The sequence below is a fragment of the Pseudomonas sp. Marseille-QA0332 genome (genome assembly GCF_054950175.1).
In genome coordinates this window covers 3,486,802-3,543,636 of record NZ_CM143106.1, presented here as the reverse complement: position 1 = coordinate 3,543,636, position 56,835 = coordinate 3,486,802, and the positions used below count along the sequence as shown (strand labels likewise).

The window sequence follows — 56,835 nt, the reverse complement described above, 5'->3', positions numbered from 1 at the left end:
CTTGAAGTCCCTGCCGATGCCTATTACGGCATCCAGACCTTGCGCGCCGTCAACAACTTCCACCTGTCCGGCGTGCCGCTGTCGCACTATCCGAAGCTGGTGGTCGGCCTGGCGATGGTCAAGCAGGCCGCCGCCGATGCGAACCGCGAACTGGGCCACCTGAGCGACGCCAAGCACGCTGCCATCAGCGAAGCCTGTGCCCGCCTGATCCGGGGCGACTTCCATGAGCAGTTCGTGGTGGACATGATCCAGGGTGGCGCCGGCACCTCGACCAACATGAATGCCAACGAGGTCATCGCCAATATCGCGCTGGAGGCCATGGGCCGGCAGAAAGGCGAATATCAGTACCTGCACCCGAACAATGACGTGAACATGGCGCAGTCGACCAACGACGCCTATCCGACCGCCATTCGCCTGGGCCTGCTGCTGGGTCATGACGCCTTGCTGGCCAGCCTCGACAGCCTGATCCAGGCCTTCGCTGCCAAGGGCCAGGAGTTCGACCATGTCCTGAAGATGGGCCGCACCCAGCTGCAGGACGCCGTGCCGATGACGCTCGGCCAGGAATTCCGCGCCTTCGCCACCACCTTGACCGAAGACCTCAACCGCCTGCGCAGCCTGGCGCCGGAACTGCTGACCGAAGTCAACCTGGGGGGCACCGCCATCGGTACCGGAATCAACGCCGATCCGGGCTACCAGGCCCTGGCCGTACAGCGCCTGGCATTGATCAGCGGCCAGCCGCTGGTACCGGCTGCCGACCTCATCGAAGCCACCTCCGACATGGGTGCCTTCGTGTTGTTCTCTGGCATGCTCAAGCGCACCGCGGTCAAGCTGTCGAAGATCTGCAACGACCTGCGCCTGCTGTCCAGCGGCCCGCGCACCGGCATCAACGAAATCAACCTGCCAGCGCGCCAGCCGGGCAGCTCGATCATGCCAGGCAAGGTCAACCCGGTAATCCCGGAAGCGGTCAACCAGGTGGCCTTCGCCATCATGGGTAACGACCTGGCCCTGACCATGGCTGCCGAAGGTGGCCAACTGCAGCTCAACGTCATGGAGCCGCTGATCGCCTACAAGATCTTCGACTCGATCCGCCTGCTGCAGCGCGCCATGGACATGCTGCGCGAGCACTGCATCGTCGGCATCACCGCCAACGAACAGCGTTGCCGTGAACTGGTCGAGCACTCCATCGGCCTGGTTACCGCCCTGAACCCCTATATCGGCTACGAGAATTCCACCCGTATCGCCCGTGTTGCCCTGGAAAGCGGTCGTGGCGTGCTGGAACTGGTTCGCGAGGAAGGCCTGCTGGACGACGCGATGCTCGATGACATCCTGCGTCCAGAAAACATGATCGCACCCCGCCTGGTTCCGCTGAAGGCGTGACCAGGTCGTTGTAGACAGTCTCACCAGGTCGAGGGACTAGACACCTCTCAACCTTTCCAAGGCCCGAGCCCATGCTCCGGGCCTTTTTTTTGCCTGGATGTCCACGGCTGCAGGGCGGCGCGTTCGGCAAAGAGTGGCCCGGGGTAACAGGGGGGTTCGGCACGCTACTTGCTGCATGATGTGTCCCAGTCCAACGGGATCCTCCAGCATGCTGCACAGCCACCTGACCACCCTCAACGCGGTTTCGCTGATCCTCGACGTCTTCCAGGCGGATGGCTGCGAGGCTTCGGCGCTGCTGGCCGGCAGCGGCATCGGCCCGGCAGACCTCGGGCACGCGGATGCGCGCATCACCACGCAGCAAGAGCTGCGAGTGTGCGCCAACGCCGTGGCCCGGCGTGAGGACATCGGCGTGGAACTGGGCCGGCGCATGCATGTGTCGTGCTACGGCATGCTCGGTTACGCCTTGCTCTCCAGTGCCACTTTGGGTGACGCCTTGCGCCTGGCGCTGCAGTATCCGGCGCTGCTGGGGACAGTCTTCAAGCTGCGTTTGCTCGACGACGGGCCGCGCATCTGGTTCAGCGCCAGCGATTGCCATGACAGCCCGGCGCTGGCCACCTTCAATGCCGAATTCTGCCTGGTGTCGCTGAAGGTCATCTGCGACGACCTGCTCGGCCGCCAACTGCCTCTGCTGGGTGTCCGTTTCGAGCATCCTCGGCCCCGTTATCATGCGCGTTATATCGATGCATTCCAGTGTCCGGTGGATTTCGATGCCCAAGGCAATGCCTTTGCCTTCGAACGGCACTGGCTGGACATGCCGCTGCCGCTGGCCGACCCGATTACTCACAAGAGCATGAGCGAACGCTGCCGGCGCCTGAACCTGGAGTTCACCGGCCGCCAGGCCTGGCTTGAGCGGATCCGCCAGCTGCTGGCGCAGCAACTGGATGCAGCGCCTGGGCTGGAAGGCCTGGCGCGGCAGATGAACTGCTCATCGCGTACCCTGCGCCGACATTTGCAAGCATTGGGCAGCAGCTATCAACAGCTGCTGGATGAGCTGAGGTTCGAGCGAGCCAAGCAGTTGCTGGCTGAAGAGCAGATGCCGATCTACCGGATTGCCGAGACCTTGGGATTCAGCGAGACCGCCAGCTTCCGGCACGCCTTCCAGCGATGGAGCGGTGTGGCGCCTAGCCATTTCCGCGGCTGAACCGCACCCGAGAAGGGCCGTGCAGGCCAAAGAGCCTGGCCACATCGATCCCCTTTTGGCCGTTTACGTCGTTCTCCCGTGCTCATCCGCCCATGACAATGGGTCGACGCCAGTACCACCGGAGAACAACAATGCTGACGATCTATTCCGATGATCATCGCCTGCACCACGGTCGCTGCGAGCTGATCGATGGCAAGCTGATGCCCTGCTTCGAGATGCCCTCACGCGCCGACCATGTCCTCGATCAGGTGAAAAGGCGCAACCTCGGCGACATTCAAGGCCCTAACGATTTCGGCCGCGAGCCGTTGCTGCGCATCCACAGTGCCGCCTACCTCGACTTCTTCGAAGGCGCCTGGGCACGCTGGGCCGCATTGGGCCAGGAAGGCGACCTGCTGCCGTTCACCTGGCCAGCACGCACGCTGCGCCAGGTAAAACCCACCGGTCTGCACGGCGAACTGGGCTACTACAGCTTCGATGCTGGCGCGCCAATCACTGCGGGCACCTGGCAAGCCGCCTACAGCGCTGCTCAGGTCGCCCTCACCGCCCAGGCAGCGATCGGGCAAGGCGCGTACTCGGCCTTTGCCTTGTGCCGTCCGCCAGGGCACCACGCCGCCGGTGAGGTCATGGGCGGTTACTGTTACCTGAACAACGCCGCCATCGCCGCGCAGGCCTTCCTCGACCAAGGCAAGCGCAAGGTCGCCATCCTTGACGTCGACTACCATCACGGCAACGGTACCCAGGACATCTTCTACAGCCGCAACGACGTGTTCTTCGCCTCGATCCACGGCGATCCGCAGGATGAATTCCCGTTCTTCCTCGGCTATGCCGACGAAACCGGCGAGGGTGCCGGCGAAGGCTGCAACATCAATTATCCATTGCCGGCCGGCAGCGGCTGGGCGGCCTGGAGCGCCGCCCTGGAAGACGCTTGCCAGCGCATCGCCGCCTACGATGCCGATGTACTGGTGATCTCGCTGGGCGTGGACACCTTCAAGGACGACCCGATCTCGCGGTTCAAGCTGGACAGCCCGGACTACCTGGCAATGGGCAAGCGCATCGCCCAGCTCGGCAAACCAACCCTGTTCGTGATGGAAGGCGGCTACGCCGTGGAGGAAATCGGCATCAATGCGGTCAATGTGCTGGAAGGCTTCCAGCACGCCCAGCCAGGAGCCCGGTAATGGCCCGATTCAAGCGCCTGCTCGCCCCGTTCATCGCTGCCAGTCTGCTCACCGGGACCCTCCACGCTCAAGCCGAGCAGCGTACCTTGCGTGTGTATAACTGGTTCGACTACATCACCCCGCAGACCTTGAGCGATTTCCAGAAGGACAGCGGCGTCAAGCTGGTATATGACATCTTCGACACCAACGAGGCGCTGGAAGCCAAGCTGCTGACCGGCAATTCCGGCTATGACGTGGTGGTGCCCTCCAATGTATTCCTGGCCAAGCAGATCGAAGCCGGAGTGTTCCAGCCGCTCGATCGCGACAAGCTATCGAACTGGCGACACCTGGACCCGGCGCTGATGAAGCTGATCGAGGCCAACGACCCTGGCAACCGATTTGCCGTGCCGTACATGTACGGCACCGTGCTGATCGGCTTCAACCCGGACAAGGTCAAGGCTGCGCTCGGCGACACTGCCCCAGTGGACAGCTGGGAGCTGATCTTCAAGGAAGAGAACATTGCCAAGCTCAAGCAGTGCGGCGTGGCCCTGCTCGATTCGCCGTCGGAGATCCTGCCGCTGGCCCTGCAGTACCTGGGCTTGTCGCCGAACAGCGATAAACCGGCCGATTACAAGAAAGCCGAGACGTTGATGCTGAAGATTCGCCCGCACATCACCTATTTCCACTCCTCGAAGTACATGGCCGACATGGCCAATGGCGATATCTGCGTGGCAGTGGGCTACAGCGGTAGCTTCTCCCAAGCCGCCAACCGCGCGCGCGAGGCGAAGAACGGAGTAGTGGTGGACATGCGCCTGCCCAAGGAAGGCGCGCCGATCTGGTTCGACATGCTGGCGATCCCGAAGAACGCGGCCAACCCGCAAGACGCCCATGCGTTCATCGATTACCTGCTGCGGCCCGAGGTAATTGCACCGATCAGCGACTTTGTCGGATATCCCAACCCAAACAAGGATGCGACGGACAAAGTGAACCCGGCGATTCGCAACAACCCCAACCTGTACCCGACAACGCAGACGATGGCCAAGCTCTATACGCTCAAGCCATTGGCGCGCGATGCCGAGCGGGCACGGACCCGAGCCTGGACGCGGATCAAGTCCGGTACCTGAGCCACCTGCTTGTGGGCACGGCCGAGCAGGAGCAGCCGTGCCTCCAGTGCCATCGAAGGTGTCTACGAGGTCCGGCTTAGGGCAGCCTCGGGAAACCAGCCGCGAGCAACGGTTTCAGCGAACCCTCGAACTGTCGCGAAGAGGTCGCCACGCCTTGCGCAATTGCATCAGCGCCTCGGCGATCTCCCCTTCTGGCACTGCCGCAAACCCCAGCACTAACCCTGCGCGCTTATCCACAGGCTCCTCGCTGTCTGCCAACCAGAAACCGCTCAGCGCAGTCACCTCCACGCCCACCGCTTCTGCCTTGGCTACCAACTCCTGTTCCCGCGCAAAGTTATCCACATCGACCTTGACATGCAGCCCGGCTGCCACCTCTGGCATGGCATCCAACCCGGGAATATCCACAGGCCAGCCGGCCTTGAGCACATTGCGCCGGCTCAACGCCGCCTTGCGCATGCGGCGGATATGTCGCTGGAAGTGCCCACGGGCCATGAACTCGGCCATCACGCACTGACTGCTGATCTCCGAGTGCCGTACCGCCAGCGCCCGGCCCTGACTGAACGCCGACGCCAGCTGCGGCGGTAGCACCAGGTAACCCAGGCGCAACGCCGGGAACGCAATCTTGCCGAAGGTGCCTACGTACAACACTCGCCCATTCTGGTCGAGCGCCGCAAGCGGGGCCAAGGGCGCGCCGCTGTAACGGTATTCACCGTCATAGTCATCCTCGATGATCCAGCCAGCATTGCGCTCTGCCCAGGCCAGCAACCGTAGGCGCCGCGCCAGGCTCATGGTTACCCCGGACGGGTACTGATGGGCCGGTGTGACATAGGCCAACCGGCAGTCGAGCTGTTCGAGCCGGTGACAATCCATGCCTTCTTCATCCACTGGCACGCCATGTACCCTGCCGCCAGCCAATGCAAAGGCATGCGCTGCGGCGCGATAGCCAGGGTTTTCCACCGCCACCCCATCACCCAGCTGCAACAGCAGCTGTGCACAAAGACTGATGGCCTGCTGCGCACCACTGGTGATCACGATTTGATCAGCCATGCAGCTCAGCCCACGCGAACGACGCAGGTAGGCCGCGACCAGTTCGCGTAGCAGCGGCTCGCCTGCCGGATCGCCGTAACCCAGCTGTGCTGGGGAAGGATTACGCCAGAACTTCGCTTGCAGCTTAGCCCAGACGTCGAACGGGAACAGGTCGAAAGCCGGGATGCCAACGCGAAATGCGCGCGGCGCGCCACATCTGGGCAGCGGCAAGTGATTGCTTTGCAAGCGTTGCAGAGGCGCTCGAACGAACTGGAGGCTGGCTGAATCCTCAGTCTTTGCTGAAGGGTTTGTGGATAAATCTGTTGATAAACCCCGGGATAACCCTGTGGATACTTCTGTGGACAGTTTTGGCAGACGCGTCACATAAGTACCATCGCCTACCCGACTTTCGATATAGCCCTCGGCGTACAACTGGTCATAAGCCCTTACCACGCTATTGCGCGACAACGACAGGATCGTGGCCAGGTCGCGAGTGGCCGGTAGCCGCGTGCCACTGCTCAGGCGCCCGTCCAGTACCCGTGCCCGCAGCGCCTGGTACAGCTGCTGGCTTAGCCCGCGGTGGCGATCCAGGGCAATTCCCGCAGGGTCGAAAGGCAAGATGAGAGGGCGTTCGCTCATGTTATTGGACCTATGAAAACAGCTATCAATGGCTCTTACCCAGAACCAATAGCCTGCCTAGGATGGAGCCATTCCACAAGGACTCCACCCATGTACAACAGTAAGCCCCATCAGGAACACGACACCGCTCGCCTGCACCAGCACATGCTCGCTACCCGCCTGGCCGTTCTGGTCAGCCAGGGCGCAGACGGCCTGCTGGCTACGCACCTGCCGGTACTGGTCGATACCGCAGAAGGCGAATTCGGCACCGTCTATGCCCATCTTGCGCGGGCCAACCGCCAGTGGCAGGCATTGGCGCAAGGCGGCGAAGCGTTGCTGGTATTCCCTGGTGCCGACGCCTATGTCAGCCCCAGCTACTACCCGAGCAAAGCGGATGATCCCAAGGTGGTGCCCACCTGGAACTACCTGGCCGTACATGCCCATGGCCCGGTCGAAGTGATCCATGACGCAGCCAAGCTGCTAGTGATCGTCAGCCGCCTGACCGACCGCCACGAACACCGCCGCAGCGAACCTTGGAAAGTCACCGACGCCCCCGCCGACTACCTCGACGGCATGTTGCGTGCCATCGTCGGCATCCGCCTGCCCATCACCCGCCTGCAAGGTGCCCGCAAGCTCAGCCAGAACCGCTCCGAGCAAGACATTGCCGGCGTGCGCGCAAGCCTCAGTGCCAGTCCCGATCAATTGGATAACCAACTTGCGGCGCACATGCGCCAACTCTGAAGGAAAATCCCCATGCTCAGCGTTGCCCTGCGCCCCGTCACTGCCCAAGACCATGCTGCCTGGCTGGTTCTATGGCAAGCCTACCTGCACTTCTACGAAACCGAGCTGCCCGCGCAAGTCAGCCTGAGCACCTGGCAGCGTCTGCTCGACCCAAGTGAGCCAACCCATTCGGCGCTGGCCTGGGTCGATGGCAAGGCGGTGGGCATGGTCAACTTCATCTACCATCGCTCCAACTGGAGCGTCGAGGACTCCTGCTACCTTCAAGACCTGTACGTGGACAGCACGCAGCGCGGCCTGGGCATCGGTCGCCAGCTGATCGAACACGTCCGCGCAACTGCCAGGTCGGCCGGTTGCGTCAAGGTTCACTGGTTGACTCACGAGACCAATGCCACGGCGATAGCCCTTTATGAAAAGGTCGCCGAGCGACCCGGTTTCATCCAGTTCCGCCAAACCCTCTGAGCCAGGAGTCAGACATGAACGAAGCGCTACATTGGCAGGCTGCCAGCTTGCCGGGAAACGACACCCTGGCCGGCCGCTTCATCCAGCTCGAACGGCTCGACTTCGCTCGCCACGCTGACCATCTCTGGCAAGCCTTGCAAGGCGCGGATTCGGACCCGGCGCTTTGGGATTACTTGCCTTACGGCCCGTTCCCCCAGCGCGATAGCTTCGACCATTGGCTCCAGGGCAATACGGCGAGCCGGGATCCGCTGTTCTTTAGCGTGATCGACAAGGCTAGCGGCCAGGCACAGGGCCTCCTCAGCCTGATGTCGATCGTGCCAGAGCACGGACGCATCGAGATCGGCCACGTCGCCTTCGGCGCGGTCATGCAACGTACGCCCAAGGGAACGGAAGCGGTCTATCTGCTGGCCAGGCGCAGTTTCGAACTGGGCAACCGGCGCTTGGAGTGGAAATGCAACAACGCCAACGCTCGTTCCAGGCGCGCGGCCGAACGCTTGGGTTTCAGCTTCGAAGGGGTTTTCCGCCAGCACATGGTGGTCAAGGACCACAACCGGGACACCGCCTGGTATTCGATCACCGATGGGGAATGGCCGGTGATCGGCGCCGCTTTCGAGCGCTGGCTCGGTGAAGAAAACCAGCGGCCCGATGGCCAGGTCCTGACTCTCGAGGCCTGTCGCGCCTGAAGCTGCAAGCTAAGCGCGGATCGCGTCGATTGCACGATTTGCCTTGGCTTGCAGCACGCGGCTTGCAGCTCCCTCAGCCCTCGATCTCGATGAGAATCTCACCGGGGGTCACACGGTCGCCCTTGGCCACATGGATGGCCACGACCTTGCCGGCGATGGCTGCCTGTACTTCGGTTTCCATCTTCATGGCTTCGGTGATCAGCACGGCCTGGCCAGCCTTGACCTGGTCGCCTTCCTTGACCAGCACATCGACGATGTTGCCCGGCATGGTCGTGCTTACATGGCCTGGGCCACTGGCCTGCTTGCGCTTGCTGCCGCCGCCGCCGACGAACTCGTTGAGCGGCTCGAACACGACTTCTTCGGGCATGCCGTCGATGGACAGATAGAAGTGCCGCTTGCCCTCGGCCTTGACACCGACGCCGGTGATGTCGACGCGGTAGGTCTCGCCGTGGACGTCGATGACGAACTCGGTCGGCACGCCTTCACCACCCTGCGAGGCCACCGCGCCAGCCTCTGGAATCGGCAGCAGTATCTCCGGCGTCAACGTACCGGCTTCGCGCTCTTCAAGGAACTTGCGGCCAATGTCCGGGAACATGGCGAAAGTCAGTACGTCTTCCTCGCAGCGAGCCAGGGCGCCGATGTCAGCCCGCAGCTTGGCCATTTCCGGCTTGAGCAGATCGGCCGGACGCACATCGATGACGTCCTCGCTACCGATCGCCTGGCGGCGGAGTTCTTCGTTGACCACCCCGGGTGCCTTGCCATAGCCACCCTGCAGGTACAGCTTGACCTCGTTGGTGATGGTCTTGTATCGCTCGCCCGCGAGGACGTTGAAGAACGCCTGGGTACCGACGATCTGCGAAGTCGGGGTGACCAGCGGCGGGAAGCCCAGGTCTTCGCGTACCCGCGGGATCTCCGCCAGTACTTCGTTCATGCGGTTCAGCGCGCCTTGCTCCTTCAACTGGTTGGCCAGGTTGGAGATCATGCCGCCGGGCACCTGGTTGACCTGTACGCGCGTGTCGACAGCGGTGAATTCGCTTTCGAACTGGTGGTACTTCTTGCGCACGGCATAGAAGTACAGGCCGATTTCCTGAAGCAGCTCCAGGTCCAGGCCCGTGTCGAATTCGCTGCCCTTGAGCGCCGCGACCATCGATTCGGTGCCTGGATGGCTGGTTCCCCAGGCAAAGCTGGAAATGGCCGTGTCGATATGGTCGGCACCGTTCTCGACAGCCTTGAGCTGGCACATCGCAGCCAGGCCGGCAGTGTCATGGGAATGGATGAACACCGGCAGGGACTGTTCGGCCTTGAGTGCCTTGACCAGCTCTCCGGTGGCATAAGGCGTCAGCAGCCCGGCCATGTCCTTGATGGCGATCGAATCGCAACCCATCGACTCCATCTGCCGGGCCTGGGTGACGAAGGCGTCGATGGTGTGGACCGGGCTGGTGGTGTAGGCGATGGTGCCTTGGGCATGCTTGCCCGAAGCCTTGACCGCCTCGATCGCCACCCGCAGGTTGCGCACGTCGTTCATGGCATCGAAGATGCGGAATACATCGATGCCGTTGACGGCAGCCTTGGCCACGAAGGCCTTGACCACATCGTCGCTGTAGTGACGGTAGCCGAGCAGGTTCTGGCCACGCAGGAGCATCTGCAGGCGGGTGTTGGGCAAGGCTGCGCGCAGCTTGCGCAGGCGCTCCCAGGGGTCTTCCTTGAGGAAACGAACACAGGCGTCGAAGGTTGCGCCACCCCAGACTTCCAGCGACCAGTAGCCGACCTTGTCGAGCTTGTCGCAGATCGGCAGCATGTCTTCGGTACGCATGCGGGTCGCCAGCAGGGACTGATGGGCGTCACGCAGGATCGTGTCGGTTACGTGGATTTTCTTGGACATTCTTATCTCCTCAAGAGCGACAAGCTTTGCGCTGTACGGTGCAAGGTAAAGTCGGATCCGCTTTCACTTGCAGCTTGCGCCCAGCTTGCAGCTGCATTCATAGGCCTGCGTGGGCAGCGATGGCGGCGGCGATGGCCAGGGCCAGTTCTTCGGGTTTGCGCTTGATCGAGTAGTTCGTCAGTTCCGGATGGGTTTCCACGAAGCTGGTATTGAATTGGCCGCTGCGGAATTCCGGATTGCGCAGGATTTCCTGGTAGTACGCGGCGGTGGTCTTGACCCCCTGTACACGCATGTCGTCCAGGGCGCGCAAACCGCGGTCCATGGCTTCTTCCCAGGTCAATGCCCAGACCACCAGCTTCAGGCACATCGAGTCATAGAACGGAGGAATGGTATAGCCGGTATAGATGGCCGTATCGGTACGTACGCCTGGGCCTCCGGGCGCATAGTAGCGAGTGATCTTGCCGAAGCTGGGCAGGAAGTTGTTCTTCGGATCCTCGGCATTGATACGGAACTGCAACGCATAGCCGCGATGCTGGATGTCTTCCTGCTTGACCGACAGCGCCAGGCCCGAAGCGACGCGGATCTGCTCACGGACGATATCGATACCGGTGATTTCCTCGGTGATGGTGTGCTCGACCTGGACCCGCGTGTTCATTTCCATGAAATACACTTCGCCATCGGCGAGCAGGAACTCCACGGTACCGGCATTCTCGTAGTTCACCGCCTTGGCCGCGCGCACGGCCAGGTCGCCGATGTAGGCCCGCTGCTCGGGGGTGAGCTGCGGGCTGGGAGCGATCTCGATGAGTTTCTGGTTACGTCGCTGGATCGAACAGTCACGCTCGAACAGATGGACGACATTGCCGAAGCTGTCACCAAGGACCTGCGCTTCGATGTGCTTGGGATTGACGATGCATTTTTCCAGGAACACTTCAGCCGAGCCGAATGCCTTGGTGGCCTCGGAGATGACGCGGGGAAAGGCCTGTTCCAGTTCTTCGCGGCTGTTGCAGCGGCGAATGCCACGCCCGCCGCCGCCAGAGGTCGCCTTGAGCATCACCGGATAGCCGATACGCTCGCCTTCGCTCAAGGCTTCGTGAATGTCGGCCACGTTGCCTTCGGTTCCGGGGGTTACCGGAACGCCAGCCTGGATCATGGCGCGACGTGCTTCGGTCTTGTCCCCCATGCGACGGATGACTTCGGCAGCCGGGCCGATGAACTTGATGCCGCGCTCGGCGCAGATTTCCGCCAGCTCGGCGTTTTCCGAAAGGAAGCCGTAGCCTGGATGGAGGGCATCGCAACCGGTCTCGACCGCCAGGTTGACCAGCTTGCGCGGGTTCAGGTAACCGGCCAACGGCTCGGCACCGATGCTGTAGGCCTCGTCGGCACGCTTGACGTGCAAGGCATGACGGTCGGCGTCGGAATAGATCGCGACCGAGCGAATGCCCATCTCGGCGCAGGCGCGCACGATTCGAACTGCAATTTCACCCCGGTTGGCGATCAGGATTTTTTTTATCACTGGATTCTTCCCAAAGCCGATGGAACATAGCGATCCGGTCTGGCCGGTCGTCACGTGACCAGAAGCTTCTGCCCGGTCGCCATCTACCCTAGCCCCCTACAGTGATAAACAAAAATCAATATTTGTTAGATACTGCATAAGCAAAAGCTTATATTCGCACAACAGCGTATGGCCGGGAGAAGGTGAAAATGCGTAAGTCATTGATGCGCATGACATTGCGACAGCTGCAAATCTTCAATGAGGTGTGCGACCTGAAGTCCTACAGCAGGGCTGCGGAGGAAATGTCGCTTACCCAACCTGCGGTCAGCCTGCAGATCCGCCAGTTGGAGGAGCTGGTCGGCCAGCCCTTGTTCGAATACGTCGGCAAGAAGCTCTATCTCACCGAGGCAGCCGAAGCCCTGCAGCGCGCCAGTCGCGACGTGTTCGGTCGCCTGGAAAATCTCGACATGCAGCTCTCGGACATGCAGGGGTCATTGCAGGGTCAGCTGAAACTGGCCGTCGAATCCAGCGCCAAGTACTTCGTGCCACACCTGTTCGCCGCTTTCAGACAACGTCATCCGGAGGTGAACCTGACACTCACGGTGGTCAACCGGGCCCAGGCGATCCGGCGCCTTTCGGACAACCGCGACGACCTGATCGTCATGTCCATGGTGCCGCAGGACATGGACCTGGATTTCCTGCCCTTCCTGAACAACCCCATCGTCGCGGTGGCAGCGCCCGATCACCCGCTGTGCCAGCATGAACGCCTGCGCCTGCAGGACCTGGAGCCTCATGCCCTGCTGGTCCGCGAACAGGGTTCCGGCACGCGCAAGGCTTGCGAGGAATACTTCAAGGAACGTCGCGTGCATTTTTCCCAGACACTGGAAGTGGCCTCCACCGATGCCCAGCGTGAATGCGTGATCGCCGGGCTGGGCATTGCCTTGCTGACGCGCCATGCCCTCAACCTGGAACTGGCCACCGGCGTGTTGCGCGAGCTGCCAGTCGAAGAGCTGCCACTGTACCGAAGCTGGTGCCTGGTACAGTCCAAGGCCAAGCGGCAATCGCCGGTGGCCTTGGCCTTCCAGGCGTTCATACGCAACGAACGGGCACGAATCAGCGAGATCGCGCAGCGTTTTTCGGGGAAGATGCTGCCGATACCTGCCATACCGTAATGTCCCGCAGCTCCGGGTAGTCGGCGATCTCGCGCAGCAGTTGGCGCTGTTCGCAATAGCTTTCTATCGCACGGCGATACTCCATGCGCCGCTGATCCTTTTCCTGCTGCTTGCGCGCCTTGGCGGTGGGCTGGAACGAGCCATCGAAATCACGAGCCATTGCCTGTCTCCCTGATCGAGTGCGGGACCTTCAGACTGGGCTGGGCTCTTTACGGTTTGGTGGAAGAACCGTGACGGCTCGATGAATTCAGCCGGTCAGTCCTCCATGGCCTTGATCGACTTGGGTGACAGGCGCAGGCTGCGCAGGCTGCGCTTGACGCTCTTGAGATGATTGACCAGGCCTGGCCCACGGGCCATGGCAACGCCCATCGCCAGCACGTCGATCACCACCAGGTGGGCGATGCGCGACGTCAGTGGCGTATAGATTTCGGTGTCTTCATGCACATCGATGGCCAGGTTGACCGTCGACAGTTCCGCCAGCGGCGTCTGGCTAGGACACAAGGTGATCAGACTGGCACCGCTTTCGCGCACCAGGTTGGCGGTGATCAGCAGATCCTTCGAACGTCCGGACTGGGAAATGCACACCGCCACGTCCCCGGGCTTGAGCGTGACCGCCGACATGGCCTGCATGTGCGGATCGGAATAGGCCGCGGCACTGAGCAGCAGGCGGAAGAACTTGTGCTGGGCATCGGCGGCCACCGCCCCGGACGCACCGAAGCCATAGAACTCCACGCGCTGGGCCTGGGCCATGGCGGTGACGGCCCGCTGCAGGGCATCGGCGTCTAGGTGTTCGCGTACCTCCATCAGAGTATGCAAGGTGGTATCGAAGATCTTCAGGCTGTAGTCGGCGACCGAGTCGTCCTCGTGGATGGCGAACTGGCCGAAGCTGGCGCCCGCGGCCAGGCTTTGGGCGAGCTTGAGCTTGAGATCCTGGAACCCCGAGCAGCCGATCGCCCGGCAGAAACGCACGATGGTAGGTTCGCTGATCCCGACACTGTGCGCCAGGTCGGCCATGGAGCTGTGCATGACGGCGGCAGGATCCAGCAGCACGTGATCGGCTACCTTGAGCTCCGACTTGCGTAGCAGGTGACGGGATTGAGCGATGTGTTGCAACAGATTCACGGGAAGGACTCGGTTATGATCGGCTGGCCGGGTTGTAGCATTCTTGTAGTTATACTACATGACCGGCGAACCGCCCAGTCAAACCAGTGGGAGAACGCAGCCTTTGACCATTCCATGCGATATCGTGGTGTTCGGCGGCACAGGTGACCTGGCGCTGCACAAGTTGCTCCCGGCGCTCTACCACCTGTATCGCGACGGGCGCCTGCACAACGCCGTGCGCATCATTGCCCTGGCCAGACGCAACATGAGCCGTAACGATTTCGTAGCGCTCGCGGAGCGGCGCTGCCGCGCGCAGATTGCCCGCCAGGATTTCCAGGATGCCGTATGGGCGCGCTTTAGCGCGCGTTTGGACTACCTGGCCATGGACGCTTCGCAGGGCGCCGATTTCGCCCGGCTGGCGCGCTTTCTCGGCGAGCCGGGCGGCCTGACGCGCATCTACTACCTGGCAACCTCTCCTCATCTGTTCGTCGCCATCGCCAGCCACTTGCGCATTGCCGGCCTGGCCGACGGGGAAGCGCGCATCGTCCTGGAGAAACCGATCGGTCACTCCCTGAGCTCGGCCACCGGCATCAACGAAGCGATTGGCGCGGTGTTCCAGGAAAGCCAGGTGTTCCGCATCGACCACTACCTGGGCAAGGAGGCGGTGCAGAACCTGATGGCCCTGCGTTTCGCCAATGCCCTGCTGGAGCCGGCCTGGCGCAACAGCCAGGTCGACCATGTGCAGATCAGCGTCTGCGAGACATTGGGCGTGGAAAACCGCGGAGCCTACTATGATCGCGCTGGCGCCATCCGCGACATGCTGCAGAATCACCTGCTCCAGCTGCTGTGCCTGGTTGCCATGGAGCCGCCGGCGCAGTTCGAAGCCGAAGCGGTACGTGACGAGAAGGTCAAGATCCTGCGGGCACTACGGCCGATCACCGGCCAGGACGTGCAGGACAAGACCGTCCGCGGCCAGTACGCTGCCGGCAGGATCGGCGGCCAGGAGGTGCCGGCCTACTATTTCGAAAAAGACGTGGACAACGATAGCGACACCGAGACCTTCGTTGCCGTGCACGCCCACATCGACAACTGGCGCTGGGCTGGCGTGCCCTTCTTCCTGCGCACCGGCAAGCGCATGGCGCGGCGCTCGTCGCAGATCGTCATCCAGTTCAAGCCGGTACCGCATGAGTTGTTCGACGGCGCTCAGGTCAACCAGCTGCTGATACAGCTGCAACCGGACGAGCGCATCAGCCTGCGCATGATGGGCAAGCGTCCTGGCAAGGGCATGGGCCTGGAGCCTGTGGACCTGGACCTGAACCTGGCCCAGGTGTTCGGCCAGGCGCGGCGCTGGGAGGCTTACGAACGCTTGCTGCTGGATATCCTGGAGGGCGACTCGACGCTGTTCATGCGGCGTGACGAAGTGGAAGCGGCATGGGCCTGGATCGACCCGATCATCGAAGGTTGGCAAGAGCATTTCCAGGCCCCCCGCCATTATGCTGCCGGCAACAACGGGCCCGACCAGGCCAACAGCCTGCTGACCAGGCATGGCAGGCATTGGCACGGCTGAACCACTTCATCCTGCCAGCGCGGTTTCGCAGGCAAGACACTTGCTCGCGTGCAGCGCATACCGCGCTGCCCGTTCTGACAGGAGTGACCCTCATGATCATCGAAACCAAAGACTGGTATGCACAAAACGACCTCATGCCCAGCCCACAAGGGCCTTGCCTGCGCATAACCGGGACGGTAGTCGTAGCGAACCCCGGCATCGAACCCGTGCTGAGCATGCGCGCCATACAGGACAAGTCCTTTGCCCTGGCTCTGGAATTGACCTCCAGAGAACTCGACGGCATTCACTTGCAGGTGGTTACCGAAAAATCGGTTCGCTTCGAATTGCCAGGCGATCATCGCCATGTGCCGTGGGTGACCATATTCCATGAAGGCCGTCTGCTCTCGACCATCAAGGAAATCGAAGAGACCCACTGACCCATGCATGGCAACTAGCCGCAAGCTGCTAGACGATAGATGTGACACCTACTCGGGACAGTTTGTAGCTTGTAGTTAGTTGCCGCCCCCACCGATGAATGGCAGCACTCGGGGGTGAACATTCGTACAGTAGGCGTTTGCCCCTGGACCGGCCGCCCCCTAGAATGGCCGGATGCATACAGACGACCTCTCCCTCCTGCTCAATTCCCTCAACGATGCCCAACGCCAGGCCGTCGCGGCCACGCTCGGGCGCCAGCTGGTGCTTGCAGGCGCCGGCTCCGGCAAGACCCGGGTGCTGGTGCACCGCATCGCCTGGCTGATCCAGGTGGAGCGGGCCTCGCCGCATTCGATTCTGTCGGTGACCTTCACCAACAAGGCCGCGGCCGAGATGCGCCACCGGATCGAGCAGCTGCTGGGCATCAATCCGGCGGGCATGTGGGTGGGCACCTTCCATGGCCTGGCTCACCGTCTGCTACGCGCCCACTGGCAGGAAGCGGGGCTGGTGCAGAACTTCCAGATCCTCGATGGCGACGACCAGCAGCGACTGGTCAAGCGGGTAATCCGCGAGCTGGGCCTGGACGAGCAACGCTGGCCCGCACGCCAGGCCCAGTGGTTCATCAATGGGCAGAAGGACGAAGGGCTGCGCCCGAATCATATCCAGCCCGGCGGGGATCTTTTCCTCGGCACCATGCGCACCATTTATGAAGCCTACGAGGCGGCCTGCGCGCGCGCCGGCGTCATCGACTTTTCCGAGTTGCTGCTGCGGGCGCTTGACCTGTGGCGCGACCGGCCTGGCTTGCTCGAGCACTATCAGAAGCGCTTCCGGCACCTGCTGGTGGATGAGTTCCAGGATACCAACGCCGTACAGTACGCCTGGCTGCGCCTGCTGGCGGCTGGTGGCGAGAGCCTGATGGCCGTGGGTGACGATGACCAGTCGATCTATGGCTGGCGTGGCGCCAAGATCGAGAACATTCACCAGTACACCGCCGACTTCCCCGACGCGCAACTGATCCGTCTCGAACAGAACTACCGTTCCACCGCAGGCATCCTCAAGGCCGCCAACGCACTGATCGCCAACAACAGCGGCCGGCTCGGCAAGGAGTTGTGGACCGATGTCGGCGACGGCGAGCCGTTGAGCCTGTACGCCGCCTACAACGAGCACGACGAAGCCCGCTACGTGGTCGAAACCATCGAGGGGATTCTCAAGCAAGGCACGGCACGCAACGAGATCGCCATTCTCTACCGCTCCAACGCCCAGTCGCGGGTCCTGGAAGAAGCCTTGCTGCGCGAGCGCATTCCGTATCGCATCTATGGTGGCCAGCGCTTCTTCGAGCGAGCGGAAATCAAGAATGCCATGGCCTACCTGCGCCTGATCGAAGGGCGCGGCAACGACGCGGCACTGGAACGGGTCATCAACGTGCCACCACGTGGCATCGGCGAAAAGACTGTCGAGGCGATTCGCGAGCATGCCCGTCACAGCCAGCTTTCGATGTGGGAAGCGATGCGTCGGTTGCTGGCCAACAAGGCCCTCAAGGGACGGGCAGCGGGCGCGCTTGGCGCCTTCATCGAGCTGATCGAGGAGCTGGCGGTCAAGGTGGCCGAGCTGCCGCTGCACCTGATGACCCAGACCGTGATCGAGCAGTCCGGCCTGATTCCCTACCATCAGCAGGAAAAAGGCGAGAAAGGCCAGGCCAGGATCGAGAACCTCGAGGAGCTGGTCAGCGCCGCGCGCAACTTCGAGGCCAGCGAGGACGATGCAGAGCTGTCACTGCTCTCGGCATTCCTCGGGCACGCCTCCCTGGAAGCCGGTGATACCCAGGCCGAGGAACATGAGGACAGTATCCAGCTGATGACCTTGCACAGCGCCAAGGGCCTGGAATTCCATCATGTATTCCTGGTAGGTCTGGAAGAAGGGCTGTTCCCGCACAAGATGAGCCTGGAGGAGCCCGGCCGGCTCGAGGAAGAGCGTCGCCTGGCCTATGTAGGGATCACCCGGGCGATGCGCCAGCTGGTGATGACCTATGCCGAGACCCGTCGCTTGTACGGCAGCGAAACCTACAACAAGGTGTCTCGCTTCGTGCGCGAGATTCCTCCTGGGCTGGTCCAGGAAGTCCGTCTGTCGAACTCGGTCAGCCGGCCCTTCGGCACTGCCCAGGCCCAGGCCAGCAGCCTGTTCGCCAATGCCAGCATTCCACAGACCGCCTTCACCCTCGGCCAGCGTGTCCGGCATTCGGTTTTCGGGGAGGGAACGATCCTCAATTTCGAAGGCTCCGGTGCCCAGGCACGAGTCCAGGTCAGCTTTGCCGAGGGGAGCAAGTGGTTGATGCTCGGTTACGCCAAGCTTGAAGCTCTCTGAACTTTCCTACGCCATTTGTGGCCTTTTCCCATAGATGGCGCAAAAACGGCTTACAGCTTGGTGAATACGCTTCTGACATTGCCAGGCAAAAGCTCGAAACATTATGGTGCTGGTCATGAGCCCAACAACCTGGGCACCATGACGCGCGTGCAATCAACCAAATGGGAAATCCCTTTTATGCAACGTTTTCTTAGCATCATCCTGGCGTTGTGCGTCGGCCTGACGCTGAGCCTGGACGCCAACGCCAAGCGCTTCGGTGGCGGCAAGAGCTCCGGCGCCGCGCCGATTCACCACACCCGCCAGGCTGCGCCGACCGCACCGGCCGCCGCGCCGACCGCTCCAGGCCGGGCTCCGGCCGCGGCCAGCGGTGCTTCTCGCTGGCTGGGCCCACTGGCCGGTATCGCCGCCGGTGGCCTGCTGGCTTCGATGTTCATGGGTGACGGCTTCGAAGGCATGCAGATCCTCGACTTCCTGCTGATCGGCCTGGTCGCCTTCCTGGTCTTCCGTTTCATCGCCGCGCGTCGACGCCAGCAGCAGCCGCAGGTGGCCGCCGCCGGCCATGCGCCGTACCAGCGTGAAGCCCACGGCCAGGCGGCACAGCAGCCGTCGATGTTCGGTAGCGCTTCGGCCTCGGCAGCCGCCCGTCCGATCAACGCGCCAGCGTGGTTCAACGAGCAGAGCTTCCTGTCCGCTGCCCGCACCCACTTCCAGTCGCTGCAGCAGCACTGGGATGCCAACGAGATGGACAAGATCGCCGAGTTCGTGACGCCGCAGATGCTCGAATTCCTCAAGCGCGAACGTGCGGACCTGGGCGACGGCTTCCAGTCGACCTACATCGACAACCTGGATGTGCAGCTCGACGGCGTCGAGGAGCGCAGCGACAGGACCGTCGCTACCCTGACCTTCCGCGGCGTCTCCAAGACCTCGCGCTTCGACCAGGGTGAAGCCTTCAGCGAAAGCTGGCATATGGAGCGCTCCCTGGGCGACAACCAGCCCTGGCTGCTGGCCGGCATTCGCCAGAACGGCTGATTCGCTTCCTTGTACAAGAACCCCGGGCCTTCCCGGGGTTTTTGCTTTTGCCAGAGCGCACTACTAGGGTATAACGCGCAGCGTCGTAATCAAGTTCAGAGGATATGAACCGTGGAAGAAGTGATCGAACAACTCCGTGAAGCCAACGAACCGGTTCCCGTGCCTCTGGAGTTGCCGGATGAAGAACTGCTGGTCGAAATCGAGGAACAGCTGTTCATCAACATTCCATTCGTGTTCAGGGAATTTCTGCTGACCGTCAGCGACGTGGTCTATGGCAGTCTCGAGCCGGTCACCGTCACCGATCCGCAATCCCACACCTATCTGCCGGATGTCGCCGCGAACGCCTGGGACGCCGGTGTCCCGCGCGAGCTCATCCCGCTCTGCCAGGATGGCGACGACTACTACTGTGTCGAGGAAGACGGCACCGTGGTGCTCTGGTCTGGGGAGGAAGAAATCGTTACCGAGGATAGCTGGGAATCCGTGTGGACCTGGGCGCGGGACGTCTGGTTGGAAAGCTGAGCGCGCCCCGTCCCAGCAATCGACCACCGAGCTCTTTCCACCCCTTCGGCCAGACGCCCGGCAATACCTTGTTCCGGTCGTTCCGGAGCAAGGCTGACCGCTCAGTGGGAATGATCGCCGTGGTTGTCCAGGGTCTCCAGCAACGCGACCTGCATGCGGGTATGTACTCGTATGAACCAGCGCCAGAGCAGTGCCACGACGATTGCCGCCACCACGGCGATGATCAGCAGCAGCTCGCTGGTCGGCAGGATGCTCGCCGATAGCGCAGACAGCAGCAGGAAGATCACCAGCAGCGACAGCAGCGGGATGACTTCAGCGATCACTCTTCGTACACGATGCGTATGACGCCCGGCCATTTCGGGCTTGACGCCCATCTCCGCCAGCAGCATCGACAGCGCCTTGAGCTTGCGATAGGCGGCGATGAGGAAAGGCAGCGAGACCAGTAACGCCGCTCCCCAGATCAAGGCTTTCTGCTGACCGATGTCGCTTACCCATTCGCTCAGGTAGTTGCCCAGTCGGCTGGCGAAGTAGCTTCCACTGAAGAAGATGGCGATGACCAGCGCCAGGTTGACCCCGACCTGCAGGAGGATCCTGCGGATCATGGCGGCCAGCATCGCGCCCTCACCTTGCGGCTGGATGCTTCTCAACCATTCCCCATAGAGCGAGAACACCCTGGCCAGGCGTCCTGGGACCACCTTGCCAAGCTTGAGCGACAGTGGGTCCGCTGCGCGGATCAGGTAAGGGGTCAACAGCGTGGTGATGGCCGATACGGCCACCGCTACCGGATAGAGAAAATCGCTGGTGACCTGCAAGGTCATGCCCAGCGCAGCGATGATGAAGGAAAATTCGCCAATCTGCGAAAGGCCCATGCCCACACGCAGGGACGTACGACCGTCATTGCCGGCGATGAACGCCCCCATGCCGCACGACAGCATCTTGCCCAGTACCACCGCCAAGGTGATCACGGCGATCGGCCAGGCATAGTCGACCAGCACCCGCGGGTCGATCATCAGGCCGATGGCCACGAAGAAGATTGCGCTGAACAGGTCGCGCACCGGTTCGATAAGGCTTTCGATCTTCAGCAACTGACGGGATTCGGCCATGATTGCACCGATCAGGAAGGCACCGAGAACCATGCTGTACTCGAGCTTGACCACCAGCAGGCAGAAGCCAAAGCACAGGCCCAGCACCGTGATCAACAGCATTTCGTTGCTTTCGAACTTCGCCACATAGGCGAGCAGTCGAGGTACCAGCAGGATTCCGACGACCAGGGCGACGATCATGAACAGCGACAACTTGCCGACCGTGGAGAACACTTCGCCAGAGCTGACCGTGCCGCTGACGGCGATGCCGGACAGCAAGGCGATGATGCCGATACCCAGGATGTCCTCGACGATGAGCACGCCGAAGATGAGCTGGGCGAACCGTTCGTTCTTCATCTTCAAGTCGTTGAGCGCCTTGACGATGATGGTCGTCGAGGAAATCGCCAGGATCGCACCGAGGAACAGCGAGTCCATCGTGCTCCAGCCGAACCAGCGGCCGATCTCGAAACCTATCCAGATCATCAGGACGATTTCCAGGAAGGCCGCGATGAAAGCGGTTGCGCCCACCTTGAACAGCTTGCGCAGGCTGAACTCCAGCCCCAGACAGAACATCAGGAAGATCACCCCCAGTTCGGCAAGGGTCTTGATTGTCTGTTCATCATGGATGAGGCCGAACGGCGGGGTATGCGGACCAATGATGAAGCCAGCCACGATGTAGCCAAGCACCACCGGCTGCTTGAAACGGTGGAACAGCACGGTGACCACCCCCGCCACCAGCATGATCACTGCCAGGTCCTGGATGAAGCTGATGGCATGCATGGCGCTGGGTACTCCTTGTTTTCGATGCACGGGACAACCGCCTTTCCAGCGGTCGGACGCTGGGCAAGCAGCAAGTACAGTCTGTTTTGAATATAGGAAAGCCCACCTTGCATGGGCGTACTCAGGGTAACATCGCCACCCTCTGCGAATAGCTGGTGCAATATGTAGAAACAGATCGACGTTTCAGGCACGTCGGTGACCTACCCGAGCCGTCGATATCGCACTCGTCGCCGTCGCTGATGGCGATGCAGAAAAATTCATGGGGGAAAGACAGCAATGTTCTCGAATACCCGCCCCGTTTCAGCGCAACCGAACCGCGAGCACAAGATGGAACCAGGAAACGCCCAACTGTCGATGACCGTCCTGATGACCCCGGACATGGCCAATTTTTCCGGCAATGTCCATGGCGGCACCTTGCTCAAGTATCTCGACGAAGTGGCTTATGCCTGTGCCAGCCGTTACGCTGGCACCTACGTGGTCACCTTGTCCGTCGACCAGGTGGTTTTTCGAGAGCCTGTGCACGTGGGCGAACTGGTGACCTTCCTGGCATCGGTCAACTATACCGGCAATACCTCCATGGAAGTGGGCATCAAGGTCGTGACGGAGAACATCCGCCAACGCTCGGTACGCCATTCCAACAGCTGCTTCTTCACCATGGTGGCGGTCGATGACAACAGGCGGCCTGTACCGGTACCGCCCCGCCAGCCGCAGACCAGCGAAGAAAAGCGCCGTTTCCTGCAAGGCCAGCAGCGCCGGCAGATTCGCCAGGAGCTGGAGAAACGCTATCAGGACTTGAAGAGCGACGGCTTCTAGGCTTCGTACGAAAGCTGGCTGCGCGACGACCCTGCCGCATTGAAAACAGGCTCGGAATGCTCATTTGCAGACCGCAAACCGCGCTTGCTCGCCTGTTTTCGCCTTGCCTAATCGTCCAGCCGCCGGGCTTCGTAGCGCACCCGTGGATGAGCGATGCGATCCTGCGCGCGTACCAGTTGCAGCTCGCAACTGGCACAGGCTTGTGTTTCCAGCAGGACTTCATGCACGGCAGCGGCAGTGAACTCGAGGGCTTGCGGCCAGTCATCGCCGAGCAGGACACGCGCGAGGAAAAGCCCGGCTGTCAGCTCACCGACACCAGCAGGCTGGCGAGGAAACGCCAGCAAGGGCCTTTGCAGGTGCCAGCTTGCCGCCTGGCTGACCAGCAGCATCTCGATCGCGTCGGCCGCCTGTTCTGCATAGCAAAGACGCTTGATCAGCACGGCCTTCGGACCACGCGCCAGCAAGCTGCGCGCCATGCTCAGGCAATCGGCCAGGGTGCCGGCAGGCCGACCGGAGAAATCTTCCAGTTCGAACGGATCCAGGCAAAGGATATCCGCGTGCGTCACGGCTTGCTCATGCAAGAAGTCCTTCAGTTCGCTGGTGACCGCGCCGCCTGCCAGCACACGTCCGATGCCCGGATCGCAAAGGTACAAAGCCTTGGGATTGACCGACTTGAGCCGTTGCACGCCAGCCAGGACGACCCTGCCTTGCTCGGCGCTGGCCAACCGGCCGGACAGCAGCGCATCGCAATCGCCCAGTTCGCCCAGCGCCTCGAGTGTTTGCAGCAGGGCTGACACCTCGACTGATGACAATACCTCACCTGCCCATTGGTCATGCCCGGCGCAGTGGGGCAATTGAGCCGTATCGAGCGGCCAGACATTCACGCCGAGGCGTTGCATGGGCAACACCGCAGCACTGTTGCCAGCATGTCCGGATACGGCGCTGGGTTGGATGCAAAGCAATCGAGGCGTACGTTTCATGCGGATTCCAGGGTATTGGGGACTAGCGCGCCAGCGCAGTATGAACCTGATCGTCACCTGTACGACAGGGCGGCAAGCCAGTTAAGCTGAGCCGACCTGTATGGAGCATATGCAAATGTTGACCCTGGAGAACCTGTTCGGTCTGATGGTATTGGCCACGGCAGGTGCCTGGCTCTGGCATAACCATGGACTGCGCGAAAAAGCCGTGGAGCGCGTCAAGCGACACTGTGCCAAGCTCGATCTCGAATTGCTCGACGATACCATCGCTTTCAAGCGCATTGGCTTCGTTCACGACGCCAACGGCAGACGCCGCCTGGCACGCATCTATGACTTCGAATTCACTGTCACCGGTGAGCAACGCCATCCAGGCACCGCGACCCAGTTCGGCTCCCATGTCGTGCAGATCGAACTGGCGCCCTATCCTTTCGAAACGCCCGAACGGCACTCTGTGGATAACGTTATCGAAATGAAGCAGTGGCGCCAGGAGCATGATCGCTGGCGTAGCTGAATCAGTTATCCACAAGGCATTTTCTCAGAGCCTCATCAAGTTCGGCCTGAAGCTGTGGATATTCGAAGATCAGTTCGATACGCGAATCCTTTCGCCATTCGCTGTTCCTCCAGCCAGCGGCTTGGTGCACGACTGCGTTGAAGCTGCACCACCCTTCCGTACTGTGGATAACCATCTTGGCGCGTAGCCAGCCGAAGGAGCCGAGAAAATCCTCCAGACGGCTTGTGGAAAACCTTCGAGCAGGGTGCCAGCGCCAACCGATACTCCAGCCCTGCTCATCCGCTCGGCTCACTCGGATGGGTTCCAGAGGGCTTTGCCATAGCGTGGGCAAAGGCGCGGCCGCTAATTCAGGTGCCTGTTTATCCACATATAACGAATTACTTATACCTGAAGAAGTAGTCGGCAGTTGGCCCAGTTCCACCCTGCCCTGATCGGTCCATAAACGTGGTAGTTCGGGCAGGTCGTGGGTTATCAACAGTCTGTGAGCTTCATCCACAAGCGAGGCTTTGTTGATCACCAGCAATCCGGCCGCTGCGAGCGCCTGTCGTTGTGCCTGTGGAAAAGTCCGACTCGCCGCCAGGCCAGTGGCGTCCAGGACCATCGTCAGCGGCTGGATGTCGAGCACCCCGCGCCATGCGTGGCCGTGCAACTGAGCAAGCAACTGCAGAGGATGGCCGAGGCCAGACGGCTCAATGAACAGCCGGTGAGGCCTGGCGCTACGTAACAGGCGCCCTAGCGCCACCTGGAACGGCGCCCCATTCACGCAGCATAGACAACCGCCGGCAACCTCGGTGATGGTGATCGCCTGGTCCTGGTTGGTCAGCAAGGCTGCATCGAGGCCGATCTGGCCGAACTCGTTGACCAGGACAGCCCAGCGCTCATTGGCGGGACGTTGGCCGAGCAGGTGCAGGATGAGACTGGTCTTTCCCGCACCCAGGGGGCCTGCGATGACATGGGTTGGAATATGCTGGAGCATGGCCGAAACAGATTTTCCGCAAGGTAGTCGCTTCCAACTATGACGGGTCAGCCCAGCCAGTCAAGGCTCAGCAACAGCCGACGTGCTCCAGGACGAGAAGGTGGCGAACGATGCACCAGCCCGTGGCCTTCATTGCCTATCCATCTCTCGCCCTTGAGCAACGCCACGTCACCTACCTGCAAGCAGTTGACCTGTTCCATCTCGAGCTCCGCGCTCACGGCGCCGCCGTTCTGCTCGGGCTGGGGGGCGGCCAGCCATTGGCTGCCATCACCGCTGTAGGTCGTGAGCAGCCGCAACGGCACGTGGTCGACATGAAAGCGTGGACACATCGAGCTTTCCAGTACGCGAATCCGCACGCCGACCCGGCGGGCATCGAGCAGGCAGGTGAAGGCCGCCACTAGCCAAGTCACGTCGGCAATGAAAGCTTCATAGCCATGGACGTCTGCGGCAGTGCCGAACAGGCCGTCGAGCACCGGCGCCCGCTCGTCGCTCACCTCGATGATGCGGTCGTCCGATAGACAATGCTCCAGCCCTAGGACCAGGTTGGAGAAGTCCTCGATCTGCGCAGGCAGCCGTCGGTGCCACACCGCAAGGTTGACGTCGTCTTCCAGGGCCTGGGCGAGTACCTGCGGCGAGTCGTCCAGGACCTGCCGTCGGCAGCTGCCGTGGAGCGGCCTCATGCCGCCGCCTCCTCGTGCCAGGCACCAAAAGGATCCGGCAGCCGCAGCCAGCCCATCGGGCCCATTTGCATTTCCTCATCGGTAAGCAGGCACTCGTCGAGTTCGGCATGCAGACGCTCGAAGTCGATGCGCTGGCCAATGAACACCAGCTCCTGTCGGCAATCCCCCTGCTCGGCCGTCCAATGCTCGAGGATGGCTGCGGTGCTCTCGGCATCTTCGGGCCACTGGTGCCTCGGCACGAAATGCCACCAGCGACCAGCCAGGCCATGACGAATCATTCCGCCTGCCTGGGACCAGCTGCCGGCCTCCTGGTATTTGCTGGCCAACCAGAAGAACCCCTTGGAACGCAGTAGCCGGCCATTGCTCCAGGGCCGGTTGATCAAGTCGAAGAAGCGCTGCGGATGCAAGGGCCGCCGAGCCTGCCAGACGGTCGCGGCGATGGCGTAGGTTTCGGTTTCGGCGACGTGTTCACCGCGCAGCTCTTGCAGCCAGCCGGGTGCCTGGGCAGCAAGCTCGAAGTCGAACAGGCCTGTATCGATGATATCCGCCAGCGCGACCTGGCCCATGACCATGGGCACGATACGGGCCCGGGCATTGAGGCTTCGCAGTATTGCGCTCAGCTCTTCACGTTCATGCTGGCTGATCAGGTCGATCTTGCTGACCAGGATGACATCGGCGAACTCCACTTGCTCGATCAACAGGTCGCTGATCGAACGTTCGTCCTCTTCGCCCATGGTTTCGCCGCGCGTCGCCAGGCTATCGGCAGCCTCGTAGTCGCGCAGGAAATTCAACCCGTCGACCACCGTGACCATGGTATCCAGGCGAGCCAGGTCGGACAGGCTACGTCCGAGTTCGTCACGGAAGGTGAATGTTTCTGCCACCGGCAGAGGTTCGGAAATGCCGGTGGATTCGATCAGCAGGTAATCGAACCGTTTTTCGCTGGCCAGTCGTGCGACTTCTTCGAGCAGGTCTTCCCTCAAGGTGCAGCAAATGCAGCCGTTGCTCATTTCGACCAGCTTTTCCTCGGCACGATTGAGACTGACGTTGCGCTGGACCTCGCTGGCATCGATGTTGATTTCACTCATGTCATTGACGATGACCGCCACACGCAGGTTTTCGCGATTGCGCAGGACATGGTTCAGCAATGTGCTCTTGCCAGCTCCAAGGAAGCCGGACAAGACGGTGACGGGAAGGCGGTTGTCCATGACGGATCCTCATTCGGCGACGCATTCGACGTGATGCGATTGCAATACGTTATATTATAACAATACAATCTCGCCAAGCTGCCTTTTGATATTCGTGCGCTTTCCAGCATGAAAGGAGCAAGCCAATCAGCCATCACCTTGCACATACGGACCTTCCATGCCCAGCATGACTCTTCCCGATATCGCGATACAGACCAGCCTGCAAACCCTGTCGCTGGACTGGGTAGGCATGTGTGGTATTGCCCTGCCTGTCCAGTCAGGCGGGCAGCGGACAACGGCCCTCGTCGATGTGGGGGTCAGCCTGGATGCTGGCGAAGCCAGGGGCATCCACATGTCGCGTCTGTATCTGGCGCTAGGAACCCTTGAGCACATGGAGCTGAACCCGGCAGCGCTGCGCCTGCTGCTCGAGCGATTTCTGGAAAGTCATGCGGGCTTGTCGTCCTGTGCTTATATACGGCTCAAGTTCGATCAGCTGATCAAGCGTGAGGCACTGGTAAGTGCGCTCAGTGGTTGGAAACTGTACCCCGTCACGCTGGAAGCTCGCCTGGAAAGAGGAATGTTCCACGTGGAACTATTCGTGGAGATTCCTTATTCATCGACTTGTCCCTGTTCGGCGGCCTTGGCCCGGCAGCTGATACAACGTCAGTTCGAGGCGGATTTCTCGGAACCTGCCGTCCAGGCAGCGCAGGTGATGAAATGGTTGGGAAGCCAGCAGGGAATCGTTGCCACGCCTCATAGCCAACGCAGCAAGGCGCGTATTGGGGTTCGTCCGAGCCGAGCAACCGAGTTTCCGCTTGTGGCGCTGATCGATTGCGCTGAGACTGCATTGGGCACAGCGGTTCAGACCGCGGTTAAACGCGCCGATGAACAGGCCTTCGCCCTGGCCAACGGTCAGAACCTGATGTTTTGCGAGGACGCCGCACGCCGCTTGCATCATGCCCTGGCGCGGCTCGACTGGCTGAGCGGCTTCGAAGTACGCGTAGAGCATGCCGAAAGCCTGCATGCTCACGATGCAGTGGCGATCAGCCGTTGGCAGTGGTGAATTACTGGCGTGGGCGTACCGTTCCGCAATCCTGACCCAGCCAGACCGCTCGGGTATTCATGCTTCCTTGTTGCTGCACACCCGAAGCGTTGAACGTGCCACTGACCGTGGTCAGGAATTCCCGATCGCTGAGGAAGGTCGCCTGACCGTTGCCCTGGGCCTTGGGACAGCTGAACTGGAACTTCCAAACGTTACCGTTACGCTCGGTTATCTTCTGGGTACAGCCTGACTGGGGGTCCTGAAGCGGGATATCGTTGGTGTTCACCTGCTCGGCAGTCAGGCACGAGCGCACGCCTTTGCCGGCAAGGGTAACTCCTTGCTTGGCCAACATGCCTTCCATCATCTCCCGTTGTTCTGGTGGCAGATTCTTCAACTGGCCGAGCATGAACTCCATGTCGGGGAGCGGCTTGCCATCCACCTGCATGTTGCTGGTAGTGAGTTCCCATAAGCCAGGCTGCAGCATTTGCGCATGCGCCAGAGGGCTGGCCAGAATGGCCAGCACAGCGATGCAAGACAGACGATTCTTCATAGTAGCGCTCCATTGACACCGGCTCTTGGCCAGCCAAGCGTTAGACGACATTATGCCGATTGGGTTGCACTGCACGTGCGGTACGTGGTCTGTTAGCCGATGGAGTCAACGGAATGCAGCATCTGTATGGATTACCACAGCCCTTATTTTTTCGGTTATCTGGTTGGCCTGATCCACTTGCTCGGCATCGTGGCGGCAATGCACGCGTTGTTCACCGTACGGACGGCACAAGGGGCCATTGCCTGGGCGATGTCCCTGTTCTTCATGCCCTACCTGACCCTGATTCCGTACCTGATCTTCGGATCACGGTCTTTCTACGCCTATATTCTTGCCAGGCGCCAGGCCAACCAGGAAATGCACGTTGCCATGGCCGGGCTCAATTGGCGAGCCTGGGTGGAAGAAGTACTGAGCGCCAAGGAAGCCGCGCCCCATCTGGCACTTCGCGCCACGGCCAGGCTTGGCCACATGCCCTGTCTGGCGAACAATGACGTGCGGCTGCTGGTAAACGGCGAGGCCACCTTCGCGGCAATCCTCGAAGCGATCGACGAAGCCAAGGACACGGTCCTGGTGCAGTTCTTCATCATCCACGATGACGACATTGGTCGCCGGCTACAGCGATTGCTGATCAGAAAGGCAAGTGAAGGGGTACGTGTCTACGTGCTCTACGACGGTGTCGGCAGTCACGCCCTACCCGCTCGCTATGGCCAGGCTCTGCGTGACGCAGGCGTTCAGATCCATGCCTTCGCCACGCGTCGTGGTTTGCTCAACCGCTTTCAGGTCAACTTCCGTAACCACCGCAAGATCGTGGTGGTCGATGGCTTGGTAGGCTTCGTCGGTGGGCACAATGTCGGTGACGAATACCTGGGTCGTCACAAGACCCTTTCGCCATGGCGCGATACCCATGTCCAGGTGAGCGGACCGGTACTGGCATGCTTGCAGGAGTCGTTCGCCGAAGATTGGTACTGGGCGACGCGAACCTTGCCGCCTTTGATACTGCCCGACAGCTATCCCGAAAACGGCATGCTTTGCCAGCTCCTCGCCACCGGCCCGGCCGACCCGCAGGAAACCTGTTCGCTGTTTTTCCTCGATGCCATCCATTCGGCCAGCCAGCGGATATGGATCACCAGCCCCTACTTCATCCCGGACGAAGCCATTACCGCAGCGTTGCGCCTGGCGGTGCTCAGAGGCGTCGATGTCAGGATCCTGATACCCTCTCGGCCCGACCACCGAGTCGTCTATGCCGCTTCGAGCCTGTTCGCGTTCGAAGCGGTGCGCGCAGGGGTCAAGGTCTATCGCTACCAGCCCGGTTTCCTGCACCAGAAAGTCGTGCTGGTGGATGATGAGGTCAGCGCCATTGGCAGCGCCAACCTGGACAACCGTTCGTTCCGCCTGAACTTCGAGGTCATGCTGCTCACCGTCGACAGGCATTTCGCCGAGCAGGTAGAGGCGATGCTGCTCGAGGATTTCGCACAGGCCAGGCAGATCAGCGCCGGCGAAAGCCGCGATACGCATCGTCTGCAACATCTCGCGATGCGTATCGCCCGGCTGATTTCGCCCATTCTGTGAAGCTCAGCGGTACAGGTCCTCGCGTGTCCAGGGCAGGTCATGATGCCCGTCGGCATAAGGTTTGACGGCCAGTATCTGGTGCAGATTGATCCAGCCTTTGCTGAACCCATAGGCACAGCCAGCCAGATACAGTCGCCAGATACGCAAGGTTTTCTCCGGCACCAAGGCAGCAGCCCTATGCAACTGGTGCTCCAGGCGCTCGCTCCAATGCGTGAGGGTCTGCGCATAATGCAGACGCAAGCTTTCCACGTCGACGACCTCCAGGCCTGCTTCGCAGATACGCGCAGAGATCATCGACAGATGCGGCAATTCGCCGTGCGGAAACACATAGCGGTCGATGAACTCGCCAGCGCCACGCCCGACCGGGCGGCCATCGACGTGCTTGGCCGTGATGCCATGGTTCATGACCAGCCCACCTTCACGCACCGCCGCGAACAACTTCTGGCAATACAACGCAAGATTGGCATGCCCCACGTGTTCGAACATGCCGACGCTGACCACCTTGTCGAAGCGACCGTCCTCGGGCAGGTCACGGTAGTCGAGAATGCGCAGGTCGACCTGGTCCTCGAGCCCCTCCTCGGCCACGCGCTGGCGTCCCAGCTTCAACTGCTCCTTGCTCAAGGTGATGCCGAACACCTTGGCGCCATACTCACGCGCGGCGAAACGCGCCAGGCCGCCCCAGCCGCAACCGACGTCCAGCAGGTAGTCACCGGCCTGGAGCCGCAGCTTGCGGCACAGATGATCGAACTTGTTCTGTTGGGCTTCGTCCAGGGTATTGTCCGGCTCCTTGAAATAGGCGCACGAGTACGCCATGTCTTCGTCGAGCCAAAGCTGGTAGAACTCGTTGGATACATCGTAGTGATAGGAAATGGCCTCGGCATCGGTGTCCTTGTCATGGGCCGTACGCTGCGGTGGCGTTTGCTGTTCGTCCTTGAGCAGCGCCTCGCTGAGCTCGTCGCAGACCCTGATGGCCTCGCCAATATCACCTTCGAGCTCGAACTTGCCCTCGACGAACGCTTCGCCGAGCTCGTCCATGCTTGGGTGGGTGAGCTGGCTGATCAGCTGCGGTTCCTTGACCAGAATGGTCACCTGCGGGCTCGGCCCGAGATCGAACTGATTGCCGTCCCACAGTTTCAGGCGCAGCGGCAGGTGAAGACTCTGCAAAGCGGGTGGTAGTTGCGCGAGCATGTATGACCCTCCCTTGGTTGATCGATACCCTCCAACAGCGTAGCCCATTCGCTCTGGCTGTCAGTTCTGCCGAGGCCGGCGACCTGGCTTCAGGCCCATGGCTCGGGGGTCTTCCCCAGGTCGAAGCGCTCGGCCCGGAACGGCGTGATATCCAGTGGCAGCGGTTCGTCATGAATGAGCCTGTCGAGCAATACGCCAGTGAGGGCCGAGGTCAGGATGCCGGTGCGAAAGTGACCGCAGGCGTTGAAGTAGCCTTCGACATGGGCCACGGGCCCGAGAATGGGCAACTCGTCGGGCGAGCCCGGACGAAGCCCTGCCCAGGTCCGCTTGAGATTGGCCTTGGCCAGTTCCGGTACGCAACGCAAGGCACCCCGGACCAGGGACTCGATGGCCTCGAAGGAGGTGCCGACATCGAAACCGGCATCTTCCGTGGTGCTGCCGATCAGGATCTCGCCGTTGTCCTTCTGCGCCATGTAGCAATCACTGGTCGTGAGGCAGCCTTCGAGCAGCTTGGGCAGGCGTTCGGTCAACGCTATCTGGCCTTTTATCGGCTTGACTGGAATTGCCTGGCCGGTGGCCATTTCGCTCAGCTGCGCCGCCCAGGCCCCAGCGGCGTTGATCAGCACGCGACAATGCAAGTCGCCCAGCTGAGGGGAATGCACGCCACTGACTCGCACGCCCTGGTGCAGGACGCCCGTCACAGCGGTCCCCGGCAACAGGTCCACGCCATTTTGCCGAGCGCCTTCGAGATAAGCATCGGCGAGACGGAACGGATTGACCTGGTGATCGCACAAGAACTCCAGGGCGCCCAGCGCATGCCGACCCACGGCTGGCTCGGCCTGGATCAAGGCGGGCTGGTCGAGCCAGCGGGTCTGGGCGTGCAGGTGGGCGATCCGTGCCAGGATATGCTCGGCATAACGCCGGTCTTCTTCATCCTGGATGATGTACTTGAGCCCGGTGCGCTGGAACTTGAAGTCCATCGCATGACGTTCGATGAGCTCCTGGTGAAGACGAGGATAAAGGTCGGCCGACTGCAAGGCGAAGTCGAAGAAGCAATCGGGCAGGATATGCGGTGTCTGCGCATCCACCTTGACCGCCGCGCCTTTGGCCTGGCGCTCGTTTCGCGCCGACATCATGCGAAAGAAGATGACCCCGCAGCCTAGCCCCACCGACTCCCCGATTGCCCAAAGCCCTCCAGCCGAGGCGCGCGTGGCATTGCCCGGGCGCTTTTCGTCGAGCAAGGCGATTTTCAGGTCGGGTCGTTTGGACAGCTGGTAGGCACACGAAGCGCCAATAACGCCACCGCCCACGATGATCACGTCGTAGTGCTTCATGAGCGCTCCTCCCGTGCCGCTGAGTCGAAGGCGCAAAGTGGCAACAGGTCTATCGGAAAACGCGGTCGAAGCCAGCCGACATCCGACTGCCCGCTGCTGGCTCGCAAGCGATCGCTGCAATAGCCTGCGCACAGGCGCCCTTGACAGTCACCCAGGCCGATGCGGGTGCGCAGCTTGAGGCTGGTCATGTCGCGTACCCCTTGCGCCAGGGCCCGGTCGATGTCACCGCGCAGGACATGCTCGCATCGGCAGATCACCGTGTCGCAACGGGCAAGATCGAGCTGGGCCGGCCCGCGACTGGTGTAGCGTTCGACTCCGCGTCGAAAACGCCTGATGGCCGCCAGCTTGGCCAGGTAGCGTTCACGCCGCTCCAGGGCTTGCCGGGCCTCGAGCACGCCCCGCTGGTGCAGGATCGAAGTGGCGGCGATCCGGCCGGTCAGCATGGCCGCTTCGCCTCCCTGGATGCCCGCCATGTCTCCGGCGACATGGATGTTGGGCTGGCTGGCCTGCTGCCAGGCATTGCTGACCACTTGCAGCTGGCCGTCAGGGCTGAAGGCATGTTCGAGCGACATCTGCTGGCTGAGCTGGGTGCGCGGAATGAAGCCATAGCCTAGCGCCAGCGTCTGCGCCGCCACATCGCGAGCCAGGTCCAGACGCGGTTCCCACTGTTCGGTATAAGGCGCCACGGTCACTCGCTGGAGCGACTCCTCGCCCCAGGCCGCGACGATACCCCAGCCATGATGCATGGGAATTTCATGCAGCCGCATGTAGGCAAGCATGCTCAGGCCATCGAGGAAGAGTTGCGGCTTGTTCATCAGCGCCAACGTCTGGCGCGCGATCTTGCCGAATGCACAGGCCTCGTATACGCCTGCAATCGGAGCGCCAGCGGCGTGCAGCTGGCAGGCCACCAGCGGCAGCAACGGTCCGCTGCCAGCAAGAACGGTCCGGCCCAGGGGCCTTGCCACGGCGCTCTTGATCTGCAATTGCAGCCCGCCGAGCAGCATCACGCCGGGCAAGGTCCAACCCGAGAACGGCACCACTCGCTCATGACAGCCGGTGGCCAGCAGCAGCTGCGGGTAGTCGATCAACTGAAGCTTTTCCTGATCATCGAGCACGATCAGCCGACCTGCCTCGCCGCCCATCACCCGGCTGCGCAATCGCAGGTCGACGAGCCCGGCATGCCGGGCAAAGTCCGCTTGCAGCTTCTCGAGCGCCTTGCGGTAGCGTGCCCCCAGGTAGGCAATGTCGATACCGGCCCGCAACGGCCCACGATAGACGACGCCTCCTGGCCTCGGGGCTTCGTCGATCAGCACCGAGCCGAGCCCATGTTCGGCCAGCTCCATGGCAGCCGCCATGCCCGCCGTCCCGGCGCCAACGATCACAGGAGCAGCGCTCACGAGCGCACCTCCCTGGTCCGCGGATGCAGCCCAGTCCGTATGCGCATGCCATTCTCGACGAGCGTCTGGCAGGCCCGGCGCCTGGGCCGCTCATCGATGGTCACCAGGCAACAGTGGCAAATCCCCATACCACAAAAGGCACTGCTCGCACGCGCCTGGTCGCTGCGCGAAAGCCGTTGCCAGCCAACCGCGTTCAGCACGCTGAGCACCGTCTCCCCTTGCGCCGCACGCACGGGCCAGTCGTCGACGAACAGAACGATGTCGGCATGACGAAGGGGCTGTATATCGAACGTCCGTTTCAACATGGGCATGGCCTTGTCCTCTGGCTTGGCTGGAGAGAACACGCTAGGCCAGTGAAAACGATGAAACGTTGATCTATGTCGTCAGGCTCTTGTAGGACGCTTCCCAAGTTTAAGCAGGAAAGGTCGGTTGCTTTGCGCGGCTATTCCGTATCAGCAATAGGTCGTTTCATATTTTTCGGATGCAGCGCTATACGCTGTGTGGGCAGCCTGCTGCGCTGTGCAAGCCACCCTGTCGACCTCGGCCGCTCAGACGCTAGGCTTGTCGCGGGTTCGCAACCGCTCCGGAAGGCCCCAGTAGAGCAGTGCTGCCGCCAGCAGGCTGGTAAGGCCAATCACGTACAGCGCCGGCGTGGTGCTCCCGCTCAAGTCCCTGATGTACCCGACCATCACCGGGCTGACGATGCCGCCGAACTGCCCCATGGTGTTGATCAGTGCGATGCCGCCCGCTGCGCCTGCTCCTGCACCGGCCAACAGCTTGGGTGGCAATGCCCAGAACGCCGGGATCGAGGCGATGATGCCGGCGCCCAGCAAGGCCAGGGCAAGGATCAGCAGTTCGGCGTGCCGGGCAAAGACCCCGGCACTGAAGAAACCAATGGCACCAGCTACCACCAGGCCACAGACGAACTTGCGTCGTTCGCCACTGGCATCGGACAGTCGGCCGATCACGACCATGCTGATGGCCCCGCAGATGTACGGAATGGCGGTCAGCAGTCCGATGGTGACGGGGTTCTCCGTGCCTGCGCTGCGAATCAGCTGTGGCGCCCAGAAATTCAGGCCATACGAGGCTACCTGGATCAGAAAGTAGATGAGCCCGAGCATGAGGAACCCCGGCAGCCGAATCGCTGCCAGCAACGAGCCATGCTTGTTGGCCTCATGGCTGGCGATACGGCTGGAAAGATAGGTCTTTTCCTGCGCCGTCAGCCAAGGCGCGTCCGCTACCCGGTCCTTGAGGATGCCCAGCACCAGCATGCCAAGCAGCACGCAGGGCAGGCCGCCGAGCAGGAATAGCCAGTGCCAGCCGCGCAGCTCCAGCAGCCCATCCATGTGGCCGAGCACCAGGCCCGATACCGGAGCGCCGATCAACCCGGCGAAGGCCGATGCCAGGAACAGCGTCGAGGTGATGCGACCGCGATAGCTCTGCGGGAACCACAGGGTCAGGTAGTACAGGACACCGGGGGCGAACCCCGCCTCCATCGCACCGATCACAAAGCGCAGCACATAGAACTGCCATTCGGCCGTGACGAAGACCATCAAGGCCGTGGCCACGCCCCAGGACATCATGATCCGGGCGATCCAGCGCCGCGCCCCGACCTTGTACAGCATCATGTTGCTCGGCACCTCGAACAGCACGTAGCCCACCACGAACAGGCCCGCGCCCAGGCCGTAGGCCGTATCGCTCAGGGACAGGTCGGCCTGCAGCTGGAACTTGGCGAAGCTGATGTTGATGCGGTCGAAGAACGCGAACAGGTAGCAGACCATGATCAGCGGCATCAGCCGCCAGGCCACTTTGCGCACGATGGCTTTTTCGGCGTTGACGTCGTCGACGACTGCGCCAGTGGAGGTAGCAGTTAGAGTCATTTCACTCTCCAGGCAGGCTTCAGTTCAGGAGCCCGATTGTTTTTGTAATCTGGATACGCCTTGCACAGGGCAGTGGACCTGCCCTGCAGCCATGTCAGGTCATCAGCTCGGCGGGGATCGGATGCAGGTCGCAGTTGCGCCCGGCCTTGACCACCTGGCCCGGCAGGTCATGGCCGAGCAGGGCAGGAAGCGTGCGCGACAGGCTCAGCAGATGCGGCAAGTCGATACCTGTCTCGATACCCATCTCGTCGCAAAGGTTGACCAGGTCTTCCGTACAGATGTTGCCCGATGCGCCAGGCGCGAACGGACACCCGCCCAGCCCGCCCAGCGACGCATCGAAGCGAAGCGCGCCCGCCTCGTACGCCGCCAGGACATTGCACAGGCCCAGCCCGCGGGTATTGTGGAAGTGCAGCGTCAGGGCAGAGGCCGGCAGTGTTTCCAGCACTTGCCTGACGATTCGTCCGACCTGGCGCGGGTTGGCCATGCCGGTGGTGTCGGCCAAGGTGATGCCGGTCACGCCCAGCTTCAGGTATTGCTCGACGATATCGTGGACGCGCCGCTCAGCGATGGGGCCTTCGAACGGGCAGCCGAAGGCGGTGGCGATCGACGCGTTGAGGCTCAGCGAAGTGCCCCGCACCAACGCCGCGACATCGGCGAAAGCCTGCAGCGATCCCTCGCAGCTCATGCGCATGTTGGCGCGGTTGTGGGTCTGGCTGGCGGACATCACCAAGTTGAGCTCGTCGGCGCCGGCCTCAAGCGCGCGTTGCGCACCCTTGAGGTTGGGCACCAGCGCCACGTAGACCACGCCCGGTCGACGCCTGATGCCCTGGAACACCGCTTCGCCGTCACGCAGCGCCGGGATGGCCTTGGGCGAAACGAACGAACCGGCCTCGATCCGCGTGAAACCCGCCAGCGACAGCTGGTCGATCAGAGCGATCTTGTCCGTGGTCTCGACCCACACCGGCTCGATCTGCAAGCCGTCGCGAGGCGATACCTCCTGGACGATCAGACACGAGGAACGTTCGACGCTCATTGCACCACTCCTTCTGCCTTGAATCGCTGGATATCCTGGTCGCTGAAGCCGAGGTCGCGCAGCACGTCATCGGTATGCTGGCCCAGAGCCGGCCCCTGCCAGCTGACCTGGCCAGGCGTGGCGGACAGCTTCGGCACGATGCCAGGCATCTTCACTTCGGTCCCGTCCGGCAACCTGGTATCGAGGATCATCTCGCGCGCCTGATAGTGAGGGTCGGCGACGATGTCAGCCGCCGAATAGATCCGTCCGCAAGGCACCTCGGCCTGCTCCAGGACCTCGAGTACATGCTCGATGGAATGGCGCAGGGTCCAGGCGCTGATCGCCTCGTCGAGCATCTGGCTCTGCGGGGCGCGGCCATCGTTGTGCGCCAGGTCTTCCCGCTCGGCCAGGTCGGCGCGACCGATCGCATGCATCAGGCGCTTGAAGATCGGGTCGCTGTTGCCAGCGATGACCACATACGCGCCATCGGCGGTGGGATAGGTATTGGAGGGCGCGATGCCGGGAAGCGAGCCGCCGGTGCGCTCGCGGACATGACCGAACATGGCATATTCAGGCACCAGGCTTTCCATGACGTTGAACACGCTTTCCACCAGCGACACGTCGACCACCTGGCCCTCGCCCTGCCCTGTCTTGACCCGCAGCACCGACATCAGCGCGCCGATCACCGCGTGCATCGAGGCGAGCGAATCGCCCAGGCTCACGCCGACGCGAGCCGGGGGGATGCCGGGGGTGCCGGTGGTATAGCGGATGCCGCCCATGGCTTCGCCGATCGCCCCGAAACCCGGGCGATCACGATAGGGCCCGGTCTGTCCGTAGCCGGAAATACGCACCAGGGTGAGCCGAGGGTTCAGGGCATGCAGCACATCCCAGCCCAGGCCGAGCTTTTCCAGCGCGCCGGGACGCAGGTTCTCGATCAGCACATCGGCGCTCTCGGCCAGTTGCTTGACGATGGCGATGCCCTCGGCGGACTTGAGGTTAAGAGCCAGGGACTTCTTGTTGCGCGATTGCAGGTACCACCACAGGGAAGTCCCTTCGTGCATCTTTCGCCATTTGCGAAGCGGATCGCCACCGCCCACCGATTCGATCTTGATGACCTCGGCACCGAACTCGCCAAGCAGGCGGGCGGCGAACGGTGCTGCGATCAAGGTTCCGATTTCGATGACCCGAAGGCCGCCAAGCGCAGTCATGGGTGTTGCCTCGCATTCTTGGAATTTGTCCCAAGCGTAGGGGAGACAGGCACCGCACCACCAACCTTAAAAACATAAGCGGTCTTCGCCAAACGCGAAGACGTTACCGTGACCGGGGCTGCAGGTGTTCGTGCAACAAACGGCTGACGGGCGAAAGCGCCAACGGATCACGGACCACCAGCAACAGACTGCGTGCCGCCCAGCCATCCTCGAGCGCCGCGGCCACCAGGCCAAGCGGACGGCCGATCAGTTCATAGGCCTTGAGCGGCAGCACGCCGATGCCCAGGTCGGCCTGCACCATCCGACAGACCGCATCGAAGCCTGGCACATGGATACGCAGGCGCAGCGGCCGGCCACAACTGCGCGCGGCGGCATGGGTGCGCAAGTTGATGAAGCTGTCGGCATGCAGTCCGACCTGGTCGAAATCCAGGGTATCGGCGAAACGCACCCGCTCCCGTCCGGCCAGCCCATGCTCCGCGCGCATGACCACCACCAGCTGGTCCTGGCGGTAAGGCACGGCATGCAACCCCTTGATATCGGTGTCCGCCGAGCAGATGCCGATATCGGCGACACCGTGGAGGATGCCCTTGACCACGCCAGCGCTGGGCCGCTCTTCCAGATTGATCTTCACCTGCCCATGGCTGGCGATGAACGCCTGCAAGTCTTCCGGCAGGAACTCGATGATCGCCGAGATATTGGCCAGCATGCGCACATAGCCACGAACCCCCTGCAGGTGTTCGCCGACGTCGATGCTGATCTTCTCGACATCGGCCAGGATCCGCTTGGCGTAGTACAGCAAGGTCTCACCCGCCGCCGTGAGTCCCATGCCCTTGGCATTGCGCTCGAACACTTCGATGCCCAGCGCCTGCTCCATGTCGTTCATCCGCTTGCTGGCTGCCGACAGCGCGATCATTTCCCGCTCGGCCGCGCGGGTGAGCGTGCCCTCCTCATGAACGGCCACGAACAACTGGAGCGTGACCAGATCGAGACGGCGGACCAGGTGTTTCTGCAAAGGGATGGTGCTCATGGCGAGCTGCGAACCTCAGATGCTGAGCGGAAGATGCTGGCCGGGCTGGCAGCGATCCGACTTTAGCGTGTTGGGCGCTATCTTGCAGGGTTGGGATGGCCGGCCCACGTCGGCGTAGGTGCAGCCCGCTGCCGCGATGGGCCGCAGGTCTCCCAAGGCCTTGAAACAATCACAGGCTGGGCTGGCATCCGGCAAGGGTGAAAGGGTCTCGCCTGGCACATCTGGGCTCGCTTTGCAGGCCATCGCAGCGGCAGGCCTCTTGAATGACCACCACCATCGCTTTCTCGGCAGTGCGTCGTGGCTCAAGAAAGTCAGGAAAGTAGCGGCCTTGGCGCAGCTTGGGGATGTTCAGTTCGACATCGCCGGCGCGGGTCTGCCAAAGGCGATCACGGTTGCCGTTGCGGCTGTTTGTCCGGTCTGGGCTTTTGACATCGAAGCCGGCGCCGCACGGGCCTTCGACGTCGAACTCCATCATGCGCTGGGCAACGAACAGGATCATTTGCCTGAGCAGATCAGCGTCTGCCCTTTCTCAACCAGCTCGGTCAATGCGTTAGTGGGCTTGGTCATCGTGGTTTCTCTGGCGAGTGTTTGGTCTTCGCAAACTCAACGTTAACCAAGAACCACGATGACCATCCTCTTTCGCGACGCCTTTGGCTGGTTCAGTTATATCACTTCCTGGACACGATCAGGTGGTGACGCAATTGGGTGGATTGATTGGACCTTGGAGTGATTCGTGCTTAGCCATGCGCCAAGCAGATGAAAAGGATTGCATTTCCACTAGGCGATGTCTGGCTGATTAAAGCGTTGCGCCGATTGGAAGATGAACACTCCAAACTGCCTGATAGAGCCCGCGATCGGTCGCCATGGAGAGCATACGCCGCACAATATTTGTGGGCGTCGCTACCATAGAGCAACATCTGCAATGGAAACAGCTGCAGAGCTTACGGCTACATCAATCGCGCATGAAGCCGCCATCCACGTCCATGATCTCACCTGTCACGAACCCCGCTTCGGCCGACGCCAGAAAGCATACCGCCGCTGCGATATCTCGCGGTGTGCCCGCCCGCCCAAGTGGCATCTGCGCCAGCACCTGGGCCCTTGCCTGAGGTGCCAGCACGCTGGTCATTTCGGTGTCGGTCAACGCCGGTGATACGGCATTGACCGTGATGTCGTAGGGGCCCGCCTCACGCGCAAGGCCCTTGGTCAACGCGATCACCGCACCCTTGGCCGCCGCGTAACAGCTGTTGCCCAGCAATCCGCCGCCACGTTTGCCGGCCACCGAGGCAATATTGATGATGCGCCCGTCGCGCCGCTCCATCATGCCCGGCAACACCGCTTTGGCGCAGAAAAACACGCTGTTCAGGTCGATGGCCATCACTCGGTTCCATTCCGCAGTTGTCAGTTCCAAGAGCGGCGCGGTGGAGACAATCCCGGCGTTGTTGATCAGGATATCAACGACGCCCAACTGCGCTTCGACTTGCTCGACCATCGCCCTTACCTGTGCTTCATCGGCCACATCCACGCCCACGCCCACCGCTTCGACGCCTTGCTCACGCAAGCGTGCAGCGGCCTGCTCGGCGGCTTCAGGATCCAGATCACACAGGGCAACCCGCGCCCCTCCATGGCCCAACGCCGCAGCAATGGCATGACCGATCCCTCGGGCGGCGCCGGTAACCAGCGCGGTGCGCCCGGCCAGGGTAAAGTTCATTGCTGCGTGTACGGCTGTGTTACTCATTTTCGTTATCCCTTCAGAAGGCCGTAGCGAGACGCGCCCCCTGCGCTGCAAAGGGCGTTGATCGATTGTGCAAGCGAAAACGGGCTCAGGCGGTGCCGCAGGCAGCCAGTTGTTCCTTGAGCGGCGGAATTTCCAGTCGGCGCATCACTCTGTACAGCGAGGGCCGACAGATACCCAGTTGTCGGGCGGCGGCGGACATGTTCCAGCGGCAGGCCTGCAGAGTGTCGAGCACATCGGAACGCTCATCGCCCTCCTGCGTGGGGCGACGGATCGGGGTGATGTTGGCGGGGAGCGGACGCGGGGCTTGGCACTGGCACAGGAAGTCCACCGGCAGGTCGCTGCGCTGGATTCTCACGCCCTCCATTACCGCACATGCATAGCGCACCACCGCTCGCATCTGGCGCAGGTTACCGGGCCAGGGGTGCGCCATCAGTAGCGCCCATACATCACCCAACACGTGGCGTGGATCGCAGTCTGGTAGCTCGTAGGCGACCATATTGCACAGCAGCTCGCCGCGGTCACTTCGCTCGCGCAGCGGTGGCAATTCCACAACGCTGGTGGCGATACGGTAGAAAAGGTCTTCGCGGAAGCTGCCGTCGGCCACCCGAGCCACAAGGTCCTGGTGTGTAGCGCACACGAGGGCGAAGTTCACCGGTACGCTACGTTCGGCACCCAGCGGTGTGACCTCGCGCTCGGCGATCACCCGCAAAAGACGGGTCTGCTGTTCGAATGGCATGTCGCCAATTTCATCGAGAAACAGCGTGCCGCCATCAGCCTGTTGTACCTTGCCCTTCTTGCCACCCGGAAGTGCGCCAGAAAAGGCGCCGCGGCTGTAACCGAACAGCTCGCTTTCAATCAGCGTTTCGGGTATGGATGCGCAGTTCAGCGCCACCAGCTGTGCAGCACGTCGTTGGCTGTGGGCATGCAGGGCGCGGGCGAGAATCTCCTTGCCGGTGCCGGTCTCTCCGCGGATCAATACGGCGATGCCGCGCTCCATCAGACGCAGCGCGCGACGGAAGGCCTGGCGCACCAGCGGGTCGCTGTTTTGGGCTATGTCGCATTCGGGAACGGTAGGCAAGCTGGGGCGTTCAGGGTTGGTCAGAGCGGTCATTAGCGTCACCTTTTTCTTGTTCGATAGCTTGTGACTATGCCGTCGGGCGGCGCTTGTGGCGCCGCGGGGCCGAGGATGTTGCAACTTCACATTAGGGAGGCGTAGTTATATTTTCCAATACATAATCAAGCATCGACTGATACCTTTGAGAGCATCATGATCGAACTTCGCCACCTACAGTACTTTCGTACCTTGGCCGAAACCCTGCACTTCGGTCGCGCCGCCGAACGGCTGCATATCTCTCAGCCGCCGTTGTCGCGGCAGATCGCATTATTGGAAGAAGAGTTGGGAGTCAAGTTGTTCGACCGCTCACGTCGGCGAGTGGAGCTAACCGAGGCCGGGCAGCGTTTCTACCTCGATACTGGCACAGTGTTCGCGGCCTTTGAGCAGGCTAAGCGCAATGCCCTGGCGGCAGCGCGTGGGGCCGCCGGCGAGCTGTCGGTAGGATTCATGATGTCCACAGCCTACAGCATCACCCCAGCCATCACCCGGCGTTATGCAGCGCTGTACCCGCAAGTGAACTTGAAGCTCACCGAGACGTTGCCACTGGACCTAGCCCAAGACATCAGCAGTGGCAACAAGGATGTGGCGATAATGTACCGCCCTCAGGACTGTACCGGTCTGGAGACGGTAACGCTGTATCGCGAGGAAATGACGCTAGTGCTGCCACCCGGTCATTGGCTCGCTGACCGGGAGGTGGTGGAGGCCCGTGACCTAGCGGACGAAACCTTCATCATCGTGCCTCGACGCATAGCTCCTGCTTTGCACGACATCATTTACAACTACTGTCTGCAGCAAGGTGTTACGCCCAACATCGGCCTTGAGATCAACATGCAGCAAACGATTGTGAATCTAGTTGGAGAGGGCCTAGGTGTGGCCATCGTGCCACGCTCGATGCGCAACATGCGCCTAGCCACAACCAGCTTCCACCCGCTACGCGCAGCGCCGATCATTGAGGTGGTGGCAGTGTGGAAGGCCAACAACCATAATCCCTGCATACCCACATTCGTAGAAACCGCCTTGCAGGCTGGAAAGCAGGCCACTTTGGAAGACGAGGCGCAGCGGTCTCAGCAGTTTTTCACAACAGCATAACGATTGATGACGCGCGGCCTGCCTAGCCTGCCCGCATCATCATTTTTCTGAATTGACTCAGATTTCAAGTATCCCCGACGCCATGAATCCCCCATCCACCGGGATCACATGGCCGCTGATGTACGACGCATCCTCCGAGGCTAGAAACGCCACTGCTCCTGCCATCTCCGCCGGTGTGCCGTAGCGCCGCAGCGGAACCGCCCGGGCATACGATTCGCGGGTCGCCGCCGAGTGCAGGGTGCGCGTCAGCGGCGTGTCCACCGGCCCCGGGGCGATGCCGTTGACGGTGATGCCATGCTCGGCCAGTTCGATGGCCATCTGCCGGGTCAGACCGATCACGGCCGCCTTCGACGTGCCATAGGCAGTGCGCCCCATGCTGGCGCGCATGCCGCTGATCGAGGCGACGTTGATGATCCGCCCCCAGCCCTGCTCGCGCATCAGCTGCGCCGCCTGCTGGCTGCAGAGCAAGGTGCCGGTGAGGTTGACGTTCATCAGCCGCTGCCAGCCCTCCAGTTCAGTGTCTAGGAACGGCTGGGTGCGGGCGATGGCAGCGTTGTTGACCAGCACATCGCAACGCCCGCAGCGTTCGCGCAGGGTGGCGAACAGCGCGCTGATCGATGCCGCATCGCCGATGTCGATGGCCAGGGCCAGGGCGTCGATGCCCTGGCCCTGCAGGCCGGCAACCATTTCCTCGGCGGCGTTCAGGTTGATGTCGGCCACCACCACCGTGTGGCCGTCATGCCCCAGGCGTTCGGCGATGGCCGCGCCGATACCCATGGCGGCACCGGTCACCAGGGCCACACGTCCGTGGGCAGATACAGGCAAAGTCGTTTTCGCAGCTTGGCTCATGTCAGGGCTCTCTCAGAGGAAACCGATGGAAATCCACGGGAAACAGGCAACGACCGCCAGCGCCACCAGCAGCGCGCCGAGGTAACCCCAGACGCGGCGGATAACGTGGTCGGAAGAGGTCTTGCTGATGGCGCAGGCGGCATAGAAGCCCACCCCCAGCGGCGGTGCGAACAGCCCCACGCCCATGGCCAGGATCACCACCATGGCGTAGTGCACCGGGTGAATGCCGAGCAGCTCGGCCAAGGGGAACATCAACGGGCCGAACAGTACGATGGCCGGGATGCCTTCCAGCACGCTGCCGAGGATCAGGAAGGTGAGAATGGTCACCACCATGAAGCCGATGACACCGCCGGGGATGTCCTCGATCAGCTCCACCAGCGACTGCGAGAAGCCCGACTGGGTCAGCGCCCAGGCCATCGACGAGGCCATGCCGATGATCAGCAGGATCGCCCCCGAAAGCGCCGCTGCTTCCAGCAGCATCGGGTACAGCCGGTGCCACTCGATGTGGCGCATGAACAAGTGCATCGCCAGGCCCACCAGCACCACGTAGGCCACGCCTATGGTCGATACTTCGGTGGCGGTTGCCGCCCCTTCCAGCACCGCCACGCGAATCAGCAGTGGCAGCGCCAGCGCCGGCAAGGCGATCAGGAAGGTCTTGGCCACGCGCGACAGCGGTGCACGTTCGATGGTCGGGCGTTCATCCTTGCGCGAGCGCCACCAGCACACCACCGCGATGGCCAGGGTCGCCACCACCGCCGGCATCAGCCCGCCGATGAACAGCGCGGTGATCGACACGCTGCACACCGCACCGATGGTGATCAGCACCAGGCTTGGCGGAATGGTCTCGGTCATCGCCCCGGTGGCCGACAGCAGCGCTGCCAGTTCTTCGGGCTTGGAGCCACGGCGTTTCATTTCCGGGAACAGCGCCGGGGCCACGGCGGCCATGTCGGCGACCTTGGAGCCGGAAATTCCCGACACCAGGAACATCGCCCCGAGCAGCACGTACTGCAGGCCGCCGCGCACATGGCCGAGCAGCGAGGCCATGAAGTCGATCAGCGTGCGCGCCATGCCCGACAGCTGCAGCACCACGCCCAGCAGCACGAACAGCGGCACCGCCAGCAGCACCATGTGCGACATGCCTTCATCCATGCGCCCGACCACGATCGACAGTGGCGCGTGGGTGGCCAGCGCCAGGTAGGCCATGGTCGCGGTGCCGAAGGCGAAGGCGATGGGGATGCCGCCGAATACGCAGGCGCCCAGCAGCACCAGGAAGAACACCACCAGGTTGTAGTTGCCCATGGCCGCCAGTAGCGGCTGCGCCAGCCACAATGCCGCTGCCACCGCGCCCACCACCGCCAGCCCGGCCATGAACTGGCGCACGGTCGAATAACGCGCCATGCGCGCCACCGCCGCCAGCAGCATCAGCACCGCGCCCACCGGCAAGGCCGCCGCGCGCACGCCATCGGGGATGCCCAGCGCCGGGGTGGTGATCCACATCTGTTCGTGGGAATGCTGCATGGCCGGCGAGATGATCATCGCCACGAACAGGCAGACGATCAGTGCCGACAGGGTCTCGCTGAAGCCGCGCCAGGCGTCGGGCAGCTTGTTCACCAGCGCCGACATGCGCATGTGCTCGCCACGGTCCAGCGCCAGCACCGCGCCGAACATCGCCAGCCAGATGAACAGCGACGAGGCCAGCTCGTCGGACCAGATCAGCGGGCTGTGCAACACGTAGCGGGCAATCACCCCCGCCAGCAGCACGAAGGTCTCGATCACCATCAGGGCGACCGCGATCACCCCGACCAGGCGCATGGCCCAGCTGTTGAGGCAGATCAGCACCCGGGCCGGCAGGCGCTGCGAAACGGTGGAGGCCGGTAGCGCTGGGGCGCGCATCATGCCAGCTTCCCGGAATACTGCTCGAGGAGGGTCCAGGCTTGTTCGCCGAACTTGTCGTGCCAGTCGGCGTAGTAGTTGGCGCTGCGCAACTTGTCGCGGAAGGCATTGGCCGGCGCTTCCACCAGTTCCAGGCCCTGCCCCTTCAAGGTGTCGCGGGTGCTGCCTTCGAGCTTGGCGAGGTCTTCGCGCTGGCCCATCACCGCCGCGTCGATATGCTTGCGCAGGATCGCCTGCATGTCCGCCGGCAGGCGGGCGAACGAGGCGCTGTTGCCGAGCATCCAGAAGCCGTCCCACACGTGGTTGGTCAGCGAGCAGTACTTCTGTACCTCGTACAGCTTGGCCGAGGACACCAGGGTCATGGGGTTCTCCTGGCCTTCGACGATGCGCGTCTGCAGCGCCGAATACACTTCGGTGAAGTTGATGCTGGTCGGCGCCGCTTCCAGGGCGCGAAAGATCGACATGATGATCGGGCTCGGCGGCACCCGCAGCTTCATGCCGCGCAGGTCGTCAGGACTGGCCACCGGCCGGGTGCTGGTGGTGGTGACGCGAAAGCCGTTGTCCCACATGCGGTCGAAGGCGAACAGCGTGCCGGTCTTGGCGATTTCGCCGCGTACATGCTCGCCGAGCGCGCCGTCCATGGCGCTCCACACCTGCTGATAGTCCTTGAAGGCAAAGCCCACGGCGCTGATCTGCACCGACGGCACCATGGTGCCGAGGATCACCGGCGACAGCGAGAACAGGTCCACCGCGCCCGAGCGCACCTGGGCCAGGGTGTCGGTGTCGCTGCCCAGCTGGCTGCTGGGGAACACCTGCACGGCCAGTGCGCCGTTGGTTTCTTCCTTGATCGCCTTGGCCATGGCCCGGGCACGCACGTTCATCGGGTGGCTGATGGGCAGGTTGTTGGCGAACTTGAGTTTGAAATCGGCAGCGCGGGTGTTGCTGCTGTACAGGCCCAGGCCGGCGGCGGCGACCGCGGCCGATGCCATGGAGGCCGTCTTGATGAAGGAACGGCGGGTGAAATCGCTCATGAAGCTCTCCTGACCTATTTGTTCTTATTGATCGAGTGGGATACGGCGATGGTGACTGTCACATAGCAATAGGGGTGCCACCCTTGGCAGGCTGGGCGAAACGGCGCTCATGCAAGCCTGAATCAAGGCCTAAACCACTGATTCACAAGGTATCTGCCTGTCAGGGCGGCGATGTATCAAATTGTGATGCCGCATCAGTTGCGCTGCCGGAGATGTAACAGGTGTCTCCCTGAACTGTCGCCCAGGCCATCAGGGCGACACCTGTAGCACCCCGGCTGCTACCTGCCGACACCTTCGCCAAGCCCACAAAAGCACGGGCCAGACGCCTCGCCAAGGGGCTGGCACCGTTCTTGCCATCGACCTCGCAAACCCATCGAGCGAGGACTCACCTCATGGATTCACCCCTGATCAGCGGCTGGCACCACGCCCCTTTCGGCAAGTTTCCCGACATCGACCCCGAGCGCATGCTGGCCGACGCCGCTCTCGGCGCCCTGGCCCATGCCAAGCTCGAACCGGAGCAGATCGACTCGGTCCATGTCGGCCATTTCAACGCCGGGTTCCTGTATCAGGACTTCCCCTCCGCGCTGCTCGCCAACCACCTCCCGGCCCTGCGCTTCACCCCGGCGGTGCGGGTCGAGAACGCCTGCTCCACCGGCTCCGCCGCCATCCACTCGGCCCTGAAGGCGGTGCTCAGCGGCCAGTCCCGGCATGCGCTGGTGGTCGGTTTCGAGAAGATGAACAGCCTGCCCACCGCCGAGGTCGGCAAGATCCTGCTCAAGTGCTGCTACGCCCGTGAAGAAGCGGACATCGAAAGCGGCTTCGCCGGGGTGTTCGGCAACATCGCCAGCGCCTACTTCGCGCGTTATGGCGACCAGTCCGACGCGTTGGCGATGATTGCCGCCAAGAACCACGCCAACGGCGCCCTCAACCCGTACGCACATATGCGCCGTGACGTCGGCTTCGAGTTCTGCCGCACGCCCTCGGAGAAAAACCCCTTCGTCGCCGGCCCACTCAAGCGTAGCGACTGCTCGCTGATCAGCGACGGCGCCGCCGCGCTGGTGATCAGCCGCTCCGACCAGCAAAGCGGCGATGGCCCGGCGGTGCGTTTTCGTGCGGCGGTGCAGGTCAACGACTACCTGCCGCTGTCGCGCCGCGACCCCACGGTGTTCGAAGGCGCAGCGCGGGCCTGGCAGCAAGCGCTGGCGCAGGCACGGCTGACCCTCGATGACCTGTCGCTGGTGGAAACCCACGACTGCTTCACCATCGCCGAACTGCTCGAGTACGAGGCCATGGGCCTGGCCGAGCGCGGCCAGGGTGCGCGGGTGATCGCCGAGGGCATCTGCCGCAAGGACGGCCGGCTGCCCATCAACCCGTCCGGCGGGCTCAAGTCCAAGGGCCACCCGATCGGCGCCACGGGCGTGTCGATGCATGTGATGGCGGCCATGCAGCTCAGCGGCCAGGCCGGCGACATGCAGCTGCCCCGCGCCGACCGCGCCGGGGTCTTCAACATGGGCGGCGCGGCCGTCACCAACTACGTGAGCATCCTGGAGACCGTGCTATGACCGGTATCGACAACGTGATGAACCTGGGTGAGCTGCTGGCCCAGGTGGCGCGCCGCCTGCCTGACCAGCCGGGCTTCATCCGCAGCGAGCAGCGCGTGTCGTGGCGCCAGCTGCTGCAGCGCGTGGACAGCGTCGCCGCCGCCCTGCGTGCCCGTGGCCTGGGCAAGGGCGACCGGCTGCTGGTGCATGCGCGCAACAACCTGCAGCTGTTCGAAAGCGCCTGGGTGGCGTTCCGCCTTGGCGTGGTCTGGGTACCGACCAACGTGCGCATCACCCCGCCGGAGGCCGCTTACCTGGGCAGCTCCAGCGGCGCGGTGGCGATGCTCTACGACGAAGGCTTCGGCCATTACGTCGACGCCGTGCGCGCGGCCTCCCCGGCCTTGCAGACGGTCATCGCCATCGGCAACCCACGCAGTGGCGAGCTGGGCTACGACGCCCTGCTCGACGAGGGCGCGCCGCTGCAGGCGGCCTTCCGCCCGGCCGAGGTGCACTATCACGACCCGCTGTGGTTCTTCTACACCTCCGGCACCACCGGCCACCCCAAGGCCGGCGTGCTCACCCACGGCCAGATGGCCTTCGTGGTTAACAACCACCTGGCCGACCTGATGCCCGGCCTGAGCCAGCAGTCGCGCTCGCTGGTGCTCGCCCCACTGTCTCATGGCGCCGGCATCCACGCCCTGGTCAACGTCGCCCGCGGCGCGACCTGCGTGCTGCCAGCCAGCGAGAGGCTGGACTGCGACGAAGCCTGGCGGCTGGTGCAGGAGCACCGTATCGACAACCTGTTCACCGTGCCGACCATCGTCAAGATGCTCACCGAAGACCCGGCAGTGGACCGCTACGACCACAGTAGCCTGCGTTACGTGATCTATGCCGGCGCGCCGATGTACCGCGCCGACCAGTGCCACGCCCTGCGCACCCTGGGCAAGGTGCTGGTGCAGTACTACGGCCTGGGCGAAGTGACCGGCAACATCACCGTGCTGCCGCCCGACTGCCACGACGCCGAAGACAGCCCGCAGGCCAAGGTCGGCTCCTGTGGCTACCCACGCACCGGCATGCAGGTGGCGATCCTCGACGAACACGGTACCGAGTTGCCGACCGGCAGCGACGGCGAAATCTGCGTGCGTGGCCCGGCGGTGTTCGCCGGCTACTACAACAACCCCGAAGCCAACGCCGCATGCTTTCGCCACGGCTGGTTCCATACCGGTGACCTCGGCCATGTCGATGAACAGGGCTACCTGTTCATCACCGGCCGCGCGTCGGACATGTACATCTCCGGCGGCTCCAACGTGTACCCACGGGAAATAGAAGAGGCGCTGCTGACCCATCCGGCGGTCAACGAAGTGGCGGTACTGGGTATGCCCGACGAGAAATGGGGCGAATGCGGTTGCGCGGTGATCGTCACCACCGTCGAGGTCAGCGACGAACAGCTGCTGGCCCACCTGGAGCCGCGCCTGGCGCGCTACAAGTGGCCCAAGCGCTTCGTGCGCTGGCACGAGATGCCCAAGTCCGGCTACGGCAAGATCGTCAAGAAGCACATCCGCGCGCTGCTCGAAGCGGGCCAGGAGCAGCCGGCATGACACCGCACTTCGAAACCCATGGCGGCGTGCGCCACTTCATCCACAGCGGTCTGCCGCTGCAGCCGCGCCTGCTCGATTGCGAGGTGGCGCACAGCCAGGAAGTGCGCGTCGAGCTGCCGCTGGCCTGCAATGTCGCCGAAGGCCTGCTGGCCGTGCTGCACGGCTGCCGCTACCAGAGCGCGGTAGGGCGCATCCTGTGCGGCGGTGCGGCGCACCTGAGCTACCACCGCATGGTCACCACCTGCGATAGCCAGCGCCCCTACGATTACGGCCAGCCGGTGGTGCTGGACGGCTACATCACCTTCATCAGCGGCGCCCTCACCGTTGGCCGCGATGCCAGCGGCGCGCCGTTGCTGCACTGCCACGCCGGCTTCATCGACCGCGACGGCCAGCAGCACGGCGGCCACCTGGTGCTCAACCGGCTGATCGTCGGCAGCGAGCCGCTGGTGCTGCGCCTGTGCCTGTTCGACCAGGCGGCCTACCAGGTGCAGCCGGATGCCGAAACCCAGTTCAACCTGTTGCACCCCGTGCTCAAGGAGGCCTCATGACCCTTGCTCCACTCAGCGCCGAGGCGCACGTCGAGAGCGGCCAGCTGGGCCGTCTTGTAGTCGCCCGGCTCAAGCCCAACGAAGACATCATCGACAGTGCCGAGGCCCTCTGCGCCAGCCACGGCATCCGCTGCGCCGTGGTCCGTGGCGGCCTCGGCAGCCTGATCGACGGCGCCCTGCACTACCTGGGCCGCCAGGGCATGCAGGACATCCACGTGCCAGGCCCAGGCATCGAGATCCTCAGCCTCAGCGGCGAAGTCAGCGTCGGGCAGAGCCGCCTGCAGGCGGTACTCGCCGATGCCGACGGCAACATCTTCGCCGGCCGCCTGCAGCGCGGCCGCAACCTGTCGTTCATCACCGTCGAGCTGACCCTGCAGGAATGGCTGCCCGACTGACCTACCGCTGCATCACGCCCCTTGCGCCCGGAAGTCTCGGGCGCCCTTTCGCCCTCAGGAAAACAACAATGACAAGAAAGCCACGCACGCACCTGTACCTGCTCACCGCCAGCACCTTCGCCCTGCCCGCAGCCCAGGCCGCCTTCATCGAGGATGGCAAGGCCAACCTCAACCTGCGCAACTACTACTTCAACAACGACTTCCGTGACCGCCCGGGCGCGGCCGGGCAAAGCAAGACCGCCGAATGGGCCCAGGGCTTCGTGCTCGACTACAAGTCCGGCTTCACCGACGGCACCGTCGGCTTCGGCCTCGACGCCCTGGGCATGCTCGGCGTGCGCCTGGACGGTGGTACCGGCAACCACCGCGGCAGCTCGATGATCCCCGACAACAGCGATGGCAGCGCCGTGGACGAATGGAGCCGGCTGGGGCTGACCGGCAAGCTGCGCTTCTCGCAGACCGAGGCGCGCTACGGCACCCTGCAGCCGATGCTTCCGATCCTGGTGGCCAACGACGGCCGGGTACTGCCGCAAACCTTCGAAGGCGGCATGGTAACGTCAAAGGAAATCGACGGCCTGACTCTGATCGGTGGACGACTGGAGCACACCACCGGCCGCGGCTCGACCAACCGCTCGGGCCTGGCCGTGGCAGGCGGCACCCCCGAGAGCAACGAGTTCCTCTTTGCCGGCGCCGACTACCAGCTGACCCGCGACCTCAAGCTGCAGTACTACGCAGCGCAACTGCAGGATTACTACATCCAACACTTTGCCGGCGTGGTGCATACCTGGGCGCTGGCCGACAACCAGTCGCTGACTACCGACCTGCGCTATTTCAAGACCGATGCCGATGGGCGCAACGACTCGGCCAGCGGACGCGCGGCGGGCTACCAGGTGGGTGGCCTGGGCGATACGCCGGGCAAGATCGACAACGACACCTGGAGCGCCATGTTCACCTACGCCATCGGCGGCCACGCTGTATTGCTCGGCCACCAGCGGGTGTCCGACAGCGGCAACTTCGTCCAGCTGAACCAGGGCAACACCGGCGAAGGCGCCGCCGGGTCGAGCATCTACCTGTTCACCGACCGTCTGGTGACCAGCTTCACCCGTGCGGGCGAGCGCACCACCTTTGGCCAGTACAGCTACAACTTCGCGGCGTTGGGCGTGCCGGGGCTGGTGGCTTCGGTGACGTACCTGAAGGGCACCAACATTCGCATGGCGTCGGGAGGGGACGAGCAGGAATGGGAGCGTGACATTGCCCTGGACTACGTGGTGCAGAGCGGAACGTTCAGGGGGCTGGGCTTCAGCTGGCGAAACGGCATGCTGCGCAGCGGGGTGCCCAGTGAGTGGGACCAGGATCAAAACCGTTTGACGGTGAGTTACTCCATCCCTTTATTCTGAATGAAAGCAGGCAGTTGGCACTTGACGACTCACCATGCCAGCGCGTGTGGCCACTAAAAGCGGTATGTAAGCAGGCCGTCCCCGTACCAAGGAGTCGGCCTGTCATTCATATGGACTGGATCGACCGAATGTGACTACACGTAACCTACTCTGGGCATCTCGAGTGCTAGCCCAGCAAGGCGATATAAAACCTTGGTGTCTACTGTTCATTTCGTAGGCACATCTCGTCCAGACCCAATTATCGTGAGGATCTTGGTTCCTCGTGTCATCGCAACGTAGAGGTCCTTAGCATCAAGGGAGTCTGCGTCCAGGATAACCGCATGACCAAACTTCAGCCCCTTAACTGTAGTGGTCAACTAATCCCGGACACAGTTTTGAGTTTTCCTCAGCTTTGGCCGGAGCCAGCCCATCGTTGGACTGATGGGTCTTATCCAGTTGTAATGATCCATCAGGTACTGGCTAAGCCGCAGCAGCGCTCTCCGCCTGCTGCCGTGGATGCGTCGATCAATCTCGTGTACCTGCCGATCAACCGTGAATCCACCCGGATCAAGGTATTCTCGCGCTTCATCAAGGGGCTGCTCAGCGCTGCCTAGCAGACCCCGGCAGCAGATGTTCTGCACCACCGGGGTCGGCACGCTTCAGGCCACCGAGGCCTGACGCTGCACGCGCACGCTCAGCATGCCCGACAACGAGATCAACCAAAGCACCAGAAACACGCAGGCAATTGCCAGGTTCGAGGTCAGCGGCAAAACGCTGACCAGCGCCGAGGCCAGTGACCCGAACACCAGCATCAGGCAGCCTTGTAAGCTGGCGGCAACACCGGCGCGGTCGGGGAACAGCGACATCGAGTTGGCCATGGCGTTGGAGAATATGAAGCCCTGACCGAACGCGACCAGCATGATGCCGCCCAGGATCGAGACCAGGTAAAGGTCCTCTGCCTGCGCGGCGATGGTCACCACGCCGAGCAGAAACACCGCCATTCCTGCCCACATCAGCAGCCGTGGCTTGACCTGCCGAATCAACGCACGGTTAACCAGGGTGCCGACCAGGTAGCAACTGCCCACGGCCAGGGCGGTGGTGCCGAAGTATTGCGCGCTGTGCCCCAAGCGTTCCTGGACGATGTGCGGGCCGAACACGTTCCATAGCAGAAACGCCGAGAAGCTCGAGCCGAGCACGACCACCGAGGAACGAAAGCGGCTATCAGCCAGGATAGGACGGTAGCCGGCGCAGGTCTGCAAGGCGCTACGTCTGTTCATTGCGGGCAACGACTCCTTGAGCCCTGCCAGCACGAAGGCCAACACGATGACCGCGTATACGGCGTACAGGACGAAGTTGTAGCGCCAGCCAAGGTGCACTTCGATCACCCCGCCAATGTACGGCGCGATCACCGGCCCCAGGCCGAAGGCCAGGCTCAGGTAGATGATCGCCACGTAGAAACGCGGCCCTTTGACGATGTCCACCAGCAGCGCACGGGCAACTACCTGGCAGGCGCCGATGGCGAAGCCTTGCAGGGCGCGGGCGAGCAGCAGCATCTCGATGGACGTGGCCACGGTTGCCAACACGCTGCCCGCGAGGAACACCAGCAGCCCTAATTGCACCGCCGGCCGCCGCCCACGGGCATCGGCCATGATGCCGAAGAACAGCTGCCCCAGTGCGTAGAACAGCAGGGTGATGGTGATGGTGTTCTGCATCAGTGCCGGGCTGGCTGACAGCTCACGGCCAATGGAGGGGATACTCGGCGCGTACAGGTCGATGGCGATACCGCCCACGCTGTTGATCAGCGGCGCCAGGAAGACAATGAAATTCTCGTAACGTTTGGTCGCGTTCATGCTTACCTCCGGCGCGCCGGGCAGCGGATGCCCGGCGCGCGTCGTGATCAGGCCGAGGCCTGGCGATTGAAATGGGGCAGGGAATGGCCCAGGCCCGCGGCGGATGCCGGTGCGCTCATCCAGATGCTCGGGGGCGACAATCGCGCGGCCACTACGCGCGGGCCTTGTTGGTAGTAGGAACCCCAATTGACCTGCGGATCCTTGACCCGGGCTTGATCGGCGCCGTCCAGATCGTCGAGGGTATCGACGATCGGGGTCAGCAGCTGGCGCACCTGTTCGGTCGCGGTCAGCACCACCAGGCCGAAGTTGCGCAGGGCCAGGGTCTGGATCACGTTGTTGAGCAGGTATTTGCCGGCGCCGCTGCCGCTGCGAAACGAAGCGAAGGCGCCCACTTCGGCAATCCGCGCCCGGTCCAGTCCATAACGCTGGTCCAGGCTCTGGTCCAGGTAATACTCGCTGAACAGCTTGCCCGAATCGCCGTAGCTGATGCCGGCGCAGGCGTAACCTGGCGCGCCGCCATTGGAACCGGTCAGGCAAACGAACAGGTCCGGCTGCGGCTCGGGGGTGGCATCGTAGTGCTTGAGGTAGTGGGCACGCACCGCCTCCTGCAGACAGCGGTAGCCGGGCCGGCCTTTGTAGAAATTGCGCACGATGTACATGGGGCTCTTCCTCAGGCGTACATCTGGTCGATGAAACGCGCTTCGATCTCGGCCCGTCGCGGTCGCCCGGTCACGGTGTAGAACTGCTCGCGGAACTGCGCGATGTCCTCGATTACGCGAATCTGCCGGACCCGGGCGAAATCGGCCAGGCGGTGTTCCAGGCGCGCCATTTCGCGGCGATAGGTTTGCCCTGCCACTTGATCATTGACCTGTTGCAGGTGTTCGTCGGTAATGGCCTCGAGCGGCAGTTGCAGTTCAATGCTCAGGAAGCGTTTGACGTTCTGCCAAGGGATGCGCCGGCTATAGCGAATCTCGCGTTGTTCGAACAACTTGCGGGTTTTCGCTGACAGATCGAACAGTACCCGCTGGCCATCGCACAATGTGGTTTGCGAACCGACGTCGGCCGCTTCCAGGCAATAGAACCATTGCAAATCGGGGTTGAACGGCAAGTTGCCGTTTTCGCGGTGCAGGCCCATTTCGTGAATACCGGCTTCGATCTCGGCGGTATTGGCCGTGGCCGCCTTGCGCGCTGGGTCGAAGGTAACCCGCGACGAATGCGCGCTGACGAACTCGTTGAAGTCGGACAGGCTGTCGGCGAAGTCGCGGTAGATCACCGCACCGCTGTAGGCGAGGTCTTCATACAATGAAGCGCCGCTGATCGAATCGCTTACACGCATGTCGCGATCGACCGCAATGACACACTCGAAGCCGTAGCACGGCGTCGGTTGTCGGAAGTAGGGGAAATACCACAGGTTGGGCGTGCGCCAGCATGACTCATTCCTCCATGAAAGTGTGGGACTCAGGTAGGTCTTGCGCTACCCGATGACCACACGATAAGAGAAATGAGCGGCTGGCTGGTTTTAAGAAATCTAAAAGCGTGGTGAAAATTTAAAAGCCTGTTTCATCGTTCCGTCAACAACACTTCGGCCACCTGTTCGATCAACCTGCGCAGGCTGGCTATATCTTTGCTGTCGCTACGGTCGCGCGCCCAGATCATGTCCAAGGTGAACGTTGGGAAACCCAGCGGCGGCTGGCAGACTTTCACTGATGACGGAATGCGCAGGTGCGGCAACAGGCGCGCCGGCAGTGCGAGCGTGGCCGGTACTGCGGCGACGATGTTCACGCAGGCTTGGTAACCATTGGCGCGCACTAGCACATTGCGCGAACGGCCGACTTTATCCAGCCAGCTGTCGACCATGTTCTTTTCCGAAATCCACGGTGTTGGGAATACATGGGGTGAGGCGCAGAATTCATCCAGACTCATGGCCGCGCCGTTGGCCAACCCGTTTTGACTGGTCAGGCAGACAAAGTCGTCGTTGACCACCGCTTGCCATTGCAATTCCGGGTGCATCTGGTGATAGCCCGGACCGAAGCCGATGGCGATGTCGATTTCCCCTGACATCAACTGATCCACCGGCAGGTCGCGGCTCAGGCGATCGAGGTGCAGCGAAGTATTGGCATGAGTGCGCGACAGCATCGCCAGAGTTTGCGGCAGGAACGACAACTCGAAATACTCCGGCGCGCAGAGCCGCCAGATCTTGCGCACGGCTTGCGCAGATGCTTGGCTTTCGTCTTCAGCGCAGCGGTTGACCGACTCGACCACCACGCGCAAATAAGGCGCGATCTTCTCGGCCTTGCTGGTCGGTTGCAGCACCCCTTGGGATGAAGAGAACAACGTGTCGTCGAAGCAGCCGCGCAGCCGCTTCAAACAATAACTGACCGTCGGCTGGCTCACGTTCATCAGCTCGGCGGTGCGTTTGGCACTGCGCAACTCCAGCAAGTTGAGAAACACCACGATGTCCTGCAGATCCAACTGTTTGAGGTAGTTGCTGTGGAGCATGGAAATTCCTCCTGAATATTCCAGTTCATGGCGTTGGCGCGCCCTCGCCGGGTAAATGCACGAGCACGCGCTTCAACAACTGGGCAAAGTCCGCGCGCTGTTGCTCACTTAAAGGGGCCAATACCAACTCTTGTATTTCGGTATGGGTAAGAACGGCCTGGTCGATCAATTCCTTACCCCCGACGGTCAGCGCGAC

At 62.4% G+C, this 56,835-nt stretch carries 53 protein-coding genes and 1 pseudogene (2 of these 54 cut by a window edge); 24 read left to right on the top strand and 30 right to left on the bottom strand.

Going from position 1 to position 56,835, the window contains the following annotated elements; genetic code table 11:
* The 4 genes from aspA to ACY8GK_RS16320 form a co-directional block, all read left to right on the top strand.
* Positions 1-1,377, top strand: partial view of an aspartate ammonia-lyase gene (aspA, locus tag ACY8GK_RS16335; RefSeq protein WP_196175284.1) — the 3' portion only. The gene continues 48 nt to the left of window position 1, outside the view; 1,377 of the gene's 1,425 nt are visible here — the last part of the coding sequence; the start codon falls outside the window, past its left edge; its stop codon occupies positions 1,375-1,377.
* 208 nt (positions 1,378-1,585) lie between these two features.
* The gene (locus ACY8GK_RS16330; protein ID WP_462401647.1) at positions 1,586-2,578 is read left to right on the top strand and encodes an AraC family transcriptional regulator; all 993 of its coding nucleotides are present in this window, start codon (positions 1,586-1,588) and stop codon (positions 2,576-2,578) included.
* Positions 2,579-2,709: 131 nt separating this feature from the next.
* Positions 2,710-3,753: a histone deacetylase family protein gene (locus tag ACY8GK_RS16325; protein WP_196175288.1), complete on the top strand. Its 1,044-nt coding sequence runs from the start codon at positions 2,710-2,712 to the stop codon at positions 3,751-3,753.
* Positions 3,753-4,856, top strand: a complete 1,104-nt coding sequence (locus ACY8GK_RS16320) for a polyamine ABC transporter substrate-binding protein (protein WP_196175290.1) — start codon at positions 3,753-3,755, stop codon at positions 4,854-4,856. The genes ACY8GK_RS16325 and ACY8GK_RS16320 overlap by 1 nt, the downstream gene beginning before the upstream one ends.
* Positions 4,857-4,970: 114 nt before the next feature.
* Here ACY8GK_RS16320 and pdxR read toward each other — a convergent pair whose 3' ends face one another.
* On the bottom strand, positions 4,971-6,521 hold the full coding sequence (gene pdxR / locus ACY8GK_RS16315) for a MocR-like pyridoxine biosynthesis transcription factor PdxR (RefSeq protein WP_196175292.1): 1,551 nt from the start codon (positions 6,519-6,521) through the stop codon (positions 4,971-4,973).
* A gap of 90 nt (positions 6,522-6,611) precedes the next feature.
* Between pdxR and ACY8GK_RS16310 the strand changes: the two genes are divergently transcribed.
* The 3 genes from ACY8GK_RS16310 to ACY8GK_RS16300 are packed head-to-tail and all read left to right on the top strand — an operon-like array spanning position 6,612 to position 8,383.
* Entirely contained in the window at positions 6,612-7,241 is a 630-nt protein-coding gene (locus tag ACY8GK_RS16310; protein ID WP_196175293.1) for an FMN-binding negative transcriptional regulator, read from the top strand.
* Between the two features lie 12 nt (positions 7,242-7,253).
* Positions 7,254-7,700 carry a GNAT family N-acetyltransferase gene (locus ACY8GK_RS16305; protein ID WP_196175295.1) on the top strand — a complete coding sequence of 149 codons (447 nt, stop codon included), beginning with the start codon at positions 7,254-7,256 and terminating at the stop codon, positions 7,698-7,700.
* 14 nt (positions 7,701-7,714) lie between these two features.
* A complete protein-coding gene (locus tag ACY8GK_RS16300) occupies positions 7,715-8,383 on the top strand; it encodes a GNAT family N-acetyltransferase (RefSeq protein ID WP_196175297.1) in 669 nt (222 codons plus the stop codon).
* Positions 8,384-8,456: 73 nt separating this feature from the next.
* On the opposite strand, the gene oadA is transcribed toward ACY8GK_RS16300, so the two are convergent.
* Both oadA and ACY8GK_RS16290 read right to left on the bottom strand, forming a co-directional pair.
* Positions 8,457-10,265: a sodium-extruding oxaloacetate decarboxylase subunit alpha gene (oadA, locus tag ACY8GK_RS16295; protein WP_196175299.1), complete on the bottom strand. Its 1,809-nt coding sequence runs from the start codon at positions 10,263-10,265 to the stop codon at positions 8,457-8,459.
* A 97-nt stretch (positions 10,266-10,362) separates the two neighbouring features.
* A complete protein-coding gene (locus ACY8GK_RS16290; protein WP_462401646.1) occupies positions 10,363-11,778 on the bottom strand; it encodes an acetyl-CoA carboxylase biotin carboxylase subunit in 1,416 nt (471 codons plus the stop codon).
* Positions 11,779-11,966: 188 nt separating this feature from the next.
* Here ACY8GK_RS16290 and ACY8GK_RS16285 point away from each other — a divergent pair, with 188 nt between their 5' ends.
* Entirely contained in the window at positions 11,967-12,929 is a 963-nt protein-coding gene (locus tag ACY8GK_RS16285) for a LysR family transcriptional regulator (protein ID WP_329604743.1), read from the top strand.
* Here the strand turns inward: ACY8GK_RS16285 and ACY8GK_RS16280 are convergent.
* Positions 12,871-13,089, bottom strand: a complete 219-nt coding sequence (locus ACY8GK_RS16280; RefSeq protein WP_196175303.1) for a PA3496 family putative envelope integrity protein — start codon at positions 13,087-13,089, stop codon at positions 12,871-12,873. The genes ACY8GK_RS16285 and ACY8GK_RS16280 overlap by 59 nt on opposite strands.
* A gap of 95 nt (positions 13,090-13,184) precedes the next feature.
* A complete protein-coding gene (gene hexR, locus ACY8GK_RS16275) occupies positions 13,185-14,051 on the bottom strand; it encodes a transcriptional regulator HexR (protein ID WP_196175305.1) in 867 nt (288 codons plus the stop codon).
* Positions 14,052-14,154: 103 nt separating this feature from the next.
* Between hexR and zwf the strand changes: the two genes are divergently transcribed.
* The 5 genes from zwf (at position 14,155) to ACY8GK_RS16250 (ending at position 19,917) form a co-directional block, all read left to right on the top strand.
* The gene (gene zwf, locus ACY8GK_RS16270; RefSeq protein ID WP_462401645.1) at positions 14,155-15,597 is read left to right on the top strand and encodes a glucose-6-phosphate dehydrogenase; all 1,443 of its coding nucleotides are present in this window, start codon (positions 14,155-14,157) and stop codon (positions 15,595-15,597) included.
* A 92-nt stretch (positions 15,598-15,689) separates the two neighbouring features.
* Positions 15,690-16,013, top strand: a complete 324-nt coding sequence (locus ACY8GK_RS16265) for a hypothetical protein (protein ID WP_462401644.1) — start codon at positions 15,690-15,692, stop codon at positions 16,011-16,013.
* Positions 16,014-16,185: 172 nt separating this feature from the next.
* Positions 16,186-18,369, top strand: coding sequence for a DNA helicase II (gene uvrD, locus ACY8GK_RS16260; protein WP_462401643.1), 2,184 nt, complete (start codon positions 16,186-16,188; stop codon positions 18,367-18,369).
* A 177-nt stretch (positions 18,370-18,546) separates the two neighbouring features.
* Positions 18,547-19,398 carry a Tim44 domain-containing protein gene (locus ACY8GK_RS16255; protein WP_196175313.1) on the top strand — a complete coding sequence of 284 codons (852 nt, stop codon included), beginning with the start codon at positions 18,547-18,549 and terminating at the stop codon, positions 19,396-19,398.
* A gap of 111 nt (positions 19,399-19,509) precedes the next feature.
* Positions 19,510-19,917, top strand: coding sequence for an SMI1/KNR4 family protein (locus tag ACY8GK_RS16250; protein WP_196175315.1), 408 nt, complete (start codon positions 19,510-19,512; stop codon positions 19,915-19,917).
* A 101-nt stretch (positions 19,918-20,018) separates the two neighbouring features.
* On the opposite strand, the gene ACY8GK_RS16245 is transcribed toward ACY8GK_RS16250, so the two are convergent.
* Positions 20,019-21,779: a cation:proton antiporter gene (locus tag ACY8GK_RS16245; protein WP_196175317.1), complete on the bottom strand. Its 1,761-nt coding sequence runs from the start codon at positions 21,777-21,779 to the stop codon at positions 20,019-20,021.
* Between the two features lie 327 nt (positions 21,780-22,106).
* Between ACY8GK_RS16245 and ACY8GK_RS16240 the strand changes: the two genes are divergently transcribed.
* On the top strand, positions 22,107-22,592 hold the full coding sequence (locus ACY8GK_RS16240; protein WP_230375398.1) for an acyl-CoA thioesterase: 486 nt from the start codon (positions 22,107-22,109) through the stop codon (positions 22,590-22,592).
* 107 nt (positions 22,593-22,699) lie between these two features.
* Here ACY8GK_RS16240 and pdxY read toward each other — a convergent pair whose 3' ends face one another.
* Entirely contained in the window at positions 22,700-23,572 is an 873-nt protein-coding gene (pdxY, locus tag ACY8GK_RS16235; protein ID WP_196175320.1) for a pyridoxal kinase PdxY, read from the bottom strand.
* Positions 23,573-23,687: 115 nt separating this feature from the next.
* On the opposite strand from pdxY, the gene ACY8GK_RS16230 reads away from it, so the two are divergent.
* The gene (locus ACY8GK_RS16230) at positions 23,688-24,080 is read left to right on the top strand and encodes a DUF3301 domain-containing protein (RefSeq protein WP_196175322.1); all 393 of its coding nucleotides are present in this window, start codon (positions 23,688-23,690) and stop codon (positions 24,078-24,080) included.
* Position 24,081: 1 nt separating this feature from the next.
* Here ACY8GK_RS16230 and ACY8GK_RS16225 read toward each other — a convergent pair whose 3' ends face one another.
* The 3 genes from ACY8GK_RS16225 to zigA are packed head-to-tail and all read right to left on the bottom strand — an operon-like array spanning position 24,082 to position 26,941.
* On the bottom strand, positions 24,082-25,056 hold the full coding sequence (locus tag ACY8GK_RS16225; RefSeq protein WP_462401642.1) for a CobW family GTP-binding protein: 975 nt from the start codon (positions 25,054-25,056) through the stop codon (positions 24,082-24,084).
* 47 nt (positions 25,057-25,103) lie between these two features.
* On the bottom strand, positions 25,104-25,736 hold the full coding sequence (locus ACY8GK_RS16220; RefSeq protein WP_196175325.1) for a DUF1826 domain-containing protein: 633 nt from the start codon (positions 25,734-25,736) through the stop codon (positions 25,104-25,106).
* On the bottom strand, positions 25,733-26,941 hold the full coding sequence (gene zigA, locus ACY8GK_RS16215; protein WP_462401641.1) for a zinc metallochaperone GTPase ZigA: 1,209 nt from the start codon (positions 26,939-26,941) through the stop codon (positions 25,733-25,735). Before zigA ends, ACY8GK_RS16220 begins: the two co-directional genes overlap by 4 nt.
* A gap of 157 nt (positions 26,942-27,098) precedes the next feature.
* Here zigA and folE2 point away from each other — a divergent pair, with 157 nt between their 5' ends.
* Positions 27,099-27,983, top strand: a complete 885-nt coding sequence (gene folE2 / locus ACY8GK_RS16210; protein ID WP_196175329.1) for a GTP cyclohydrolase FolE2 — start codon at positions 27,099-27,101, stop codon at positions 27,981-27,983.
* A gap of 1 nt (position 27,984) precedes the next feature.
* On the opposite strand, the gene ACY8GK_RS16205 is transcribed toward folE2, so the two are convergent.
* A complete protein-coding gene (locus tag ACY8GK_RS16205) occupies positions 27,985-28,512 on the bottom strand; it encodes a DUF3617 domain-containing protein (protein WP_462401640.1) in 528 nt (175 codons plus the stop codon).
* Between the two features lie 126 nt (positions 28,513-28,638).
* On the opposite strand from ACY8GK_RS16205, the gene cls reads away from it, so the two are divergent.
* A complete protein-coding gene (gene cls, locus ACY8GK_RS16200; protein WP_462401639.1) occupies positions 28,639-30,078 on the top strand; it encodes a cardiolipin synthase in 1,440 nt (479 codons plus the stop codon).
* A 3-nt stretch (positions 30,079-30,081) separates the two neighbouring features.
* Here the strand turns inward: cls and cfaB are convergent, their stop codons facing one another.
* The 11 genes and pseudogenes from cfaB to ACY8GK_RS16145 all read right to left on the bottom strand — a co-directional run bounded on the left by cfaB (position 30,082) and on the right by ACY8GK_RS16145 (position 42,060).
* On the bottom strand, positions 30,082-31,266 hold the full coding sequence (cfaB, locus tag ACY8GK_RS16195) for a C17 cyclopropane fatty acid synthase CfaB (RefSeq protein WP_196175335.1): 1,185 nt from the start codon (positions 31,264-31,266) through the stop codon (positions 30,082-30,084).
* An 89-nt stretch (positions 31,267-31,355) separates the two neighbouring features.
* Positions 31,356-32,600 carry a cyanide-forming glycine dehydrogenase subunit HcnC gene (gene hcnC, locus ACY8GK_RS16190; protein WP_462401638.1) on the bottom strand — a complete coding sequence of 415 codons (1,245 nt, stop codon included), beginning with the start codon at positions 32,598-32,600 and terminating at the stop codon, positions 31,356-31,358.
* Complete coding sequence (locus ACY8GK_RS16185) at positions 32,597-33,997, bottom strand: FAD/NAD(P)-dependent oxidoreductase (protein ID WP_196175339.1); 1,401 nt, start codon at positions 33,995-33,997, stop codon at positions 32,597-32,599. Before ACY8GK_RS16185 ends, hcnC begins: the two co-directional genes overlap by 4 nt.
* On the bottom strand, positions 33,994-34,308 hold the full coding sequence (locus tag ACY8GK_RS16180; RefSeq protein ID WP_196175341.1) for a (2Fe-2S)-binding protein: 315 nt from the start codon (positions 34,306-34,308) through the stop codon (positions 33,994-33,996). Before ACY8GK_RS16180 ends, ACY8GK_RS16185 begins: the two co-directional genes overlap by 4 nt.
* Before the next feature lie 237 nt (positions 34,309-34,545).
* Positions 34,546-35,877: an MFS transporter gene (locus tag ACY8GK_RS16175; RefSeq protein WP_196175343.1), complete on the bottom strand. Its 1,332-nt coding sequence runs from the start codon at positions 35,875-35,877 to the stop codon at positions 34,546-34,548.
* A 94-nt stretch (positions 35,878-35,971) separates the two neighbouring features.
* Complete coding sequence (locus ACY8GK_RS16170; RefSeq protein WP_462401637.1) at positions 35,972-36,910, bottom strand: hydroxymethylglutaryl-CoA lyase; 939 nt, start codon at positions 36,908-36,910, stop codon at positions 35,972-35,974.
* Entirely contained in the window at positions 36,907-38,097 is a 1,191-nt protein-coding gene (locus ACY8GK_RS16165) for a CaiB/BaiF CoA transferase family protein (protein ID WP_196175347.1), read from the bottom strand. The genes ACY8GK_RS16170 and ACY8GK_RS16165 overlap by 4 nt, the downstream gene beginning before the upstream one ends.
* Before the next feature lie 103 nt (positions 38,098-38,200).
* Positions 38,201-39,124 carry a LysR family transcriptional regulator gene (locus ACY8GK_RS16160; RefSeq protein ID WP_462401636.1) on the bottom strand — a complete coding sequence of 308 codons (924 nt, stop codon included), beginning with the start codon at positions 39,122-39,124 and terminating at the stop codon, positions 38,201-38,203.
* A 253-nt stretch (positions 39,125-39,377) separates the two neighbouring features.
* Positions 39,378-39,691 (bottom strand): annotated as a pseudogene (locus ACY8GK_RS16155) (transposase); the annotation flags it as partial.
* A 385-nt stretch (positions 39,692-40,076) separates the two neighbouring features.
* Positions 40,077-40,832, bottom strand: coding sequence for an SDR family NAD(P)-dependent oxidoreductase (locus tag ACY8GK_RS16150; RefSeq protein WP_462401635.1), 756 nt, complete (start codon positions 40,830-40,832; stop codon positions 40,077-40,079).
* 112 nt (positions 40,833-40,944) lie between these two features.
* The gene (locus tag ACY8GK_RS16145; protein ID WP_462401634.1) at positions 40,945-42,060 is read right to left on the bottom strand and encodes a sigma-54-dependent Fis family transcriptional regulator; all 1,116 of its coding nucleotides are present in this window, start codon (positions 42,058-42,060) and stop codon (positions 40,945-40,947) included.
* A gap of 66 nt (positions 42,061-42,126) precedes the next feature.
* Between ACY8GK_RS16145 and ACY8GK_RS16140 the strand changes: the two genes are divergently transcribed.
* Positions 42,127-43,062, top strand: a complete 936-nt coding sequence (locus tag ACY8GK_RS16140; RefSeq protein WP_462401633.1) for a LysR family transcriptional regulator — start codon at positions 42,127-42,129, stop codon at positions 43,060-43,062.
* A 57-nt stretch (positions 43,063-43,119) separates the two neighbouring features.
* Here ACY8GK_RS16140 and ACY8GK_RS16135 read toward each other — a convergent pair whose 3' ends face one another.
* The 3 genes from ACY8GK_RS16135 to ACY8GK_RS16125 are packed head-to-tail and all read right to left on the bottom strand — an operon-like array spanning position 43,120 to position 46,835.
* Positions 43,120-43,887 carry an SDR family NAD(P)-dependent oxidoreductase gene (locus tag ACY8GK_RS16135; RefSeq protein WP_462401632.1) on the bottom strand — a complete coding sequence of 256 codons (768 nt, stop codon included), beginning with the start codon at positions 43,885-43,887 and terminating at the stop codon, positions 43,120-43,122.
* Between the two features lie 36 nt (positions 43,888-43,923).
* Positions 43,924-45,807 (bottom strand): TRAP transporter large permease, encoded by a 1,884-nt coding sequence (locus ACY8GK_RS16130; protein ID WP_462401631.1) that lies wholly within the window; start codon positions 45,805-45,807, stop codon positions 43,924-43,926.
* Positions 45,804-46,835, bottom strand: coding sequence for a TRAP transporter substrate-binding protein (locus tag ACY8GK_RS16125; RefSeq protein WP_462401630.1), 1,032 nt, complete (start codon positions 46,833-46,835; stop codon positions 45,804-45,806). Before ACY8GK_RS16125 ends, ACY8GK_RS16130 begins: the two co-directional genes overlap by 4 nt.
* Positions 46,836-47,227: 392 nt before the next feature.
* Between ACY8GK_RS16125 and ACY8GK_RS16120 the strand changes: the two genes are divergently transcribed.
* The 6 genes from ACY8GK_RS16120 (at position 47,228) to ACY8GK_RS16095 (ending at position 52,904) form a co-directional block, all read left to right on the top strand.
* Positions 47,228-48,397, top strand: a complete 1,170-nt coding sequence (locus ACY8GK_RS16120) for an acetyl-CoA acetyltransferase (RefSeq protein ID WP_462401629.1) — start codon at positions 47,228-47,230, stop codon at positions 48,395-48,397.
* Positions 48,394-49,974: an acyl-CoA synthetase gene (locus tag ACY8GK_RS16115; RefSeq protein WP_462401628.1), complete on the top strand. Its 1,581-nt coding sequence runs from the start codon at positions 48,394-48,396 to the stop codon at positions 49,972-49,974. Before ACY8GK_RS16120 ends, ACY8GK_RS16115 begins: the two co-directional genes overlap by 4 nt.
* Positions 49,971-50,522: a PPC domain-containing DNA-binding protein gene (locus tag ACY8GK_RS16110; protein WP_462401627.1), complete on the top strand. Its 552-nt coding sequence runs from the start codon at positions 49,971-49,973 to the stop codon at positions 50,520-50,522. The genes ACY8GK_RS16115 and ACY8GK_RS16110 overlap by 4 nt, the downstream gene beginning before the upstream one ends.
* Positions 50,519-50,917, top strand: coding sequence for a PPC domain-containing DNA-binding protein (locus tag ACY8GK_RS16105; RefSeq protein WP_462401626.1), 399 nt, complete (start codon positions 50,519-50,521; stop codon positions 50,915-50,917). The genes ACY8GK_RS16110 and ACY8GK_RS16105 overlap by 4 nt, the downstream gene beginning before the upstream one ends.
* A gap of 68 nt (positions 50,918-50,985) precedes the next feature.
* Positions 50,986-52,311, top strand: a complete 1,326-nt coding sequence (locus tag ACY8GK_RS16100) for an OprD family porin (protein WP_462401625.1) — start codon at positions 50,986-50,988, stop codon at positions 52,309-52,311.
* A gap of 320 nt (positions 52,312-52,631) precedes the next feature.
* Positions 52,632-52,904, top strand: a complete 273-nt coding sequence (locus ACY8GK_RS16095) for a hypothetical protein (RefSeq protein WP_462401624.1) — start codon at positions 52,632-52,634, stop codon at positions 52,902-52,904.
* 45 nt (positions 52,905-52,949) lie between these two features.
* Here ACY8GK_RS16095 and ACY8GK_RS16090 read toward each other — a convergent pair whose 3' ends face one another.
* The 5 genes from ACY8GK_RS16090 to ACY8GK_RS16070 all read right to left on the bottom strand — a co-directional run.
* Complete coding sequence (locus ACY8GK_RS16090) at positions 52,950-54,140, bottom strand: multidrug effflux MFS transporter (protein WP_462401623.1); 1,191 nt, start codon at positions 54,138-54,140, stop codon at positions 52,950-52,952.
* Between the two features lie 47 nt (positions 54,141-54,187).
* Positions 54,188-54,799 (bottom strand): thermostable hemolysin, encoded by a 612-nt coding sequence (locus tag ACY8GK_RS16085; RefSeq protein WP_462401622.1) that lies wholly within the window; start codon positions 54,797-54,799, stop codon positions 54,188-54,190.
* 11 nt (positions 54,800-54,810) lie between these two features.
* On the bottom strand, positions 54,811-55,476 hold the full coding sequence (locus ACY8GK_RS16080; protein ID WP_462401621.1) for a TauD/TfdA family dioxygenase: 666 nt from the start codon (positions 55,474-55,476) through the stop codon (positions 54,811-54,813).
* Between the two features lie 224 nt (positions 55,477-55,700).
* Positions 55,701-56,639: a LysR family transcriptional regulator gene (locus ACY8GK_RS16075; RefSeq protein WP_462401620.1), complete on the bottom strand. Its 939-nt coding sequence runs from the start codon at positions 56,637-56,639 to the stop codon at positions 55,701-55,703.
* Between the two features lie 25 nt (positions 56,640-56,664).
* Positions 56,665-56,835, bottom strand: the 3' portion of a protein-coding gene (locus tag ACY8GK_RS16070; RefSeq protein WP_462401619.1) for a MarR family winged helix-turn-helix transcriptional regulator. 336 nt of this gene lie beyond the right edge of the window; only the last 171 of its 507 coding nucleotides appear in the window; its start codon lies off the right edge, out of view — the gene reads right to left on this strand; its stop codon occupies positions 56,665-56,667.

Coding starts and splice junctions, on each gene's coding strand:
- ACY8GK_RS16330 (WP_462401647.1), top strand. CDS start 1,586: ATGCTGCACAGCCACCTGACCACCCTCAACGCGGTTTCGCTGATCCTC.
- ACY8GK_RS16325 (WP_196175288.1), top strand. CDS start 2,710: ATGCTGACGATCTATTCCGATGATCATCGCCTGCACCACGGTCGCTGC.
- ACY8GK_RS16320 (WP_196175290.1), top strand. CDS start 3,753: ATGGCCCGATTCAAGCGCCTGCTCGCCCCGTTCATCGCTGCCAGTCTG.
- pdxR (WP_196175292.1), bottom strand. CDS start 6,521: ATGAGCGAACGCCCTCTCATCTTGCCTTTCGACCCTGCGGGAATTGCC.
- ACY8GK_RS16310 (WP_196175293.1), top strand. CDS start 6,612: ATGTACAACAGTAAGCCCCATCAGGAACACGACACCGCTCGCCTGCAC.
- ACY8GK_RS16305 (WP_196175295.1), top strand. CDS start 7,254: ATGCTCAGCGTTGCCCTGCGCCCCGTCACTGCCCAAGACCATGCTGCC.
- ACY8GK_RS16300 (WP_196175297.1), top strand. CDS start 7,715: ATGAACGAAGCGCTACATTGGCAGGCTGCCAGCTTGCCGGGAAACGAC.
- oadA (WP_196175299.1), bottom strand. CDS start 10,265: ATGTCCAAGAAAATCCACGTAACCGACACGATCCTGCGTGACGCCCAT.
- ACY8GK_RS16285 (WP_329604743.1), top strand. CDS start 11,967: ATGCGTAAGTCATTGATGCGCATGACATTGCGACAGCTGCAAATCTTC.
- ACY8GK_RS16280 (WP_196175303.1), bottom strand. CDS start 13,089: ATGGCTCGTGATTTCGATGGCTCGTTCCAGCCCACCGCCAAGGCGCGC.
- ACY8GK_RS16265 (WP_462401644.1), top strand. CDS start 15,690: ATGATCATCGAAACCAAAGACTGGTATGCACAAAACGACCTCATGCCC.
- uvrD (WP_462401643.1), top strand. CDS start 16,186: ATGCATACAGACGACCTCTCCCTCCTGCTCAATTCCCTCAACGATGCC.
- ACY8GK_RS16255 (WP_196175313.1), top strand. CDS start 18,547: ATGCAACGTTTTCTTAGCATCATCCTGGCGTTGTGCGTCGGCCTGACG.
- ACY8GK_RS16245 (WP_196175317.1), bottom strand. CDS start 21,779: ATGCATGCCATCAGCTTCATCCAGGACCTGGCAGTGATCATGCTGGTG.
- ACY8GK_RS16240 (WP_230375398.1), top strand. CDS start 22,107: ATGGAACCAGGAAACGCCCAACTGTCGATGACCGTCCTGATGACCCCG.
- pdxY (WP_196175320.1), bottom strand. CDS start 23,572: ATGAAACGTACGCCTCGATTGCTTTGCATCCAACCCAGCGCCGTATCC.
- ACY8GK_RS16230 (WP_196175322.1), top strand. CDS start 23,688: ATGTTGACCCTGGAGAACCTGTTCGGTCTGATGGTATTGGCCACGGCA.
- ACY8GK_RS16225 (WP_462401642.1), bottom strand. CDS start 25,056: ATGCTCCAGCATATTCCAACCCATGTCATCGCAGGCCCCCTGGGTGCG.
- ACY8GK_RS16220 (WP_196175325.1), bottom strand. CDS start 25,736: ATGAGGCCGCTCCACGGCAGCTGCCGACGGCAGGTCCTGGACGACTCG.
- zigA (WP_462401641.1), bottom strand. CDS start 26,941: ATGGACAACCGCCTTCCCGTCACCGTCTTGTCCGGCTTCCTTGGAGCT.
- folE2 (WP_196175329.1), top strand. CDS start 27,099: ATGCCCAGCATGACTCTTCCCGATATCGCGATACAGACCAGCCTGCAA.
- ACY8GK_RS16205 (WP_462401640.1), bottom strand. CDS start 28,512: ATGAAGAATCGTCTGTCTTGCATCGCTGTGCTGGCCATTCTGGCCAGC.
- cls (WP_462401639.1), top strand. CDS start 28,639: ATGGATTACCACAGCCCTTATTTTTTCGGTTATCTGGTTGGCCTGATC.
- cfaB (WP_196175335.1), bottom strand. CDS start 31,266: ATGCTCGCGCAACTACCACCCGCTTTGCAGAGTCTTCACCTGCCGCTG.
- hcnC (WP_462401638.1), bottom strand. CDS start 32,600: ATGAAGCACTACGACGTGATCATCGTGGGCGGTGGCGTTATTGGCGCT.
- ACY8GK_RS16180 (WP_196175341.1), bottom strand. CDS start 34,308: ATGCCCATGTTGAAACGGACGTTCGATATACAGCCCCTTCGTCATGCC.
- ACY8GK_RS16175 (WP_196175343.1), bottom strand. CDS start 35,877: ATGACTCTAACTGCTACCTCCACTGGCGCAGTCGTCGACGACGTCAAC.
- ACY8GK_RS16170 (WP_462401637.1), bottom strand. CDS start 36,910: ATGAGCGTCGAACGTTCCTCGTGTCTGATCGTCCAGGAGGTATCGCCT.
- ACY8GK_RS16165 (WP_196175347.1), bottom strand. CDS start 38,097: ATGACTGCGCTTGGCGGCCTTCGGGTCATCGAAATCGGAACCTTGATC.
- ACY8GK_RS16160 (WP_462401636.1), bottom strand. CDS start 39,124: ATGAGCACCATCCCTTTGCAGAAACACCTGGTCCGCCGTCTCGATCTG.
- ACY8GK_RS16150 (WP_462401635.1), bottom strand. CDS start 40,832: ATGAACTTTACCCTGGCCGGGCGCACCGCGCTGGTTACCGGCGCCGCC.
- ACY8GK_RS16140 (WP_462401633.1), top strand. CDS start 42,127: ATGATCGAACTTCGCCACCTACAGTACTTTCGTACCTTGGCCGAAACC.
- ACY8GK_RS16130 (WP_462401631.1), bottom strand. CDS start 45,807: ATGATGCGCGCCCCAGCGCTACCGGCCTCCACCGTTTCGCAGCGCCTG.
- ACY8GK_RS16125 (WP_462401630.1), bottom strand. CDS start 46,835: ATGAGCGATTTCACCCGCCGTTCCTTCATCAAGACGGCCTCCATGGCA.
- ACY8GK_RS16120 (WP_462401629.1), top strand. CDS start 47,228: ATGGATTCACCCCTGATCAGCGGCTGGCACCACGCCCCTTTCGGCAAG.
- ACY8GK_RS16115 (WP_462401628.1), top strand. CDS start 48,394: ATGACCGGTATCGACAACGTGATGAACCTGGGTGAGCTGCTGGCCCAG.
- ACY8GK_RS16110 (WP_462401627.1), top strand. CDS start 49,971: ATGACACCGCACTTCGAAACCCATGGCGGCGTGCGCCACTTCATCCAC.
- ACY8GK_RS16105 (WP_462401626.1), top strand. CDS start 50,519: ATGACCCTTGCTCCACTCAGCGCCGAGGCGCACGTCGAGAGCGGCCAG.
- ACY8GK_RS16100 (WP_462401625.1), top strand. CDS start 50,986: ATGACAAGAAAGCCACGCACGCACCTGTACCTGCTCACCGCCAGCACC.
- ACY8GK_RS16095 (WP_462401624.1), top strand. CDS start 52,632: ATGACCAAACTTCAGCCCCTTAACTGTAGTGGTCAACTAATCCCGGAC.
- ACY8GK_RS16090 (WP_462401623.1), bottom strand. CDS start 54,140: ATGAACGCGACCAAACGTTACGAGAATTTCATTGTCTTCCTGGCGCCG.
- ACY8GK_RS16085 (WP_462401622.1), bottom strand. CDS start 54,799: ATGTACATCGTGCGCAATTTCTACAAAGGCCGGCCCGGCTACCGCTGT.
- ACY8GK_RS16080 (WP_462401621.1), bottom strand. CDS start 55,476: ATGCGTGTAAGCGATTCGATCAGCGGCGCTTCATTGTATGAAGACCTC.
- ACY8GK_RS16075 (WP_462401620.1), bottom strand. CDS start 56,639: ATGCTCCACAGCAACTACCTCAAACAGTTGGATCTGCAGGACATCGTG.